Raw genomic sequence first — 55766 nt, 5'->3', positions numbered from 1 at the left:
GACGGCCGGGGCTCCGTGTACTTCTCCGTCGCGTCGCTCCCCGAGTACGGGGCGCTCACCCGCCAGAGCCCCGAGGACATGCAGGACTCCGGCGAGGAGACCGAGCCCGGCAAGCGGGACCGCCGCGACTTCGCCCTCTGGAAGGCCGCGAAGGAGTCCGAGCCCGCGACCGCCTCGTGGGACACGCCCTGGGGACGCGGCCGTCCCGGCTGGCACCTCGAGTGCTCCGCGATGAGCCTGAAGTACCTGGGCGAGACCTTCGACATCCATGGCGGCGGCCTGGACCTGCGCTTCCCCCACCACGAGAACGAGCAGGCCCAGTCCCACGCTGCGGGCTACGGCTTCGCGCAGCGCTGGATGCACTCGGGCATGCTCACCGTGGACGGGCTGAAGATGGGCAAGAGCCTGGACAACTTCGTCACCGCCGCGCAGGCCCTCGCCGAGAGCCCCGTGCCGGTGGTGCGGCTCGCCCTCGTCTCCGGCCACTACCGCGCCAACGTCGAGTACAACGCGAGCTCGCTGCGCGAGGCGACGACGGTCTGGGAGCGCTTCGGCGCCGCCGCCCGCCGTGCCGCCGAGCAGCTCGCGGGCACCGAGCACGCCCCCGCCGCCGCACCCGACGTCGATCACGGCGCCGTGGAGCTGCCGGCGGAGTTCACCGCCGCGATGGACGACGACCTCGCCGTCCCCGAGGCGCTCGCCGTCGTGCACCGCGAGCTCTCCGCGCTCAACGCCCTGCTCGCCGCCGGCGGCGAGGCGTCGGCCGTCGCGGCCGGGCTCGCGCGGCTGCGCGCGATGCTCGACGTCCTCGGCCTCGACCCCCTCGGCGCGCAGTGGCAGGACGCCGGCGCCGGGGACGAGACCGAGCACCACGCCCTGGACGCGCTCGTCCAGGCACAGCTGAGCGCACGGGCGGCCGCCCGTGCGGACAAGGACTGGGCGCGCGCGGACGAGATCCGCGATGCCCTGACCGCTGCCGGCATCCGCGTCGAGGACGGGGCCGACGGCGCCCGCTGGACGCTCGCACCGCGCAGCTGAGGAAGAAGGAACCCCATGGCAGGCAACAGCTCACGGCGAGGCGCCATGCGCCATTCGAAGAAGGGCGCGACCGTCGGCTCCGGCGGCGTGCGCCGTCGCGCCCTCGAGGGCAAGGGCCCCACGCCCAAGGCCCAGGACCGTCCCGGCCACAAGGCGTACGCGGGCGGCGCGAAGAAGAGCTCCGGCGCGAAGGCGAGCCCCGGCAGCGACCAGGTCGCCGGGCGCAACTCCGTGCTCGAGGCGCTGCGCGAGGAGGTCCCCGCGACCCAGCTCACGCTCATGACCCGCATCGAGGTCGACGAGCGGGTGCGCGAGATCATGCGCCTCGCCGCCGCGCGCAACCTGCCCGTCACCGAGGTGCCCCGCTCCGACCTGGACCGCCGCACCGACCACGCGGTGCACCAGGGCGTCTCGCTGACGATCCCTCCGTACCGGTACGCGGAGGTCGACGAGCTCCTGCAGATCGCCTCCGACGCCTTCGAGGCGCCGCTGCTGATCGCCCTGGACGGGATCACCGATCCCCGCAACCTCGGCGCGATCCTCCGCAGCGCCGACGCCTTCGGCGCGCACGGCGTGATCCTTCCCGAGCGTCGCAGCGTGTCGATGACCGCGAGCGTCTGGAAGGTCGCGGCGGGCGCCGCCGGCCGGGTGCGAGTCGCCCAGGTCACGAACCTCAACCGCACGCTCTCCTCGCTCAAGTCCCAGGGCGTGTTCGTGCTGGGCCTGGACGCGGACGGTGACGTCACCAGCCGCGAGCTCGAGCTCGGCACGCAGCCGGTCGTGCTGGTCGTCGGCGCCGAGGGCAAGGGCCTGTCCCGGCTCGCCCGCGAGACCGCGGACCAGGTCGTCTCGATCCCGATGGCCGGCCGCACGGAGTCCCTCAACGCCTCCGTCGCCGCCGCGATCTCCCTCTACGAGATCGCCGGGGTGCGCGCCGCGCAGGGTCGCGCCTGACCTCGCTCCATCATCACGAGAGGGGCGGCACCGGAGGGTACCGCCCCTCGCGTGTGCCCGGGACCGAGAGCGGCCCCGGCGGGCTCAGGACTCGATGATCGGCAGCGCCGAGGTCTCCGTCGTGACGAGGGACTTCTCGTCGGGACGGTGGACGAGCACGGTGAGGATGTAGTCCCGCACCGTGTCGTCCAGGCTGACGTCCGCGCCGCGCTCCTCGGAGAGGAACCACTTGTGCTCGAGCACCTCGTGGAAGAACTCCGGCGGCTCGAGCTTGGAGCGCATGCCGCGCGGGATCGCCCGCACCACCGGCTCGTACTGCCGCTGCAGCCACTCGTGGGCGACGAACTCCTCCTCCTCGGCCTGCTGCTCGGTCGCCGCTCGGTAGTGGTCGAGGTCGTTGAGCAGTCGGCGGGCCTGGTTCTCCTGCGCGTCGATGCCCGTCAGCCGCATGAGCCGGCGAGCATGGTGGCCCGCGTCGACGACCTTGGGGCGGATCGAGAGCGAGGTCCCGTCGAGGTCCGTGGTGATCTCGAGCTCGCCCACGTCGAAGCCGAGCTTGTTGAGCTTCTCGATGCGGGCGGAGACCCGCCAGCGGTCGTCCGTGGAGAACTGCTCCCGTGCGGTGAGCGCGTCCCAGAGGTCGTTGTAGCGGCGCACGAGGTCGTCGCCCACCTCGACCGGGTCCGACTCCGGGTCGATCATGTCCCCGGCCTGGAGGTCCATGAGCTCGCCGATGATGTTCGTGCGGGCCAGGTCGAGGTCGTAGCTGCGCTGGCCGTCGGAGAGCTGCTCGTGCAGGCTGCCCGTCTCGACGTCCACGATGTACGCGGCGAAGGCGCCCGCGTCACGGCGGAAGAGCGTGTTGGACAGCGACACGTCGCCCCAGTAGAAGCCCTCGAGGTGCAGGCGCACGAGGAGCACCGCGAGCGCGTCGAGGAGCCGGTGCGCGGTGTCCTGCCGGGAGACCTGGCTGAACACGGCGCGGTAGGGGAGCGAGAACTGGAGGTGCCGTGTGATGAGCACGGCGTCCAGCGGGTCGCCCTGCGGCGTGGTGCGGCCGGAGATCACCGCGAAGGGCACCACCGCGGGGATGCCGATGCGCCCGAGGACCTTGAGCATGTCGTACTCGCGACGGGCGAGCGCGTGGTCGATCTCCTTGAGGGCGAGCACACGGCCCGAGACCCGGGCGAAGCGGACCACGTGACGGGAGATGCCGCGGGGGAGGGCGGCCAGGATCTCGTCCGGCCAGTCCTCCAGCGGCTGCTCCCAGGGCAGGTCCAGCAGGGCCGGATCCGCACGGGACGCGGTGATCTCCAGGGGTGCCATGGCCCCATTGTCCCCCAGGTCGGGGTCACCTCGCACGGGAGATGCGAGGAAGGAAGGCCCCGGGGACGGACGACGGGCGCCCGGCCGGTGGCCGGACGCCCGTCGTGGACGAGTCCTGGGAGGTCAGTCGCCGAGGCGCTGGCCGGACTTCACGTCGAACAGGTGCAGGTGGCCCTCCTTGGGGCGGAAGTGCACCGTCTCGCCCTTCATCGGGGGGCGGCGGCCGTCGACGCGGGCGATGACCGGCTTGGCGGTCTCGTCGGCGCCGGCGAGGCGGCCGTAGACGTAGGCGTCCGCGCCGAGCTCCTCGACCACGTCGACCTCGACCGCGAGGCCCTGGCCGTCACCGACGAGCTCGAGGTCCTCGGGGCGCACACCCACGGTCACGGAGGACTCGTTGGTGTCCGAGAGGGTGGTGCGGTCCACGGGGAGGGTCGCGCCGCCGAACTGCACGCCCTGGTCCGTCAGCTTCTCCTCGATGAGGTTCATCGCGGGGGAGCCGATGAAGCCGGCCACGAACACGTTGTCCGGGTGGTCGTACATGCGGCGGGGGGTGTCGATCTGCTGGAGCACGCCCGCGTTGAGGACGGCCACGCGGTCGCCCATCGTCATGGCCTCGGTCTGGTCGTGGGTGACGTACACGGTGGTGACGCCGAGACGACGCTGCAGCGAGGCGATCTGGGTGCGGGTGGACACGCGCAGCTTCGCGTCGAGGTTCGAGAGCGGCTCGTCCATGAGGAACACCTGGGGCGAGCGGACGATCGCACGGCCCATGGCGACACGCTGGCGCTGACCGCCGGAGAGCGCCTTCGGCTTGCGGTCGAGGTACTCGGTGAGGTCGAGGATCGCGGCCGCGTCCTCGACGCGCTTGCGGATCTCCGCCTTCGGGGTGCCCGCGATCTTCAGCGCGAAGCCCATGTTGTCCGCGACGGTCATGTGCGGGTACAGGGCGTAGTTCTGGAAGACCATCGCGATGTCGCGATCCTTCGGGGGGACGTCGGTGACGTCGCGGTCGCCGATGAGGATGCGACCCGCGTCGATCTCCTCGAGACCGGCGAGCATGCGCAGCGAGGTGGACTTGCCGCAACCCGAGGGGCCGACGAGGACGAGGAACTCGCCGTCGCCGATCTCGATGTTGAGGTTGTCCACGGCCGGGCGCTCCTGGCCCGGGTAGACGCGCGAGGCGTTGTCGAACGTGACGGTAGCCATGGTGATTCCCTTCACCGGCAGGTACGTGCCGGACGATCCGTTGTGAAGTAGTACTGCTCAGTGCTCACCGGTACTCCGCAGGATCGCGTGGTGCTTCCCTGCACCGGCAGGGCGAGTGTAGCCCATCTCTCCTGTGACAGGGACCACCGTTCGTCGAGGTGGGGAGCGGGGCGGGACCGCATACTTGTCACGTGGACATCTCCGATCTCGCCCGCCGCCTCCTCGACCGCCGCGACAGCGCGGACGCGCCCCTGCGCATCGTCCAGACGGGGCACCCCGCGCTGCGCCGCCGCGCCGCGGGCGCCGTCGCGCGTCTCGACGCCGGTCTCGCCGAGCTCCTCCCCGAGCTCGCCGACGCGATGACCCTGACCATGCGCGAGGCGCCCGGGGTCGGGCTCGCCGCGCCGCAGATCGGCCTGCCGCTGCAGATGGTCGTCGTCGAGGACCGCTACGCCGGTGACAAGGGGGAGAACGAGGAGGGCGACCTCCTCGAGCGCAGTCCGCTCGCCCTGCGCGCCCTGCTCGACCCGGCGATCGAGCTGCTCGGCACCGAGCAGGTCTACGCCTGGGAGGGCTGCCTCTCCGTGGACGGCTTCAGCTCGATCGTCCCCCGCTCCCGCCGCGTGCGCCTGCGCGCGACGGAGCTGCTGCCCACCGGCGAGCTCCGCGAGGTCGACGAGGAGCACCGCGGCTGGACCGCCCGCATCCTCCAGCACGAGACCGACCACCTGCACGGCGTCCTCTGCCACGACCGATCGGTCCCGCGCTCCTTCGCGGACAACGCCTACGTCCCCCACCTCGCCGAGCTGCCCGAGGCCGTGCGGCGCCTGGGCCTGACCGGGGACATCGAGCGCCTCGGCGACGGCGAGGTCGTCGTCGACACCGCCCGCGGCTGAGGACCTGGGCGCGCCCCGGACCGCGCCGCGCAGGGCGGTCCCGGGCTCTCCGGGTAGGTTGTCCCCGTCCCACCACCGACGGAACGGAGCACCCGGTGACCTCGACCGACAACACCCCCGCCCAGATCCCCGCGGAGGAGGGCGACAGCGCGCTCGACGAGCGCTGGATCGCCGTGCTCGACTCCGCGGTCGCCGCGCAGGCGCCGCTCGCGCGCCGCTACGTCGCGCACCTGCGCACCGCGCACCCCGAGGCGGACCGCGCCGAGCTGCTGCGCATGATCTCCCGCCGCTTCACGCTGCTCGCGACCGCGAGCGGCGCCGGGATCGGCGGCGCCGCAGCCCTCCCCGGCATCGGCACGATCGCGGCGATGGGCCTGACCGTCGGCGAGGGCCTCAGCTTCGGCGAGGCCGCGGCCTTCGCGATGCTCGCGACGGCGGAGATCCACGAGATCGACATGCGGGACCGCGACACGCGCCGGCTCGTGCTCATGGCCGTCCTCAGCGGGGAGCGCGGCGAGCAGATCATCGCCCGTGCGATGGGCCGCTCCGGTCACCAGTGGGGGAGCGTGCTCGCCGGCGGCGGCGTCGTCCCCTCGCTCGTGACGAAGCAGGTCTCGAAGTACGTGCGCCGCCGCGTGCTCTCCCGCAGCGGCAGCCTCTGGCTGGGCCGGCTGCTCCCCTTCGGGATCGGCGCCGTGATCGGCGGGGTGGGCGCCCGCGCCGTCTCCCGCAGCGTCGTCTCCGCCCTCGAGGACATCTTCGCCCAGGCCGTCACCGTCCAGGGCGAGACCGTCGAGGGGACCGCGCCGGACGAGGTCGACGCCCGCCGGCTCTGAGGCTCCTCGGGCGGAGCTCGCACCCGACGGCGAAGGGCCCCGGATCACAGGATCCGGGGCCCTTCCGCTCGGTCGGGGCCGTGCCCCGGACGCGCCGCGCTCAGTCGACGCGCGTGAACTCGTTCTCGTGCTCGGTGCCGACGGCGCGCTCGTAGGAGCGACGGATCTCGGCCTCGGCGTCCGAGCGACCCTCCCAGTGGGCGCCCTCGACGCTCTTGCCCGGCTCGAGGTCCTTGTAGACCTCGAAGAAGTGCTGGATCTCCAGGCGGTGGAACTCGGAGACGTCCGTGAGCTCCTGACGACGCACCTGACGGCGGTCGCCGACGGGCACGGCCACGATCTTGTCGTCGCCGCCGGCCTCGTCGCGCATGCGGAACATGCCCAGCGCACGGCAGCGGATCAGGCAGCCCGGGAAGGTCGGCTCCTCGAGCAGGACCAGGCAGTCCAGCGGGTCGCCGTCCTCGCCGAGGGTGCCCTCGATGAAGCCGTAGTCATCCGGATAGCGGGTGGCGGTGAACAGCATCCGATCCAGGCGGATGCGCCCGTTGTGGTGATCCACCTCGTACTTGTTGCGGTTCCCCCGGGGGATCTCGATGGTCACGTCGAATTCCACGACTGCCGCTCCATTGCTCCTGGCCCAGCGGGCTCTCGTACTGACCTCGACACCCTATCGTGGGGTCATGGTCTCCGAGCGCATATGGCGGAACACGGCGATCGCGCTGTGCGCGGCCGTCCCGCTGAGCTTCTACGTGGTGGGCGACCTCGCCGACGCCTTCCCGGGGGTCCTCACGGCCGTCTCCTCCGAGAGTGGGCAGGAGGCCGGCCCGCGCGCCGCCGCCGAGGACGACGAGCGCGTCACCGTGCCCGCCCCGAGCGGTGAGGTCGCGCCGAGCGTCGACCCGGAAACCGCCGCCGACCTGGCCTCCCGCATGGAGGAGCACGCCTCCGACCCCGTGGTGGACGGGAACCTCGCGTACAGCGTCGTGGATGCCGGGACCGGCGAGGTGATCGCCGAGCGCGACGCCGGGACGGCCCGGGTCCCCGCCTCGACCCTCAAGCTGCTCACCGCGGCCGCGCTGCTGAGCGAGGTGGACCCCGGGGAGACCCTGACCACACGGGCCCTCGTGAGCGACGGCACGGTCGTGCTGCAGGGCGAGGGGGACATGACGCTCGACGAGGGCGACCTCCGTACCCTCGCCGAGGGCGCCGCGGAGCTCGCCCGCGAACAGGGGAGCGGCACGGTCCACCTCGCCGTGGACACCTCCGCGATCCAGGGCGGGGAGAACCCCGCGTGGGGCAGCAACGGCACCGCGGGCGGCTGGGTCACCCCGACCGCCGCGATGGCACTGGACGAGGGCTGGCTCGACGGGGAGGAGTACGGCCCGAAGTCCAGCGATCCCGTGGGGGACGTCGCGGAGCGCTTCGCCGAGCTGCTCGGCGAGCAGGGCGTGGAGGTGGAGGGATCCGTCTCCGAGGGGACCGCCCCGGAAGGCGCCGCCGCGGTCGAGGTCGAGTCCGCCCCGCTCTCCGAGATCGTCCGCCACACCCTGCAGATCTCCGACAACACCACCGCCGAGCTGCTCGGGCACCTGCTCGCCGCCGCCCGCGGCGAGCCGACCACCCCCGAGGGGGCCGCGGCCGCCCTCACCGACGGGGTGCGCGAGCTGGCCGCCGAGGTCGGCGTGCCCTCGAGCGACCTCGACGACCTCGTGATCCGCGACGCCTCGGGTCTCTCGACCCAGAACCGGGTCCCGCCGGCCCTGCTCGCGGCCGTGCTCGGCGAGGTCGCCTCGGGCGGCGTCCCGGCCCTCACCCCGATCCTCTACGACGTGCCGATCGCGGGGCTCTCCGGCACCCTCGCCGAGCGGTTCTCCGACGGGGACGCGAGCACCGCCCGCGGCCTCGTGCGCGGCAAGACGGGCTACCTCGGCGGCTCCTCGACGCTCGCGGGGACCGCCGTCCTGCCCGACGGACGGACCGTCGGCTACTCGATCGTCGTCCACGGCTTCGACGGCTCGCGCGCCGCGGAGGCCCGCGCCGCGGCGGACGCCGTCGCCGCCGAGCTGGTCCGGGCGGAGTGATGGCCGGGCCTCCCCCCGTCGTCGCCCGCGCCCGCACGGCCGTGCGGCTCGCCCTCACCGAGCGGATCGAGCAGCTCGCCGACGACACCGACGCCGCCCGCTACACCCCGACCCTCGTCGTGGGGCTCAGCGGGGGAGCGGACTCCCTCGCCCTGCTCGCCACCACGGTGTGGGTGGGACGCCGCATGGGCCTCTCCACCCTCGCCGCGATCGTCGACCACGGTCTCCAGGACGGCTCCGCGGGCGTCGCCGAGCGCGCCCGGGTCCAGGCCGAGGACCTCGGCGCGGAGGCGATCGTGCTCCACGTCGCCGTGGACCTCACGACCGGCGGCGGCGTCGAGGCCGCCGCGCGCACCGCCCGCCACGAGGCCCTGGACCACCTCGTCGAGGAGCGGGGCGCGCTCGCGCTGCTGCTCGGTCACACCCTCGACGACCAGGCCGAGCAGGTGCTCATGGGCCTCGCCCGCGGGGCCGGGCCCCGCGCCCTCGCCGGGATCCCGCGCCGCCGCGGCGCGATCCTGCGACCGTTCCTCGGCAGCGGCCGTGACGAGAGCACCTGGCTGCGCCGCGAGGACACCGAGGAGATCTGCCGCGTGCACGAGCTCGAGTGGTGGGAGGACCCGATGAACGCGGACGAGTCCCTGCTCCGCGCCCGCGTGCGCCACCGGGCGCTCCCGCTGCTGCGCGAGCTGCTCGGCGAGCAGATCGACGAGAACCTCGCCCGCACCGCCGAGCTCGTGCGGCCCGACGCCGATCATCTCGACGCCGAGGCCGAGGAGCTGCTCGCGGCCCTCACCCGCGACGGCGGAGAGCTCCGGGAGGAGCGGGACCTGCTGCTGCTGGACGTGCACGCCCTCGCCGCCGCCCCGGCCCCGCTGCGCACCCGGGTGCTGCGCGACGCCTCGCGCCGGGCGGCGGCCGCCGCGGGCACCTCCTCGGGGAAGTCCCTGCTGCGCCGGCAGGTGCTCGCCGCGGACTCCCTGACCGTCACATGGCACGGTCAGGCAGCGGTGCCCCTTCCGGGTAGGATCGAGGTCGCTCGTCGCGACGGAATGCTGGTATGGCGAAGGGGTGACCCCTGAGGACCTCGAGCCGCGGCGACCGCACCCACGCACCCACGGAGGAGACCCGCGTGCCCCAGACGCACATCCACCCCGACGTCGATCGCGTGCTGCTGACCGAGCAGCAGATCGCCGATCGGCTCGCCGAGCTCGGCCGGCAGATCGCCGAGGACTACGCGGACGAGCCCCCGATCATGGTGGGCGTGCTCAAGGGCGCCGTCATGGTCATGGCCGACCTCGCCCGCGCGACGGACCTCAGCGTCGAGATGGACTGGATGGCCGTCTCCTCGTACGGATCGGGCACCAAGTCCTCCGGCGTCGTCCGCATCCTCAAGGACCTCGGCGCGGACATCTCGAACCGCCACGTGCTCATCGTCGAGGACATCATCGACTCGGGGCTCACGCTGAAGTGGCTCCTCGCGAACCTGCGCTCGCGCGGCCCGAAGTCCGTCGAGATCGCGACCCTGCTGCGCAAGCCGGACGCCGCGAAGGTCGAGATCGACGTGCGCTACCTCGGCTTCGACATCCCCAACGAGTTCGTCATCGGCTACGGGCTCGACTACGCGGAGACCTACCGGAACCTCCCCTACGTGGGCGTCCTCAAGCGCTCGGTCTACGAGGGCTGACATGGCGAACGACCCCACCACCTCCCGGTCCGGGCGGCGCAAGCGCCCGTTCACCTCCATCGCGATCTGGGTGGTGGTGGCGCTGCTGGCCGGCATGGTCCTGTTCACCTTCCTCGGTCGGGACGGCTACCAGCAGATCGACACCGAGCAGGGGCTCGAGCTGCTCAAGGGCGGCACCGTCGAGCAGGCCAAGATCATCGACGGCAACCAGCAGCGCGTCGACCTCGTGCTCACCGAGAACTACAAGGACGGCGACGAGGACAAGGGCAAGAAGGTCCAGTTCTCCTACGTCACCGCCCGCGCGGACGACGTCGTCTCCGCCGTCACCGCCGCGGATCCCGAGAAGGGCTACACCGACGAGATCGCCACCAGCTCCTGGTGGTCGACGCTCCTAGTGTCCTTCCTGCCGCTGCTGATCTTCATCGGCCTGTTCTGGTTCCTCATCATGAACGCCCAGGGCGGCGGCGGCCGGGCGATGCAGTTCGGCAAGTCCAAGGCGAAGCTGTTCAACAAGGAGTCGCCGAAGGTCACCTTCGCGGACGTCGCGGGCGCCGAGGAGGCCGTCGAGGAGCTCGACGAGATCAAGCAGTTCCTCGTGGACCCGGGCAAGTACCAGGCCGTGGGCGCCAAGATCCCCAAGGGCGTGCTGCTGTACGGCCCTCCCGGCACCGGCAAGACGCTCCTCGCGCGGGCCGTGGCCGGCGAGGCGAACGTGCCCTTCTACTCGATCTCCGGCTCCGACTTCGTGGAGATGTTCGTGGGCGTCGGCGCGAGCCGTGTGCGCGATCTCTTCTCGACGGCGAAGGAGAACGCCCCGGCGATCATCTTCATCGACGAGATCGACGCCGTGGGCCGCCATCGCGGCGCCGGCATGGGCGGCGGCCACGACGAGCGCGAGCAGACGCTGAACCAGATGCTCGTCGAGATGGACGGCTTCGACGAGAACCAGAACGTCATCCTCATCGCCGCCACCAACCGCGTGGACATCCTCGACCCGGCGCTGCTGCGCCCGGGCCGCTTCGACCGCCAGATCGCCGTCGAGGCGCCCGATCTCAAGGGCCGCCTGCACATCCTCACCGTGCACGCGAAGGGCAAGCCCCTCGCGCACGACGTCGACCTCGAGGCCGTCGCCCGCCGCACGATCGGCATGTCCGGTGCGGATCTCGCGAACGTGCTCAACGAGGCCGCGCTGCTCACCGCCCGCTCCGGCAACCAGATCATCGACAACCGGGCGCTGGACGAGGCGATCGACCGCGTCTCCATGGGTCCGCAGCGGTACTCCAAGGTCATGTCCGAGCGCGAGCGTCAGATGACCGCGTACCACGAGGGCGGCCACGCGCTCGTGGCGGCGGCCATGAACAACTCCGCCCCGGTCACCAAGGTGACGATCCTGCCGCGCGGCCGCGCGGGCGGCTACACGATGGTGGTCCCCACCCAGGACCGCAACTACCAGTCCCGCAACGAGCTGCTGGACCGCCTGGCCTACGCCATGGGCGGCTACGCCGTCGAGGAGAGCATCTTCCACGACGTCACCACCGGTCCCAGCTCGGACCTGCAGAACGCGACGAAGATCGCGCGCACGATGGTCACGCAGCTCGGCATGAGCGGGAGGATCGGCCAGGTCGCCCTCTCCGGCGACCAGGACGAGGTCTTCGTGGGCATGCAGCAGGGCCAGGGCCCCGCCTACAGCGCGGAGACGGCGAGCATCGTGGACCAGGAGGTCCGCGCGCTGCTCGACAACGCCCTCGACGAGGCCTGGGCCGTCATCTCCGAGAACCGCGACGTGCTGGACCGGCTCGTCGAGGAGCTCCTGGAGAAGGAGACCCTGAACGAGCACGACCTCGCCGCGATCTTCGCGGACGTCCGCAAGCACCCGCGGCGCGAGGTGTGGCAGTCGGACACCGACCGCCCCGCCCTCGCCCCGCCGAGCGTCGGCGTGAGCACGACCGGCACGGGCACCGAGTCCCACGACGCCGGCGAGCCGCTGCAGCCGGGCGCCCCCGAGCTGCCCCATCCGGGCGGCGACGGCCCCGGGATCCCGGGCGCCCCCGGTCAGAGCGATGGGACGGGGTACTGAGATGCCGGTCGACCTGGACCGTGTCGCCGCCGGTGTCCGCGAGATCCTCGCGGGCATCGGGGAGGACCCCGACCGCGACGGGCTGCGCGACACCCCGGCGCGGGTGGCGCGCATGTACGCCGAGGTCTTCGAGGGCCTCGACAAGGACGCGCACGAGCCGCTGTCCACGACCTTCGAGATCGACCACCAGGAGCTCGTGCTGGTGCGGGACATCCGCTTCCACTCCCTGTGCGAGCACCACCTGCTGCCCTTCCACGGCGTCGCCCACGTGGGCTACATCCCGGGGAACGGCCGCGTGACGGGGCTGAGCAAGCTCGCCCGCCTCGTCCACGTGTACGCGCGGCGCCCGCAGGTCCAGGAGCGGATCACGACCCAGATCGCTGAGGCCCTCATGGAGGAGCTCGGCGCGGCCGGCGCGATCGTCGTCCTCGAGGCCGAGCACCAGTGCATGTCCATGCGCGGCGTGCGCGCCGAGGGCGCCCGCACCGTGACCAGCGCCGTGCGCGGTCAGCTGCGCGACGGCGCCACGCGCGCCGAGGCCATGAGCCTCATCCAGCGGGGCTGAGCCGTGGGCACGCCGGTGCGCCGACCCCGGGGGCTGCCCGCGTCCCTGGGGGAGGACCGCACGCTCGTCATGGGCGTCCTCAACGTCACCCCCGACTCCTTCTCCGACGGCGGTCACCACGACCGCTACGAGGAGGCCGTCGCCCACGCCCGGCTCCTGCTCGAGCAGGGCGCGGACATCATCGACGTGGGCGGCGAGTCCACCCGCCCGGGCGCTCCCCGCGTCGACGAGCAGGAGGAGCTGCGGCGCGTGGTCCCCGTGGTCGCCGCCCTCGCCGCCGAGGGCGTCGCCCTCAGCGTGGACACCATGCGCTCCTCCGTCGCCGCGGCCTCCGTCGAGGCCGGGGCGCTCATCGTCAACGACGTCTCCGCGGGCTCCGCGGACCGCGACATGGGCACCATCGCCGCGGGCCTCCGCACGCGCCTCGGCACCCCGCCGGTGTTCATCGCGATGCACTGGCGAGGCCACAGCGACGTCATGAACGACCTCGCCGTCTACGAGGACGTCGCCGCGCAGAGCGCCGCCGAGCTCGACGCCCGCCTCGAGGCGCTCCGCGCCGCGGGGCTCGAGGACGACTTCCTCGTCGCGGACCCCGGGCTCGGCTTCTCCAAGACCGGCGCCCAGAACTGGGAGCTGCTCGCGCACTGGGGGTCGATCGCCTCCCACGGCCTGCCCGTGCTCATCGGCGCCTCCCGCAAGCGCTTCGTGGGGGCGCTCGACGTGGACCGGGACGCGGCGACGGCCGCGATCAGCGCCTACAGCGCGGAGCGCGGCGCCTGGGCCGTGCGCGTGCACGAGGTGCCCGCGAACCTCGCCGCGGTGCGGGTCGGCGACCGCCTGCGCCACGCCTGGGGGACCCGACAGGAGGAGCGCGCATGAGCCTCGCCGCGACCGAGCCCGCCCGCGACCGCATCGAGGTCGCCGGGATCCGCGCCTGGGGCCGCCACGGCGTGCTCGCCGAGGAGACGACCCTCGGCCAGCAGTTCGTCGTGGACGTCGCCCTGCACGTGGACACCGCCGCCGCCGGCCGCAGCGACCGTCTCGAGCGGACCGTGAACTACGCCGAGGTCGCGCGGATCGCCCGCGAGGAGATCGAGGGCGAGCCCGTCGCGCTCGTCGAGACCCTCGCCGAGCGCCTCGCCGCCCGGGTGCTGCGGACGATCGGCGACCCCCTCGTGCGTCGCATCGAGGTGGCCGTGCACAAGCCCGCGGCGCCCGTCGGCCTGCCCGTGGACGACGTGCGGCTGCGGATCGTCCGCGACGCCGAGCCCGTCGACGCGGTGCTCGCCGTGGGCACCAACCTCGGGGACCGCGAGAGCCACCTCGCGCGGGCGCTGGAGCTCCTGGAGCGCACGCCCGGCATCGAGGTGGACTGGACCTCCCCGGTGGTCGAGACCGACCCGGTGGGCGGGGTCGAGCAGGACGCCTTCCTCAACGCCGTGATCGGCGTGCGCACCGCGCTCTCGCCCTTCGCGCTGCTCGCGCAGTGCCAGCGCCTCGAGCAGGACGCCCGCCGCGAGCGCCTCGTGCGCTGGGGCCCGCGCACCCTCGACGTCGACGTCATCGCCTACGGAGCGCACACGAGCGAGGACGAGGAGCTCACCCTCCCGCATCCCCGTGCCCACGAGCGCGCCTTCGTGCTGGAGCCGTGGCGGCTCGCCCGCCCCGGGGCCCTGCTGCCCGGGCACGGCGAGGTCGCCGCGCTCGCCGCGGCCGCCCCCGACCGGGACGGCCTGCGCCCCGGTCCCGCGATCCCGGGATACGCGCGCTCGTGAAGCCGCTGAGCATCCCGCTGCTGGTGCTGATCTGGCTGATCGGCACCGGCCTCGGCGCGCAGGTCCTCGACGTCATGGCTGCCCGCGGTCGCAGCGTCCCCGTCACGGGCTGGCTCACCACGGTCGTCGAGCTCGCGCTCATCGGCGTGCTCCTCGTGCACGGCCTCCCGCTGCGGCGCTACATGGCGGAGAGCCGGGACCGCGACGAGCACCCCACGATCGCCCCGCGCCGTCATCAGATCGACCTGCCCACCGCCTACCGCACCGTGCTGATCGCCCGGGCCTGCGCCTACACGGGCGCGATCGTCGGCGGGCTGTTCTCCGGGCAGGCGCTGTTCCTCCTGATCACCGGCACCGGCGATCTGTGGGGCGCGGTGGTGCCGAGCACCGCCGCGGCCCTCGCCGGCACCGCCCTGGGCGTGCTGGGCGTGATCGTGGAGCGCTGGGGCACGCTGCCCCCGCAGGACGGCGAGGGCGGGGAGCGGGCACAGGTCGGGTCCTGAGCCGCGCGCCCGGGCGAGGGGCGACGTCCGTCGGCCCGTCCCTCGACCTCCGGGGAGCCCTGCGCCGCGGCGGGGGTGACACGATGTCCCCATGACCTCCTCGCCCGACGAGCCCACCGCGCCGCACGAGCCCACCACACCGGGCGAGCCCACCGCACCGGGCGAGCCCAGCACGCCGCACGGGACGGCCGCCGGGCACGAGCCCGCCCCGACGATCCACGACGGGCGGCTGCTCGGCGTCGACGGGCTGCGCCCGGTCTCGCCGTCGCTCGTCCCCGCCCGCTACCTCGCCGCGATCCCGGGGTACGTGATCGCGCTCGCCCTGGCCGTCGGCGCCGTCGTGCTCGCCGCGATCACCTCCTGGTGGTGGATCGCCGCGGTCGCCGTCGTGCCGCTCGCCGTGATCGTCCAGTCCCTGCTGCTCACCCCGCGCCGGGTGCGGGCGATCGGCTACCTCGACGGCGAGCAGGAGCTCGTGATCGCCCGCGGCATCATGTTCCGCACGATCTCGACCGTGCCCTACGGCCGGGTGCAGTCCGTGACGATCGACGAGGGCCCGATCGAGCGGCGCTACGGCCTCGCGACCCTCAAGCTCACGACCGGCGCCTCCGGCGAGGCGCCCTCGCTGCCCGGCCTCCCGCGGGACGAGGCGGAGCGCCTGCGCGGCCTCCTCGCCGAGCGCGGCGTGGACCGGATGGCGGCGCTGTGAGCTCCGCGCTCCCTCCCGGGCACCGTCGCACCCACCCGCTGACCCCGCTCGTCACCGGATGGCGGATCGTGGTCGGCGCGGTCGCCGTGCTCACCGCGCAGAACCTCGCCGCCCTCGTGGGGGACTTCACCGTGCGGCGGCTGCTGATCGGCCTGGGGATCCTCGCGGTCGCGGTGGTCATCGGCGTCGTGGTCTCGGCCCTGTCGTGGTGGGCCACGAGCTACGGCGTGGACGCGGACGGCGTGGTGCGCCGCAGCGGTCTGCTCAGCCGCACCCGGCAGTTCGCCCCGCGCGCCCGCATCGAGTCGGTCTCCCTCGAGCGTCCCCTCCTCGCACGCCTGCTGGGCCTCGCGAAGGTGCGGATCGAGGTCGCCGGCGGCGGCGAGTCCTACCTCGACATCGCCTACGTGCGCTCCGCGGAGGCGGAGGACCTGCGCCGGAGGATCCTCGAGGTCGCCGCCGGGACCGTGCCTCCGGCGGCGGACGCGCCGGGGACCGTGCCTCCGGCGGCGGACGCGCCGGGGACCGGGGGCGAGCCGGCGACCGGGGGCGAGGCGTCCACCGGGACCGCGCCGGCGGCCGGGACCGCGCCCGCCGCCGGGGTCGGGCCGTCGGCCGACGGCGAGCCCGCGACCACGGCCGGACCCGCGGCCGCGGCGACGTCGGCGTCCTCGACGGCCGCGACCGGACCCGAGGACCGCCCTGCGGGGGAGCGGGACCTCGCCGCGCGGGCCCGGGCGATCCTGCACGACGGCGTCACCGACGGCGAGCTGATCGCCGAGATCCCCACCGAGCGCCTGGTCCGCTCCCTGCTGCGCGACAGCTCCTTCCTGCTGGGCCTCGCCGCGAGCGTCATCGGCCTGGGCGTGACGATCGCGCTCGCGATCTGGCAGGAGGGGCTCTCGATCGCCATCCTCGTGCCGCTGCTCCCCGCCGTGATCGCGGTCCCGCGCTACGTGTTCGGCCGCATCGAGAGCGGCTGGGGCTTCGTCTCCCGCGTCTCCGACTCCGGGCTGCGGATGCGCCGCGGCCTCGCGAACACCCGTGCGGACACGATCGCCCCGGGCCGCATCCAGCGCCTCGAGCTGCGCCGGCCGCTGCTGTGGCGCGCTCCGCGCTGGACCGCCGTGACCGTCACCGTCGCGGGCATCGACGAGGACGAGGACGGCGGCGCACGCAGCGTGCTCCCCGTGGGCACCCCGGACGAGCTCGCGTCGACCATCGGCCACCTCGCCCCGCCGCTGGGGACCGGCGACGACCTCGCCGCGCTCGAGCGGCTGCTCACCGCGCCCGCCCGGGAGCTGCCCGGCCTGCGCGCGCCGCACCCCCTGCAGTGGTACGCCCGGCGCACCGTCGTCACCGTCCTGCTCCCCGGCGCCGTGGTGCGCCGCAGCGGTCTCCTCGCCCGCCGCGTGCAGATCGTCCCCCGTGATCGCGTCCAGGAGATCACCGTGGGGGACGGCCCGCTCGCCCGCCGGCTCGGGAGCCTCGACCTCTCCGTCGCCGTCGCCGGTCACACGGTCGAGCTCGACGCCCTGCCGCGGGCCGACGCCCTCGCGCTGCACGCCGTCCTCGCCCTCGACGCCGCGACCGCGCGCCGCTACACCGAGCGCGAGGGCTGGCCCGTCCCGCCGCTCGCCGCGGCCGCACCGGCATCCCGCGGGACGTCCGAGCCCGCCGCCGCGACCGGAGCGGGGGAGGGGCGATGAGCGCCGACGCGCCCCGACTCGGCATCGGCATCATCGGCGCGGGCCGCGTGGGCGCCGTGCTCGGGGCGGCGCTGCGCGCGGAGGGCCATGCGATCACCGGCGCCTACGCCGTCTCCGACGCCTCCCGCGAGCGGGCGGCGGAGCTCCTGCCCGGGGTGCCGCTCCTCGACGTGCCCGCGATCGTCGAGCGCAGCGAGCTGCTGCTCCTCGCCGTGCCCGACGACCAGCTGGGCCCGCTCGCCGCGGGCATCGCCGCGACGGGGCTCGTGCCCGGCGGTCAGCTGGTCGTGCACACCTCCGGCCGCTACGGGACCGAGGTGCTCGCCCCGCTCGCCGAGGCCGGCTGCGCGACGCTCGCGATCCACCCCGCCATGACCTTCACCGGCACCCGCGACGACCTCCCGCGACTGCTCGGCTGCCCCATGGCGATCACGGCGAGCGAGCTCTTCGCCCCGATCGCCGCGGCGCTCGTGGTCGAGCTCGGAGGGGAGGGGTTCGTGCTGCCCGAGGGGGACCGCGCGCTCTACCACGCGGCCCTCGCCCACGGCGCGAACCACCTCGTGGTGCTCGTGGACCAGGCCCGCGAGGCGCTCGCGAGGATCGGGATCGAGGAGCCCGGCCACCTGCTCCGGCCCCTGCTCGAGGCCGCCCTGGACAACGCCCTGCGGCACGGCTCCGCCGCGCTCACGGGACCGGTGGTGCGCGGGGACGCCGGCACCGTCGCCTCCCACCTCGGCGCGCTCGACGACCTCGACGCGACCGCACTGCCCGGTGACGCCGCGGACACCTCCGCCACCTACCGCGCCCTCGCGCGCGCGGCCCTCGACCGCTCGGGACTACCCTCCCTCACGGAGCAGCGGATCCGCGCCCTGCTCGAGGACCCCGACACGGAGGACGCATGACCCGCCCCGGCACCGATCGCACCACCGCCCTCGTCACCACGAAGGCCGCCCTCCGCGAGGCCCGCGCGGCCCTGCCGGGGACCGTCGCGCTGGTCCCCACGATGGGCGCCCTCCACGACGGCCACCTCGCGCTCGTCGCCCGCGCCCGCGAGGTCGCGGACCACGTGATCCTCAGCGACTTCGTCAACCCCCTCCAGTTCGGCCCGGGGGAGGACTATGAGGCGTACCCGCGGGACCTCGACGCGGACCTCGCCGCCGTCGACGGGCTCGTGGACCTCGTCTTCGCGCCCTCGGCGGAGGAGATGTACCCCGTGCTCCCGCCGACCGTCTCGGTGAGCGCCGGCCGCGCCGGGACGCTCCTCGAGGGCGCCGCCCGTCCCGGGCACTTCGACGGGGTCGTCACGGTCGTCACGAAGCTGCTGACCCTCGCCGCACCCGACGTCGCCGTGTTCGGGCGGAAGGACGCCCAGCAGCTCGCGATCCTCACCCGCGTCGTCGCCGACCTCGACCTCCCCGTGCGGATCGAGCCCGTGGAGATCCAGCGGGAGCCCACGGGCCTCGCACGCTCGAGCCGCAACACCTATCTCTCTGACGCCGGCCGCGAGCGCGCCCTCGTGCTTTCCCGCACGATCACCGCGGCCCAGGAGGCCGCGCCCTCCGTCGGCGCCGTCCTCGGGGCGCTCGCCGAGGCGCTCCGGTCGGACGAGGCGGAGTGGGCCTATGCGCTCGTCGTGGACCCCGCGACCCTCGACCCGATCACCCCGGAGCACCGCGGGGAGGCCCTCGTCGTCCTCGCCGCCCGGGTCGAGGGCACGCGCCTGCTCGACGCGGCCGTGGTGTCGCTGACAGCACCCTGAGCTCACGGGCCCCGTCCGGGGTGGTCGTGGGACAATCGCGTCCATGAGCAACGAGACCCCCGCCGCCGAGCAGCCGGACACCTCCGACCAGATGGCGGTCCGCCGCTCCAAGCGGGAGCGACTGCTCGACCGCGGCGAGGAGGCCTACCCGGTCTCCGTGCCGGTCACCACCACGATCGCGGCGGTCCGCGCCGAGCACGGCGAGCTCGAGGCCGGGCAGGAGACGCAGGTCGAGGTGGGTATCGCCGGCCGCATCGTCTTCCAGCGCAACACCGGCAAGCTGTGCTTCGCGACCGTCCAGGACGGCACGGGCGAGCGCATCCAGATCATGCTGAGCCTCGCCGAGGTGGGCGAGGAGCGCCTGACCCAGTACAAGGCGGACGTCGACCTCGGAGACCACGTGTTCTTCCACGGCCGCGTGGGTGCCTCCCGCCGCGGCGAGCTGAGCATCTTCGCCGATGCCTGGCAGATGGCCGCGAAGGCCGTGCGCCCGCTCCCGGTGCTCCACGCGGACCTCTCCGAGGAGTCCCGCGTGCGCCACCGGTACGTGGACCTCATCGTGCGCCAGCAGGCGCGGGACACGGTGCGCCAGCGCGCGGGCCTCATGCGCTCGCTGCGCAGCTCCTTCGACCGCCGCGAGTTCGTCGAGGTCGAGACGCCGATGCTGCAGGTGATCCCCTCGGGCGCCGCGGCACGCCCGTTCGTGACCCACATGAACGCCTTCGACCTCGACCTCTACCTGCGGATCGCGCCGGAGCTCTTCCTCAAGCGCGCGGCCGTGGGCGGCCTCGACCGCGTCTTCGAGATCAACCGGAACTTCCGCAACGAGGGCGCGGATTCCACGCATTCCCCGGAGTTCTCGATGCTCGAGGCATATCAGGCGTACGGGGACTACAACACGATCGGCGAGCTGACGCAGCAGCTCGTGCAGGAGGCCGCGGAGGCGGTCACCGGATCCCAGGTCGTCACGCTCGCCGATGGCACCGAATACGACCTCTCCGGCGAATGGGAGAAGATCACCGTCTACGGCTCCCTCTCGGAATCCCTCGGTCAGGAGATCACCCCCGAGACCACCGTCGAGGAGCTGCGCGCGATCGCCCGCTCCCTCGATCTCGATCTCGACCACCCGAAGTTCGGTCACGGGAAGCTCGTCGAGGAGCTCTTCGAGCACCGCGTGGGCGACCACCTCCACGCCCCGACCTTCGTCCGGGACTTCCCGGTCGAGACGAGCCCGCTCGTGCGCGCCCACCGCGACACCCCCGGGGTCGTCGAGAAGTGGGACCTCTACGTGCGCGGCTTCGAGCTCGGCACCGGCTACTCCGAGCTCGTGGACCCCGTCATCCAGCGTGAGCGCTTCGAGCAGCAGGCGCGGCTCGCCGCGCAGGGCGACGACGAGGCGATGCTCCTGGACGAGGACTTCCTCGAGGCGATGGAGTACGCCCTGCCGCCCACGGGCGGTATGGGCATGGGCATCGACCGCCTGCTCATGGCGATCACCGGGCTCGGCATCCGCGAGACGATCCTCTTCCCGCTCGTGAAGCCGGGGGCCTGAGATGGACAGCGGATTCTGGTACGAGGCGGGCTCCCTGCTCCCGCCGGTCGCCGTGGGGCTCGTGTTCTGGTTCGTGATGCGCGCGCTGCTGCGCTCGGACAGGAATGAGCGCGACGCCGAGAAGGCGGCGGAGAAGGAATACCGTCTCCGCCACGGAATCGACGATCCGGATGCGGCCGACGGAACCGGAACGGCACGGAATTCCTCCTGAATTCGGCGCGGCGGTTGTGAATATCCGGCCACCGCGCACATAATGGTGCACGCCCATCGACCTCCACTTCTCACGAAGTCGGAGAACACTGTGTACCTAGGAGGTACCGACATGGCCCGGAAGACCTATGTGGAGCTCGTCGACGACATCGACGGCTCGACGGCGGAGCAGACGGTGAGCTTCTCGCTCGACGGCGTCTCCTACGAGATCGACCTCTCCGAGGAGAACGCCGCGAAGCTGCGCGAGGACATCGGCGAGTGGACCGCGAAGGCCCGCCGCGTGGGCGGTCGCCGCTCGACCACCCGCGCCGGCCGCGCCGCCTCCTCCGGCGACTCCGCCCGCATCCGCGAGTGGGCCCGCGAGAACGGCTACGAGGTCCCCGACCGCGGCCGCGTCGCCGCCTCGCTGCGCTCCGCCTACGAGGAGGCCCACCGCGACTGACCCGCGGTGCTCCGAGAGCTCGGGCCCGTCACCCTCCAGAGGGTGACGGGCCCGAGCTCGTCCTGCGGTGCGCCGCTCAGCGGCGGGCGGTCACCAGCCGCGGATCGTCCAGGCCGCGGAGTGCTCGGCCGCCGGACGCAGCCGCACCACGTCGGTGCCGGAGCGGAAGGCGTCCGGCGGGCAGGTCATCGGCTCGGTCGCGAGACCCAGGCGGTGGTTCTCCGGCTCGGGGCGGTCCCCGGTGTGCAGCTGGAGCCACGGGCACTCCTCGCCCGCGCTCAGCTCGACGCCCGTGCCGCCCGGGGCGGTGACCGTCACGGTCAGCCGGCCGTCCTCGTCCCGTGCGAGATCCGTGAACGCGTGGTCGATGAAGAGGTCGCCGATCACGCGCGGCGACGAGAAGTCGAAGTCGGAGCCGGGGGCGACCGGGGCGGTGCCGGTGGGCAGCAGGCGGTCCTCGGTCACCGTGAGCACGGTCGCCGCGGCGACCTGCAGGGTCCACGTGTCCAGCGGCTCCGGCCCCGCGACGAGGTAGGGATGGGGGCACACGCCGTAGGGGGCGTCGGCCGCGCCGAGGTTCCGGGCGGTGACGGTGGTCGTCAGGCCCGTGCCCTCGTGCAGCGCGTAGCGCACCGTGAGCAGCAGGTGGAAGGGGTAGCCGGTGGTGGGGAACAGCTCGGTGCGCAGCACGAGCTCGTCCTCCCCGGCCTCGGCGACCGCGAACTCCTGGAAGGAGACCAGGCCGTGGAGGGCGTTGCCCCGCTCGACCTCGGTGATCGGGGTCTGCAGCTCCTGGCCGTCCCAGGTGTAGGCGCCGTCCCCGATGCGGTTCGGCCACGGGGCGACGATCGCGCCGCGGTAGTGGGCCATGGGGCCCTGCTCGGGGCTGCGGACCAGCAGGTCGCGGCCGCCGACGGTGAGCGACTCGAGGGTCGCGCCCACGGTCGAGACCTCGGCGCGGTACGGCCCGGCGGCGAGGGCGAGCAGCGCGCCGCGGTCGCGGGAGGCGGGGGAGGGGACGGTCATCGGGAGGTCTCCTGGGAGGTCGGGGCGGAGGGGGCGGCGCCGTCCGGTGCGGCGGAGCCGGGTTCCGGCTCCGGTTCCGGCTCGGGGTCGACGAGGACGACGTGCAGCTGCCGGGGACCATGGACACCCTCGACGCGCTCGAGCTCGATGTCGCTCGTGGCGCTCGGCCCGGAGATCAGGGTCCAGGGGGAGGCGGGGTCCTCGCCCATGCGCTCGATGCCCTTGGGCACGCCGAGCACCACCTGGTCGGCCTGCACCACGACCACGTGGCGGTCCGGGACGAGGGTCAGCGCCCGGCGCCCGGAGAGGTCGTCGGAGCGCAGCACGAGGGTGCCGGTCACCGCGATCGCTGTGTGGCAGCCGGTGAGGACCGCGTCGATCACGTCGAGCTCACGGGGACCGGGGGTGCCGTCGTCGACCTGCACGGTCGCGGCGACCTGCGCGGTCCACCCCTCGGGGACGCCGGGCGGGACGATCACCGATCCGGCGCCGTCGAGCGCCTCGGCGATCGCGGCCGGGAGCTGGGAGGGCGTCGTGCGGTGCACGGTCGCGCGGTAGTCCGCGATGCGCTGGGCGAGCACGTCGCGCACCTTGGCGGGGTCCGTGGAGACCTCCTGGCGGTCGTCGGCCCGCTGGTAGTCGCGGGGGACGTCGTCCGCCTCGGTGACCGCGTCGCGACGGGGCACGTCGAGGGCGGCGCGGAGCCGCGCCATGATCTCCTCCTTGGCGCTCAGCCCCGGGGTGCGGACGGGCCTGGGAGCGGGCCTCGTGCTCATGCCTGGTCCTCCTGCTGCTCGTCGCCGCCGGTCGCGGGTGCGTCGCCCGCCCCCGACGTCGACCCCGCGGCGCGCTGCTTCTCGTGCTGGTCCCACCAGGAGCGGAAGGACGGCCCGGGCTTGGGCAGGTCGCGGTGGTCGGTCCAGCCCGGGACGATCGGCAGCGCATGGGGCAGCGTGCCGATGTTCTTCCCCGGCATCACCTTCGCGAGCGTGCCCGCCGAGCGGACGGCGATGTCGTAGGCGCGGGGGGAGGACATGAGGCGGCTCGCGCCCTTCATCGACACGTCCCAGGCGCCGTGGAACTCGCCGCGGGTGCCGCGACGACGGTCGACGTCCTTCGCGCGCAGGTGCACGAGGATCGCGGGGATGTCGATCTTCACCGGGCACACGTCGTAGCACGCGCCGCACAGGCTCGAGGCGTACGGCAGGGTCGCCGAGGGGTCCTCCGCGTCCTGCACACCGGTCATCTGCGGGGAGAGGATCGCCCCGATCGGGCCGGGGTAGGTCGAGCCGTACGCGTGGCCGCCGGCGCGCGCGTACACGGGGCACACGTTCAGGCAGGCGGAGCAGCGGATGCAGTGCAGCGCCGAGCGGCCGTCCGGGTCCTCGAGCACCGCGGAGCGGCCGTTGTCCAGCAGCACCAGGTGGAACTCCTGCGGGCCGTCGCCCTCGCGCACGCCCGTGAAGAGGGTCGTGTACGGGTTCATGCGCTCCCCGGTGGAGGAGCGCGGCAGGAGCTGGAGGAAGACCTCGAGGTCCTGGAAGCTCGGCACGACCTTCTCGATCCCCACGACGGAGATGAGGGTGCGCGGGAGGGTCAGGCACATGCGGCCGTTGCCCTCGGACTCGACGACCACGAGGGTGCCGGTGTCCGCTACGGCGAAGTTCGCGCCCGAGACCGCGACGGAGCCGGGGGAGTCCAGGAACTTCTCGCGCAGGTAGCGGCGGGCGGCGCCCGCGAGCTCGGCGGGGTCGTCGGTGATCGAGGGGTCGAGGTCCGGCATCGACTCGAGGAAGATCTCGCGGATCTGCGCGCGGTTGCGATGGATCGCGGGGACCAGGATGTGGCTCGGCGTGTCCCCGGCGAGCTGGACGATGAGCTCGGCGAGGTCCGTCTCGATCGCGCGGATGCCCGCGTGCTCGAGGGTCTCGTTCAGCGCGATCTCCTGCGTGGCCATCGACTTGACCTTGAGGATCTCGCGGGCACCGCGCTCGATCGCGAGGGAGGTGACGATCTCGCCGGCCTCCTCGGCGTCCCGTGCCCAGTGCACGGTGCCGCCGGCCGCGGTCACGGACGCCTCGAGCTGCTCGAGCAGCTCCGGGAGGTGATCGGTGACCTGCCACTTCAGGGCGCTGCCGGCGTTGCGGAGCTTCTGCCAGTCGCGCACCTCGCGCACCACGCCGGCGCGCTTGGCCTGGATCGTGGTCGTCGCGTGGCGGAGGTTGCCGCGCAGGACCTCGTCGGTCAGCTCCTCGCGGGCGGCGGCGGGGAACCCGCGGGTCCCGCGCAGCGTCGAGGAGGGGGAGGCGTGCTGCGGGCGCACCGCCGGCATGCCCAGGTTCACGGTCGCGCTCATGAGGCCCTCCCGAGGATCGTCTCCGAGGGCACGAACGGCTCCTCGCGGGTCGAGGCGAGGATCTGCGCGAGGTGCACGGGCCTGGGCGCCGCGCCCGTGCGGTGCAGCTTCCCGCCGATGTTCATCAGGCACGAGGCGTCGCCGGCGACGACGAAGTCCGCGCCCGTGCGCACCACGTTCGCGGCCTTGTCGGTGACCATCGCGTCGGAGGTCGCGTCGTTCTTCACCGAGAACGTCCCGCCGAACCCGCAGCAGGTGTCCGACTCCGGGAGGTTCACGACCTCGATGCCCTCGACGGCCCGCAGGAGCTTCAGCGGGCGCGGTCCCACCTTGAGCACGCGCATCGAGTGGCACGTGGGGTGGTAGGTGACGGTGTGCGGGAAGTAGGCGCCGACGTCGGTCACCTTGAGCACGTCCACGAGCAGCTCGGAGAGCTCGTAGGTCTTCGCGGCCACGCGGCCGGCGCGCTCCTCGAGCTCGCTGTCCCCCTCGTGCCGTGCGACGAGCGCGTGCTGGTCGCGGACGCAGCCGGCGCACGAGCCCGAGGGCATGACGATCGCGTCGACCTCGTCGAGCGCGGGCTCGAAGGTGTCCACGAACTGCCGCACCACGGGAGCGGCCTCGGTGTAGTAGCCGGTGTTCGTGTGCATCTGCCCGCAGCAGGTCTGTCGGCGGTCGAAGACCACCTCGTGGCCGAGCCGCTCGAGCAGACGCACCGTCGACGCGGCGACGTCGGGCGCCATCACGTCCACCAGACAGGTGGTCATCAGCGAGATGCGCATGGGGATCCCTCCCGGGTCCGCGGCCCCGGGAGGGCCGCCTGGTGGTCAGTCGTGGGTGAGGCCGAGGGCCGCGGCGGTGCGCTCGAGGGAGGCGTGCGCGGCGTCGGCGTCCGAGGAGAGCGGGGTGCCCCAGCTGGGCACCATGCGCGCGATGATCGGGCGCCAGGCGTCCTGGCGCTCGGGGAACATGCGCGTCAGCAGGCGGATCATGATGTCCGTCGCGGTCGAGGCGCCGGGGGAGGCCCCCAGCATGCCGCCGATCGAGCCGTCCGCCGCGGTGATCACCTGCGTGCCGAACTGCAGCACGCCGTGCTTGTCCTTGTCCGGGGCGATGACCTGGACCCGCTGGCCGGCGGTGATCTGCTCCCAGTCCTCCGGCCGCGCCGAGGGCATGTACTCCTCGAGCGCCGCGAAGCGCTGCTTCGACGTCGCGGCGAGCTGGGAGGCGAGGTACGTCATGAGGTCGAGGTTCGGCGGCGCCACGGCCATCATGCGGGTGACGTTCTTCGGCGTGATCGAGGTGAAGAGGTCGGTGTAGCTGCCGGTCTTGAGGAACTTCGGGGACCAGCCGGCGTACGGGCCGAACATGAGCGAGCGCTCGCCGTCGATGTACCGGGTGTCGAGGTGGGGGACGCTCATCGGCGGCGCGCCGACGGCGGCCTTGCCGTAGACCTTCGCGTCGTGACGGGCGATCACCTCGGGGTTCGTGCAGCGCAGCCACTGCCCGGAGATCGGGAAGCCGCCGAAGCCGTCGATCTCGGGGATCCCGGCCTTCTGCAGCAGCGGCAGGGCGGCGCCGCCCGCGCCGACGAACACGAACGGGGTGCGCACGACCCGGGTCTCGCCGGTGCTCGTGGAGCGGGACATGACGCCCCAGTCCGTGCCCATGCGGCGCAGGTCCACGACCTCCCAGCCGGTGCTGACGGTCGTGCCGACGCGGCGCGCGTGCTCGAGCAGCAGGCCGGTCAGCGCGCCGAAGTCGACGTCGGTGCCGTCCGGGGACCAGGTCGCGGCGATCGTCTCGGTGACGGGGCGCTCCTGCGCGACGAGCGGCGCCCACTCGGAGAGCTGCGCGTGCTCGGTCGTGAAGCGCATCCGGTCGAACAGGGGGTTCGCCGTGAGCGCCTCGTGGCGGCGGCGCAGGTAGTCCACGCTCTCGATCCCGTGGACGAAGCTCATGTGGGGCACGGAGTGGATGAACGCGCCGGGGTCCCCGATGCGGTCGTTCTCCACGAGGTGCGCCCAGAACTGGCGGCTCACCTGGAACTGCTCGTTGATCGTGATGGCCTTGGCGGGGCTCACCGAGCCGTCGACGTCCTGCGGCGTGTAGTTGAGCTCGCACAGCGCGCTGTGGCCGGTGCCGGCGTTGTTCCAGCCGTCGCTCGACTCGAGGCCGATGTCGTCGAGCTTCTCGATCACCTGCACGTCCCAGTCGGGCTCGAGCTCGCTGATCATCGCCGCGAGGGTCGCGCTCGCGATGCCCCCGCCGATCAGCACCGCGTCCGCGCGGGTCACGTCCACCCTGAGGTCAGCCATGTCTCTCCGTTCCAGCTGGTTCGTGTGCTCCCGGCGACGCACGGCCCCCGCATCGCCGCGGGGGTGCGGGCGCGCCTGCCGGGCGGCCGCGTCCCAGCGTATCCCCCCTGGCCTGTGCATGCTCCGCGCGCTCACCCCGGCCCGGGGTCCACGAGCCCGCTGCGGTAGGCGGTGACGACGGCCTGGGTGCGGTCGCGGGCGCCGAGCTTGGCGAGCACGGCGGCCACGTGAGTGCGGACCGTCTCGAGGCCGAGCACGAGGTGCCCGGCGATCTCGGGATTGCTCATGCCGAGCGCGAGCAGCTCGAGCACCTCCTGCTCCCGCGGGGTCAGGGCGGGGCCCTCGCGGCGCGCGCCCCGGGCCCGCGGCCGCAGCAGATCCCGCACCGTCCCCGGGAACAGGAGGCTCGTGCCCCGGCCGACGGTGCGCACCGCCTGCACCATCTCCTCGGCCGTGGCCCGCTTGAGCAGGAAGCCGGAGGCGCCCGCGAGGAGCGCGTCGGCCACGTGGTCGTCGTGAGCGAAGGTCGTCACCACGAGCACCGTGGGAGGGTCCGGCTCGCGCAGCACGAGCTCCGTCGCGCGGATCCCGTCGATCCCCGGCATGCGGACGTCCATGCAGACGAGGTCGGGTCGCAGGGAGCGCACGAGCGCGGGGACCTCGGCGCCGTCCGCCGCCTCGCCGACGACGTCGATGTCCTCCTCCGCGTCGAGGATCAGCCGCAGCCCCTGCCGGACGAGCGGCTCGTCGTCCACGACGAGGACCCGCAGGGGAGGGGGCCCGTCCGTGCGCGCGCCCGTGGTGCTCGGGTCGGGTGTCATGAGGAGCTCCGATGCTCGGGTCGGGTCAGCAGGGGGAGGTGGGCGACGGCGCGCCAGACGGGCGCGCCGGGGTCGTCGGCCGGGCCGGCCTCGAGGCTCCCGCCCAGCAGGCCCGCCCGCTCGCGGAGGCCGTCCAGCCCGTGGCCGCGTCGCCGGCCGGGGGTCGAGGGACGCGTCTCCGGCAGAGGATTGACGACCTCGAGGCGCAGCTCGTCCTCCGTGTGCCCGACGTGCACCTCCACGGGGCCCGGGCCGCCGTGACGGGCGGCGTTGGCGAGGAGCTCGGCGAGGATCCGCTCGAGATGGCGGGAGACGAGCGGGGCGACGTCGGCGGGGAGATCCATGTGCGCGCGCAGCGCCATGCCGGTGCGGCGGTGCCGGTCCAGGAGGGCGTCGAGGGAGCGCGCGGGCGGCGGGCTCGTGGGCGGGGCCGCCTCGCGCTCCTCGCGCAGCACGGCCAGCACGGCGTCGAGCTCCGCGGTCGCCTCCCGGGCCGTGCTCTCGACGGCCTCGAGGGCGCTCGCCGCGAGCGCCGGGTCCCGCTCGCCCACGCGCCGTGCGGCGGCGGCCTGGATGCCGATCGCGGTGAGCGCGTGGCCGATCCCGTCGTGGAGGTCGCGCGCGATCCGCCGGTGCTCCTCCTCGCGGTCCGCCCGGGCCTGGGCGGCGGCGAGGCGGTCGGCCGGGGTGGGACCCAGCAGCCGCGGAGCGAGGAGGGCGCCGAGGAGCCCCAGCGGCCATGCGCCGCCCAGGCCCAGGGCGACCTCGACGAGGCCGAGCGGGACCCGCAGGGCGCGCCCGGCCCCGTCGAGGGGGAGCGCCGGGCCGACCCCGGTCGCGCTGCCCGTGGCCGCCTCGACGAGGGCCGCGACGCCGCCGGGGAGGACCATGCCGAGCAGGGACACGACCGCGAGCCCCAGCAGCTGGTGCAGGACCACGAAGGCGACGGTGCGCACCCGGTGCCCGGCGCGGGGCGCCTCCGGGACGATCAGCTCGCCGCGCGCGCCGAGCATGGCGCGGGCGCCGGTCACCTCGAGCTCGCGGACCCCGGGCACGAGCCCGAGCAGGGAGCCGATCAGCACGGCCGCGATCGCGCACAGCGCGAAGGCGGCCGGGGGCGGCGTGCCCAGCACGGCGCGGGGCCCGGCGACGATCCCCACGAGGACCACGGCGAGCGCGGCGACGAGCAGGACGACGGCGAGGCCGATGGCCGCACCGGCCATCAGCCACGCCGTCCGTCGCCCGAGGCGTCGCAGGGAGCTCACGCCCCCATCCTGTCCTGTCCCGGGGTCGAGGGGAGGGCGATCCGGGCGCGGGCCTCGCGGGAGGTGCTCCCGGCGCCGAGCCGCTCACCGGCGAAGCCCCACACCGCGAGCGCGAGGGACGGGCCCCAGAGCCACAGCGGGAAGATCAGCGCGAACTCGAGCACGAGCGCCGGGTCCATCATCGCCGCGCCGTGCAGCGTCGGGACCGCCGCGAAGCACAGCAGGGAGGCGACGAGGCCACCGGGGACGACGGCCGCGGCGAGCGGCACGGGGCGCCCGGCGACCCCGGGCATCCAGCGCGGGAAGACCTGCGCCCAGGGGGTGATCAGCAGCAGGGTGAGCAGCGAGCCGAGCAGGCCGCCCGCACCGAGCAGGATCCCCCACAGGCGCATGTCGGCGGCGAGCTCCACCCCGTCGGGGGCGAACATCGGCCACGGGGTGAGCCAGGTGGCGCGCGCGGCGGCGTAGGGCAGCGGGCCGGCGGCGGCGAGCACGGTCAGCGGCACGCGGTGGTCGGTGACCCAGGTGGTCGCCCGGCGCGCGGCGCGGGTGCCCCGCGCGACGAGGACGAGCGTGACCGCCCAGCTCGCCCCGATCAGGACGGGGAGCAGCGCGAGCACCATGTCCGGGATCCCGGCGAGCATCTTCGGTCCGAGGTCCCCGGCGAGGGTGAGGATCACCCCGCCGCGGAGGACGAGACCGGCGACCAGGGCGAGGCCGGCGATCGCGGCGACGATCCGGCCCGGTCCCCTCCGACGCAGCCCCTGCACGATGAGGATCACCACGGCGACGGGCACCGCGAGCGCGGTGAGATAGCCGGCGACCATGAGCGTGGACATCGAGGCGGTGCCCACGCCGATCACGAGGACGTGCAGGGCGGCGACCGCCGCGAGCAGCGCGCGGGGAACGCGCCCGGCGAGGGCGAGGCCACCGCTCAGCACGCCGAGCGCCGCCGTGAGGAGCACGGCGCCCGCGGTGAGGGCCGGGGAGGTGAGGGCGATCAGGAAGGAGGTCTGCGGGGTGGGCCGGGGCAGGGGGCCGTCCGGGAACAGGACGAGGGTGAGCACCGCGAGGATCGCCGCCGCGCTGAGCGCGACGCCGGTGACGAGGTGGGGGCGGATGAGGTCCGGTCTGGTGTCCATGCGTCGAGCCTTCCCGGCGCCCCCGCGGCACGTGTCCCCCGTGCGGGGGAGATCGCTCCCCGCACGGGGGACTCAGGCCGCGGCGGTCGACGCGTCGATCTGCGCGAGCAGCTCCGTGATGCGGCGGGACAGGAGCGCGACCGCGAGCTCGACCGCGACCGCCGGTCCCAGCAGCAGGGCCAGCGGCCACAGCAGCGAGCAGGCGAGGGACCACAGCAGCACGAGGAGCACGAGCGCGACGGCGCGCAGCGGGAGGGCGCCCGGGAGCAGCAGCACGAGGCGCCAGCACACGAGGGGGTCCTGACGCCGCACCCGCGGGGAGACGGCGATCGCTGCGAGCGCGATGGTGGTCCAGGCGCCCGCGATCGCGGCGACCACGCCGAGCGCGAGCGTGGCGCCCGGGCCGCCGGCGAGCCCCGCGGTCGCGATCCACAGCAGCATGAGCGCACCGCCCTGCACGAGCAGCAGCGGCAGCATCCGCAGGTTCGCGCGCACGAGCTCCTCCCGGAAGCTGCGCCACATGCGGGGCAGCACCCGGGCCCGCTCGCCCTCGCGCAGGGCCAGGACGACCTCGGCGGCGGCGATGGTGGCGGGACCGATGCCGAGCAGGACCAGGCCGGCGACGGTGAGCACGAGCCAGGTGAGGCTCATGAGGACGAGGACGGCCACCCGCTCGATCGCCTCGTTCATGCGCATCGCCCAGGAGGGGATCTCGGAGGGTCCGGAGGGGCGGCGGGAGTCGTCCATGCGGCTCAGGGTAGTGGGGTGCGGGGGCCGGACGCGTCCGCGCCCGCCGCGGGGCCGGCCCCTCCCACATCCCCACGAGAGACCCGATGTCTGATGCGGGATTCTGTGGGGCGAGCACATCCGTCCGGGGAGTCCTGCAGGAGCTCTGGTGCAGAGGACCGATCTCTGCTGGGATGGTGGCATGCCTGCTCCCACGTCGCCGTCGCCCGATCCGGCCCCGGCCCCCTTGGTCCCCCTGGTCCCCACTCCCGCGCAGCTCGCCTGGCAGGAGGACGGCCTCGGCGTCTTCTTCCACGTCGGCGTGAACACCTTCGCCGGCCTCGAATGGAGCGACGGCACCCTCGACCCGGCGATCTTCGACCCCACCGACCTCGACGCCGACGACTGGGTGGGCACCGCGGCCTCCCTCGGCGCCCGGTACGTGGTGCTCACCGCGAAGCACCACGACGGCTTCTGCCTCTGGCCCACCGCGACCACCGACTACTCCGTCGCCTCCTCGCCCTGGAAGGACGGGGGCGGGGACGTGGTCCGGGAGGTGGCCGATGCGTGCGCGCGGCACGGTCTGAAGCTCGGGCTCTACCTCTCCCCGTGGGACCGCCACGCCCCCGAGTACGCGGACCCCGCCGCCTACGACGCCCTCTACCTCGCCCAGCTGCGCGAGCTGTGCACCGGCTACGGCGAGCTCCACGAGCTGTGGTTCGACGGCGCCGGATCCGCCGGCAGGGAGTACGACTGGGAGGCGATCGGGGCGCTCGCCGCGGAGCTCCAGCCCGGCGCGATGATCTTCAACATGGGACCGGCGACGATCCGCTGGGTCGGCAACGAGGACGGCCTCGCCTCCGACCCCGTCGAGTACGTGACCACGAGCGCGGACCTCAACAACTACGACGCGGACACGATCGAGACCGCCGCGCCCCGCTACCTGCCGCCCGAGTGCGACGTGTCCCTGCGCAGGGGATGGTTCTGGCAGGAGGGGGAGGAGCCCAAGTCGCTGCCGCACCTGCTCGCGATCCACGACCGCTCGATCGGTCTCGGCGCGAACCTGCTGCTGAACATCCCCCCGGACCGTCGCGGCCGGATCGACCCGGCGGACGCCGCGCGCGTCGCCGAGCTCGCCGCGGCGCTCGAGGCCCGGTTCGGTCGCCCCGTCGCCGCGGAGACCCTCGAGCAGCAGGCCGGCACCGTGCGGGCGCACCTTCCCGCGGGCACGAGGTTCGATCACGTCGAGATCCGCGAGCGCCTCGTCGAGGGCCAGCGGGTGCGGGCGCACCGGGTGCGCGGCGCGGACGGCGCCCTCCTCGCCGAGGGCGGCACGGTGGGCGTGCGTCGGATCCACCGGCTCGATCGCGCGGTCGACGCGGACGAGCTGACCATCGTGCTCGAGGGGGAGGGCGCCGTGCTCGAGGCGGTCCTCGTGCACGACGCCACCGGCGCTCCCGTCCCGGACCTCACGGGCGCGGGGAGGGCGAGCACCGAGGAGCCGCGGTGAGCGCACCGGCGCCGCCGGACCCCACCGCGGAGCCGCCGAACCTCCTGGTCGTCCTCACCGACGACCAGGGCGCGTGGGCCCGCGGCGCCGTCACCCCGGAGTTCCGCACGCCCGTCCTGGACCGCCTCGCGGCGGAGGGGACGGTCCTGGACCGCTTCTTCTGCGCATCCCCCGTGTGCTCCCCGGCGCGCGCCTCGCTGCTCACCGGGCGACTGCCCTCCGCGCACGGGATCCACGACTGGCTGCGGCCCGGGGCCGTCGCGCCCGGCCCGCAGGGCGACCTCCTCGCCGGGGTCCCCACCTACCCGGAGCTGCTCGCCGGGGCCGGCTACCGCTGCGCCCACGTCGGGAAGTGGCACGTGGGGAGCTCCGCGGCGCCCGCGCCGGGGTTCGAGCACTGGTACGCGCACCGCCTCGGCGGGGGCCCGTACCGGGATGCGCCGATCTGGGCGATGGACGCGGCGACGGGGCGCCCCGAGGCCCCTGCACGCGAGACCGTCGAGCCGCGCTACTTCACCGACGCCCTCGGGGACGAGGCCGTCTCCTTCCTGCGCGGCCACGTCGCCGCGGGGGACGCCCGGCCGTTCCTCCTGCAGATCGCGACGACCGCCCCGCACGACCCGTGGACCGGCGGGAACCACCCCGAGGAGCTCCTCGCGCTCTACGGGGACACCGACTTCCCCTCCGTCCCCGACCCGGAGCCGCATCCGTGGCTGCGCCGCGACGCCTGGGCCGGTCCGCTCGCGGACCGCCGCGCGCACCTCGCGGGCTACGCGGCGGCGGTCTCCGGTGTGGACCGCATGCTGGGCGGGGTGCTCGAGGAGCTGGGCGAACTGGGCCTCCTGGACTCCACGATCGTCCTGTTCCTCTCCGACAACGGCTTCTCCTGCGGGCACCACGGCATCTGGGGGAAGGGCAACGGCACCTGGCCGCTGAACTTCTGGGAGGACTCGATCCGTGTGCCCTTCCTCGCCTGGGGCCCGGGGCGCATCGCCGCCGGCCGGGTCCGGGAGGACCTCGTGAGCGCCACGAGCCTGCTCGAGACCCTGCTCGAGCTCGCCGGCATCCCCGCACCCCCGGACCCGCTGCGCGGCGGGAGGAGCGTCGCCGCGCTGCTGCGGGAGGACGGGACGGCCGACGGGCCCGCGCCGGTGCCCGGCACCGAGGTGCTGATCCTGGACGAGTACGGCGACAACCGCATGCTCCGCACCGAGCGCTGGAAGCTCGTGCTGCGCCGGCGCGGCCCCACCGAGCTGTACGACCTGAGCTCCGATCCCGGCGAGCAGCACGACCTCTCCGCCGACCCCGGCCACGCGGACGTCCGCGCGGCGCTCGCCGAGCGCCTGCACGCGGCCTTCGCGTCCCGCACGACCACGGCGGCCGACGGCTGGGAGCTGTCGGTCTCCGGCGACGGTCAGACCGGGCCGCTCGACGGGAGCGTGCCCGGCCCGTTCGTCCCGGGCCCCTGATCCGTCGAGGAGCGTCGGCTCAGGCGCGAGCGGCGTCGGCCTCCGCGAGGACCTCCAGATAGCGCTCGGCCCCGGCCGCGTTCAGCGTCGAGACGTACGCGTCCCAGTCCGCGTCCGATCCGGCGTCCGTGGTGCCCAGGCACATGGCCACGGCCCCCTGGACGTAGGCCGCGTCGAGGTTGGTGCGCAGCTCGCCGACCTCCGCCGCCTGGGACTGGTCGAAGTACGGCATGACGAACAGGGACTCCGCCGGGGAGCGGAACTCCTCGTAGGTGACGCCGGCCCGGTAGATGCCCGGCTCGATCGAGTTCGCCTCGTTCACGGCCTCGCCGTGGCGGACGTCCATCCCGAGGTTGAACACGCCGTGCTCCTCCCAGGTCTCGTTGTCCGGGGCCTCCCCCTCCCGCTCCACCTTCTTGTAGAGGGCGGGACGCTCGTCGATGCCCGTGTCACCCTTCCCCGCCCAGGTCCAGGCCTCGTCCTGCGGGCCCAGGCGCATGCTCAGCGTCGACAGCAGCGAGAGCTGGAAGTCCGCCCAGCGCACCAGCGTCTCGGGATCCTCCGTGCTCGCCGGGATGACGAGGCCCACCGAGCCGGCCCCGGGGGCGTCGTTCCACGGGATGACCGCGGTGCCTCCCGGTCCCGTGAACGGCCGCAGCGGGGTGAACTCGCGGAAGCGCGCGTCGGGCTTCTCGTACTCGACGGTCGAGAAGCTGCCCGGCGAGACGCCCTGGACGACGCCGACCCGGCTCCCGGCGGTGTCCATCGCCATCCGGATCAGCTGGTCGTTCGTCTGCGTGAAGGCGTTGGGGTCCACGAGGCCGTCCTTCGCCCAGCGCGCCATCGTCGAGTAGACCTCGCGCATCCCCTCGTCCAGCGGGGTGTAGACGATCGTGTCCCCGTCCCGGCGCAGCTTCTCCACGCCCGCGTCGAGGTGGGCGGCGGTGACGAGCGCGAGCGGGAGGTCGTCCTTGTGCCCGGAGAGCGGCGCGATGCCGGGCACGGCCTGCTTCATGCCGCGCAGCATCTGCTCGAACTCCTCGATCGTCGCCGGCTGCTCGGAGAGGCCGGCCGCCTCGAGGGAGGGCTGATGCACCCACGTGCGGGAGGCGGAGGAGCGGCAGTGGTAGCACTGGTTGACCGAGGGGAAGGCGTACATGGCGCCGTCCGGGGCGGTCCAGGCGGCGCGGAAGTCCGGGTTCTGCTCGAAGACCTCCGCGAGCTGCGGGGCGAGCCGGTCGATGAGCTCGTCGAGCGGGCGGAACAGCCCCTGCTGGCCGTAGACGAACAGCTCCGAGCGCGTGAACCCTCCCATCCATTCCGGACCCAGCATGAGGGCGTCGGGCAGGTCGCCTCCGGCGAGGATCGCGTTGACCTTCGGGGCGCCCTCGTCCCCGCGGGGGACGGTGCTGTAGGCGACCTTCACCCCGGTGCGCTCCTCGAGGTACGCGGAGAAGGTGTTCGTGGCGGGATCGAAGTTCTCGAGCGCGCGGGTCGTGATCGTGAAGGTCGTGCTGCCGTCCCCGAAGGGCTCGGACTCGCGGGCCCGGGGGCCCACGTACCCCTCGGGATAGGGCACGCCGTCGATCTCCGGCCCCAGCTCGACCTCGAGGGCGGCGGAGCCCTGCTCGTAGTCGACCGTCGCGACCTCGCCGGCGCCGCCGTCGGAGGATCCGCCCCCGCAGCCGGCGAGGAGCGCGGTCGCGGGAGCGGCGCCGAGGGCGGCGAGGAGGCTGCGGCGCGCGAGGCGCGGTGCGGGATCGGCGGCGCCGTTCCCGGCGCAGTCCGGGCAGTCGGGGCGGTGCGGGGCGGGGGATGCGGTCATGGGGCTGCTCCTGACGGATCGTGGAGGGGGAGGGGAACAGGTCCGGGGCACGGCCTCAGAAGAGGCCTGCCTTGGTGATGCGCCGGGACAGGGCGTTCACGGCGACCAGGAGCACGAGCCCCACGACGCTGCGGAACAGGCCGATCGCGGTCGCGTAGCTGTACTGCGGGATCGGGCTCTTCAGACCCACCTCGTACACGTAGGTGTCGATGACCTGGGAGGTCGTGAGATTCAGCGGGTTCTGCATGAGCAGGACCTTCTCGAAGCCGACGCTCATGATCGAGCCGACGTTGAGGATCATGAGCACGATCGCGATCGGCAGGATCGCGGGCACGTCGATGTGCCACATGCGGCGCAGGTGCGAGGCACCGTCGACCTTCGCCGCCTCGTGCAGCTCCGGCGGGACCGAGGACAGCGCGGCGAGGTAGATGATCGCGCTGAACCCTGCGGTCTGCCAGATGCCCGACCACACGTAGGTGTGCCGGAACCAGCCGGGATCGGTGAGGAACGCCGGGGGAGCGATCCCCAGCAGCTCGAAGGTGTGGGGGACGATCCCGGTCTGCGGGTCCAGCAGCATCACGAGGATGCCGACGACCACGACGACCGAGATGAAGTTCGGCGCATAGGTGATCAGCTGGACGATGCGGGAGAAGTACTTCTGGCGCACCGCGTTCAGGGCGAGCGCGAGGATGATCGGGATCGGGAACCCGGCGACCAGCTCGTAGAGCGCGAGCACGAGGGTGTTGCGCAGCAGCGGCCAGAAGTTGTAGCTGTGGAGGAACTTCTCGATGTGCTTCCAGCCCACGAAATCGGAGCCGGTGATGCCGCCGACGGGGGTGAAGTCGCGGAAGGCGATCTGGATGCCGTACATCGGCCAGTAGGCGAACAGCGCCACCCAGACGAGGGCGGGGAGCAGCAGCAGGTACAGCTGCCACGAGTGCCGGATCCGGCGCGAGAGGGGCACGGTGCGGCGGTTCTCGAGCTCGGGGCCCTGGGCCCGGCGTCGGCGCCGCTCCTTGCGAGGGGTGTCGTCGACGCGCAGCTGGTCGACGAAGGTCTCCTGGTCGGTGCTCATGGCGGGTCAACCCTTCAGGGAGCCGATCATCATGCCCTTGACGAAGTGCTTCTGCACGAACGGGTAGGCGATGAGCGGGGGGATCGAGGCGATGATGATCAGGGCGTACTTGAGCTTGTCCGCGAGCTGCTGCATCTCGGCGATGCGCTCGGGGTCCGCGTTGGCCATCTTGGAGGGGTCGAAGGTGTTCTCGAGCAGGATGTTCCGCATCACCAGCTGGAGCGGGTAGAGGCTCTCGTCGGTGAGGTAGATGAGGCCGTTGAAGTAGGCGTTCCAGGTCGCGACGCCGTAGAGCAGGAGGTTCACGGCGAGGATCGGCTTGGACAGCGGCAGCACGATCCGGAGGAAGAAGCGCATGTCGCTCGCGCCGTCGATGCGGGAGCACTCGAGGAGCTCGTGGGGGATCGTCGTCTGGAAGAAGGTGCGGGTGACGATGAGCTGCCAGACGCTCACGGCGCCGGGCAGGATCATCGCCCAGATCGTGTTGAGCATCCCGAGCTGCTGGACCACCAGATAGGTGGGGATCATGCCGCCGGAGAAGAGCATCGTGAGCACGAAGACGAGGGTGAAGAGGTTGCGCCCCACGAGGTCGGAGCGGGAGAGGGCGTACCCGCCGGTCACGGTCACCGCGGTGCCGATGAGCATCGCCGAGCCCGAGTACAGCAGCGAGTTGAGGAAGCCGCGGGTGATCGCGGGGTAGTCGAGGACGGCCTGGTAGGCGTCGAAGCCGAAGCCGACGGGCCACAGCCACATCTCGCCGGAGGAGACCGCGGCGGGGTCGGAGAGGGAGGCGCTGACGATGTACACGAAGGGGTAGAGGATCGTGAGCGTGAACAGGGCCAGCAGGACGATCAGGACCACGTTCAGCGCGCGGTCGGACCGCGGCTCCCTGATGTGACGGGTCGTCGCCGGGCGGGACGTCGCGGGCGGCGACGTGATCGCGGGGGCTGCCATGGAGCGGTCCTTCCTGCGGGGGACGGTGGGCGGGGCGATCACGGGTTCAGGGCGTCGTAGGCGGCCTGCTTGATCTGCACGTAGGTCTCCACGCCGATCGAGGTCGCGGTCGTGATGTACGCGTCCCAGTCGGCGTCGTCGGCCGCGTCCTTCCTCCCCGTCCCGAAGTCCGCCATGGACTGCGTGAAGTGGTTCTCGAGGTTCGTCTCGATCTCGCCGATCTGCGCCGACTGGTCGAGGTCGTAGACGAGCGGGGGGACGCCGCTCTCCTTCGCCGTCGCGAAGGGCTCGACGAGCTGCGTGCCCGCGTAGAGGATCGGCTCCCCGGAGGGGGTCTCGTCGAGGATCGCCTCGCCGTGCCGCTGGTCCGTGGACTTGTAGAGCGGTCCCCACTCGCGCCAGCCCTGATTGGTGGCGTCCTCCGGGGTGGGGAGCATCTGGTAGACGGCCTGCCGGCCGTCGATGCCCTTCTGGCCCTCGGTCGCCCAGTCCCAGCCGACGCCCCGGCGCCCCCGCAGGGAGTTGGTGAGCGTGAGCTCGAACTGGTGGTCCGCCCAGCGGATCAGCTGCACGGGGTCCGGGCAGTCCGGGGTGATCACGAAGTTCGGGTAGCCGTAGGAGAAGTGGTCCCACTGGAGGGTCCGCACGCCGGAGGGGCCGGACATCGGTGCCATGGGCGTCATGATCCGGCCGACGTTGTCCGGGTCGGCGTAGTCGACGCTCGCCGCGAAGTGGAAGGTCGAGTAGCCGTAGGCGATGCCGAACCGCGGGCCGTCCTTCGCGTCGCCCAGCTTCTGGTACTGCTCGGGCGTGTTCGCGAACATCCCGGCGTCGAGGTTGCCGGCGGCGAACTGCCCCTGGAGCCAGATGATCCCCTCGCGGAAGGCGGGGTCCTGGTGGATCCACTCGAGCTTCTCCCCGCGGCGTCGCACCCACAGCTCGGGCATCTCCAGGAACGAGCCGAGGAAGAACTGCAGCAGGTTCGGCATCGTCTCCGCGGAGGTGGTGACGAGCGCGGACCCCTCGGGCTTCCCCGAGTAGCCGCGGAACTCGTCCATGAGGGTCTCGAACTCCTCGAGGGACTCCGGGGCGGTCGCGCCGACCCCGTCCAGCCATCGGCTGTTGATCCACGTGCGCACGTTCGCGGCCTTGCAGTGGTAGCAGTCGTTCATCGAGGGCACGGCGTACATCCGGCCGTCCGGGGAGGTGTACTGCTTCCGCACGTCCGGGAAGGAGGCGAACATGTCGAGCACGTGCGGGGCGTTCTCGTCGATCAGCCGGTCCAGCGGCAGGAACATGCCCTGCTGCCCGTAGATGCTGATCTCCGACGGGGTGAAGATGTCCTGGCCGACCATCAGCGCATGGGGCAGGTCGCCGCCGGCGACGATCGCGTTGACCTTGGTCCGGCCGTCCTCGCCCGCGGGGACCGTCACGTAGGAGACCTTCACGCCGGTCGTCTCCTCGAGCAGCTCCGAGTAGGCGTTGGTGGCCATGTCCATGTCCGGGTCGACCTGCGAGAGGATCGTGAACTCGGTGGTCCCGTCCCCGAACGGCTCGAGGTCCCGCGCCTTCGGCCCCACGTAGCCCTCGGGGTAGAGGACGCCCGGGGTCTCGGGCGCGATCTCGACCGCGAGCTCCGCGCTGCCCGGGACGTAGTCGTCCTCGGCGGTCCCGGTCCCGCCGCCGCTCCCGCCGCCGCATCCGGCGAGGACCGCCGGCGCGCCGGCCACGGCGGCGCCGAGCAGCGCGGAGCGGCTCAGGAACGCGCGGCGGCGCAGGGGGGACGCGGGCGGCGCGGCATCGCACGCGGGGCAGTCGGGGGCCTCCGGGGCTCCGGGCGGGGTGGGGCGAGGGTCGGTTCTGCTCATGGCGGGACTCCTTCGTCAGCGGGGAGCAGGGTGTGATCGACGACTCACGGAATATGACATACACCCGACCACTGGGGCAAGCATTCATCGGAGGAGTGATGGCGGTGTGCCTTCCGAGGTGAGCCGGGATCCGCCGATGGCCTCGCACGACAAGGGTGACGACAGGAATGTCCGGAGGGGGTGCCGAGACCCTTGCCCGGTCCACGCCTGTCCAGTAGTGTCCTGAGACATCCGAGGTCTGCGGATCGGTGTCGACCGCGACCCGGCGAGACCGCCACTCCTGCCAGGAAGCCTGTCGATGCCCACCTTCACGTCCCTCGACGTCACCGACGTCCGCTTCCCGACCTCGCAGTCCCTCGACGGATCCGACGCGATGAACCAGGACCCGGACTACTCCGCCGCCTACCTCGAGCTGAGGACCTCCTCCGGCGAGAGCGGCGCGAGCCTCGTGTTCACGATCGGGCGCGGCAACGACGTGCAGGGCGAGGCGATCCGGGCGCTCTCCCACCACCTGGTCGGGCGGGACGTCGACGAGGTGCTCGACGGCATCGGCCGGGCCGGCGCCGCGATGATCGAGGACTCGCAGCTGCGATGGCTCGGCCCCGAGAAGGGCGTCATGCAGATGGCGATCGGGGCCGTCGTCAACGCGCTCTGGGACCTCCGCTGCATGCGTGAGGGCAAGCCGCTCTGGCTCCTGCTCGCCGAGCTGTCCCCGGAGGAGCTCGTGGACCTCGTCGACCTCCGCTACCTCGAGGACGCGATGACCCGCGAGGAGGCGCTCGAGATCCTCGAGCGCTCCGCGCCCGGCCGCGCGGAGCGGATCGCGCGGCTCCGCGCGGAGGGGTATCCGGCCTACACGACCACCCCCGGTTGGCTCGGCTACACCGACGAGAAGATGGAGCGCTTGCTGCGCGAGGCCCGCGACGAGGGCTTCGACATGGTCAAGCTCAAGGTCGGCGGGGACCCCGCGGACGACCTCCGCCGCTTCGGCATCGCCCGGCGGGTCCTCGGCGAGGACTTCCCGATCGCGGCCGACGCGAACCAGCGCTGGGGCGTCGCCGAGGCCGTCGCGGCGATGGAGGCGCTCGCCCCCGCCTCGCCCTACTGGATCGAGGAGCCCACGAGCCCGGACGACGTGCTCGCCCACGCCGAGATCCGGCGACGCATCGCCCCGATCCGGGTCGCGACCGGGGAGCACGTCCACAACCGCGTGATGTTCAAGCAGCTCCTGCAGGCCGGGGCGGTGGACGTCGTCCAGATCGACGCGACCCGCGTGGGCGGCGTGCACGAGAACCTCGCGATCCTGCTGCTCGCCGCGAGGTTCGACGTGCCGGTCTGCCCCCACGCCGGCGGCGTCGGCCTCTGCGAGATGGTCCAGCACCTCGCGATGCTCGACTACGTCGCCATCAGCGGCACGATGCAGGACCGGCGCATCGAGTACGTGGACCACCTCCACGAGCACTTCGTCGAACCCGCGATCATCGAGGCGGGCCGCTACCGCGCCCCGCTCCTCCCGGGCGCCGGCGCCCGCATGCTCCCCGACTCCCTCAGCACCCACCGATTCCCCGACGGCCCCGTCTGGAGAGGACTCCTCCGATGAGCACCACCGCCCCCGCCCCGACCCCGCAGGACGAGCACGCCGATCCGCGGGCCTGGTTCGACCTCGGCCGCTTCGGCCTGTTCATCCACTTCGGCCTCTACGCGATCCCCGCCCGCCACGAGTGGGTGATGTCCCGCGAGCAGCGCACCCCCGAGGACTACGAGCGCTACGCCGAGCTGTTCGACCCCGACCGCTTCGACGCCCGGGCGATCGCCCGGGCGGCCCGCGCGGCGGGGATGCGGTACGCCGTCCTCACCACGAAGCACCACGAGGGCTTCTGCCTGTGGGACAGCGCGCTCACCGACTACACCTCCGTCCGGGCCTGCGGCCGCGACCTCGTCGCGGAGTTCGTCGCCGCGCTGCGGGAGGAGGGGCTGAAGGTCGGCTTCTACCACTCGCTCATCGACTGGCACCACGAGGACTTCACGATCGACCGCGTCCACCCGCTGCGCGAGCACCCCGACCGTGCGGCGCTCGACGCGGGCCGCGACATGGCCCGCTACCGCGAGTACCTCCACGGGCAGGTGCGCGAGCTGCTGACCGGCTACGGCACGGTCGACTACCTGTTCTTCGACTTCACCTACCCCGGTGAGGGCGGCAAGGGCCCCGAGGACTGGGACAGCGAGCGGCTGCTCGCCCTCGTGCGCGAGCTCCAGCCGGGCATCATCGTCAACGACCGCCTCGGGCTGCCCGGCGACCTCGTCACCCCCGAGCAGTACCAGCCCGTCGGCCCGATGGTGGGGCCGGACGGCCAGGAGGTGCGCTGGGAGTCCTGCCAGACCACGAACGGCTCGTGGGGCTACGACCGCGACAACCACGACTTCAAGAGCGCGGACCTCGTGCTGCGCATGCTCGTGGACTCCGTCGGCAAGAACGGGTCGATGCTGCTGAACGTCGGCCCCGACGGCCGCGGCGGGCTGCGTCGCGAGGACCTGGCGCTGCTCGGGGAGATCGGCGACTGGATGCACCTGCACGGGGACGCGGTGCACGGGGCGGGGCCGGCCCGCGGGATCGAGGCCCCGCAGGGCACGATCCTCACCCGGCGCGGTGACCGGCTCTACGTGCACCTCACCGCGTGGCCGATGCAGAACCTGCATCTGACCGGCCTGCCGGGCGGCGTGCGGGCGGCGCGGCTGCTGCACGACGGCTCCGAGGTCGCCTTCCGCGTGACGGAGCAGCCCGAGCACTCGGTGCACGACAACATGGCCATCGACGGTCTCGCCCCCGGCACGGTGACCTTCACGCTGCCGATCCGCCGGCCGGAGGTGCTCCTGCCCGTGCTCGAGATCCGCCTCGAGCCCGAGGCCCGCGCATGACGCGCACCATCGCCCTGCACACCCGGATCGCCGAGGGAGCGGAGGCCGACTACGTGCGGGAGCACGCGGTCGTGCCCCCGGAGCTCGACGCCGCGCTGCGCCGCGCGGGCGTGCACGGCTGGCGGATCTGGCGCGACGGCCGCGACCTCTTCCACCTCGTCGAGGTCGAGGACTACACGGCCATGCGCCGCACGCTCGCCGCGGATCCCGCGAACCAGCGCTGGCAGGAGCACATCAACCGCTTCCTCGAGGTCGCGGACTCCTACGACGCCGAGGACGACGGCATCGAGCACGTCTGGTCCCTGCCCGCCACACCCCCGACGGAGCAGGCATGAGCGGGACGCTGCGGCCGACGGGGCCGACGGGGCCGACAGGGCCGACAGGGCCGACAGGGCCAGCGATGCCTGCGATGCCCACGATGGGCTTCGGCGCGGCCCAGCTCGGCAACCTCTACCGCCGCACCACCGACGCGGAGGCCCGCGGCGCCGTCGAGGCCGCCTGGGAGGGCGGCATCCGCCTGTTCGACACCGCACCCCACTACGGTCTCGGCACGAGCGAGCGCCGGCTCGGGGCGCTGCTGGCCGGCCTCCCGCGCGACGAGCTGCTCCTCTCCACCAAGGTGGGGCGGCTGCTGCGCCCCGGCCGCGGGGGAGGGGACGACCTCGAGAACGGCTTCGCCGTGCCCGACGACCTCGAGCGCGTCTGGGACATGAGCGAGCAGGGCGTGCGGCGCAGCCACGAGGAGTCCCTCGAGCGGCTCGGCACCGACCGCGTCGACACGCTCTACCTCCACGACCCCGAGGAGGGCCCCACCGAGCAGGCGCTCGCCGAGGCGCTCCCCGCCCTCGCGGCGATGCGCGAGGAGGGGCTCGTCAGCCGGGTGGGCGTCGGCTCCAAGGACGTCGACGTGCTGCTGCGCGCCGTCGGCACCGGGCTCGTCGACCAGGTCATGCTCTCGGGGAGATACACGCTGCTCGAGCAGCCGGCCGCCGCGGCGCTGCTCCCCGCCTGCCTCGCGCGCGGGGTCGAGGTCGTCGCGGTCTCGGTCTTCAACTCCGGGATCCTGGCCCGGCCCACCGTGCCCGACGACGCCACCTACGAGTACGGCGCCGCCCCCCGGGAGATGCTCGAGCGGGCCCGCACCCTCGCCGCGGCCGCCGAGCTCCACGGGATCGAGCTGCCGGACCTCGCGATCCAGCACCCGCTGCGGCACCCGGCGATCACCACCGTGGTGCTCGGCATGCGCACCGCGCGCCAGGTGCGTGAGAACCTCGCCCGCGCCGCGGCGCGGGTCCCCGAGGAGCTCTGGGAGCAGATCGGTGCCTGACCCCGACGCCGCCCCTCCCGTCGGCCCGCCCCCGGACGACGACCCGTCCTCGGCCGAGGGGCCGATCGCCGACGGCCACCTGCACCTCTGGGAGCGCGCGCCCGGTCGCTTCGGCTGGCTCGAGCACGCCCCGCCGGCGCTGCGCCGCGACGCCCGCTGGTCGCAGGCCGCGGCCGGGCTCGTCGGTCTCGGCGTCACGCGCGTGGTGCTCGTCCAGGCGGAGGACTCCCTCGCCCAGACCCGCGAGCTCGAGACGGCCGCCGCCGCGATCGAGGCGGATCCCTCGGCCGTCCGACGGGCGGACGTCGTCGCCTGGCTCCCGCTCGAGGACCCCGCCGCCGTCGCCCGGATCCTCGAGGACCCCCGCGCCCTGCCGCGCACCGTCGGCGTGCGGGCGCTCGTCCACGACGACCCCGACCCGGGAATGCTGGATCGGCCCGCGGTGCGCCGCAGCCTCGCGCTCGTCGCCGAGGCGGGCCTCGCGCTCGACGTGCCCGACGCCTTCCCCCGCCATCTCGGGCAGGCGACGACCCTCGCCCACGAGGTCCCGGGCCTCACCGTCGTGCTCGACCACCTCGGCAAGCCCCCGCTCGGGGATGCGGGGGAGGGCGGCCCCCTGGAGGAGTGGGAGCGGCGGCTGCGCGCCTTCGCTGCGGCGCCCGGCACCGTCGCCAAGGTCTCCGGGCTCCGCACCAGCGGTTCAGGTCCGCGCGCGGGCCAGCTCGAGCGGGTGCTGGACCTCGCCCTCGAGCTGTTCGGCCCGGAGCGCCTGATGATCGGCAGCGACTGGCCGATCGCCCCGGAGCCCTTCACGACCGGGAGCGCGTTCGCGCCCCTGATCGACCTCGTGCGCTCGCGCGGCGCCGACGTGGCGGAGCAGGTGCTGCACGGGACGGCGACGCGCGTGTACCGGCGCCGCGGGGAGGGCTGAGCAGGGGAGGGAGCAGCCGCCGTGCCCCGGGGGCGAGGGCGGTCGTGCTCAGTCGGCGCTGTCGGACCCCGTGGCATCGGAGCCGGTGGCGTCGGACGCGGCGGTGTCGGACGCGTCAGTGTCGGACACGGCAGTGTCGGACACGGCGGTGCCGGGCCCCGGGACCGCGCCGGTCGCCGTGCGGTGCACCCAGCTCTCGACCCCGGCGATGTGCGCGGCCGCGTGCACGCGGGCGAGGTCACCGCGTCCGCTGTGCAGCGCGTCGAGGATCCGACGGTGCTCGGCGACCGTCCGCTCGACGGCGTCGTCCTCCGTGATGCCGCGCCAGACCCGGGCCCGGGAGGTGGCGCTCGCGAGACCGTCGAGCATCGAGCGGAGATACGCGTTCGGGCAGCGGGAGACGATCAGCCGGTGGAAGGCGATGTCCGAGGCGACGAGCTCCTCGACGTCGGACGCCCCGCCGAGTCCCACCGTGAGCCGCTCGAGCTCCGCGAGGTCCTCCGCCGTCAGGGCCGGGCAGGCCTGCTCCACGGCCGTCGGCTCGAGGAGGCGGCGCACCTCGAGGATCTGCCCCTCGGCCGAGCCCTGATGGAGGTCCAGCATGAAGGCGAGGGACTCCACGAGGAGGTCCGGGGCGAGGGACGTGACATAGGTGCCGTCGCCCTGGCGCACGTCGAGCACGCGGATCACGGACAGCGCCTTGACCGCCTCGCGCAGCGAATTGCGGCTCACGCCGATCCCCTCGGCGAGCTCCTTCTCCGGGGGGAGGCGGTCACCGGGGGCGAGCTCCCCGGACTGGATCATCCGGCGGATCGCCTCGATCGCACGATCGGTCACCGCGAGCGCTGCCGTCATCAGGGTCTCTCCTGGGGTCGGGGGCGGGGGAGGGCCGACCCCTCGGATCCTAGTGCCGGGAGCTCGACGCACACAGGCGGGGCACAGGCGCGACGGCGTCGTCACGCCCGCGGCGAACAGCACTGACCCCTCCGGGATTCGCGCGTAGTCTCGATCCATCACCACCACGAATGGGGGAGGACCATGTTCGAACGGTTCACCGACCGGGCCCGCCGCGTCGTCGTCCTGGCACAGGACGAGGCTCGCCTGCTCAACCACAACTACATCGGCACCGAGCACATCCTGCTCGGCCTGATCCACGAGAACGAGGGCGTGGGCGCGAAGGCCCTCGAGGCCCTCGGTGTCACGCTCGACGCCGTCCGCGAGCAGGTGCGCGACATCATCGGCGAGGGCAACCAGACGCCGAGCGGGCACATCCCCTTCACGCCCCGGGCGAAGAAGGTGCTCGAGCTGTCCCTGCGCGAGGCGCTGCAGCTGGGCCACAACTACATCGGCACCGAGCACATCCTGCTGGGTCTGCTGCGCGAGGGCGAGGGGACGGCCGTCAAGGTCCTGTCCCGCCTGAAGGCCGAGCCCGCCGCCGTGCGCCAGGAGGTCATCGAGCGCCTCTCCGGCTACCAGGGCAAGGAGCCGGCCGCCGCCGGCGGCCCCGCCGAGGGCCAGCCCGCCGGATCGCTCGTGCTGGATCAGTTCGGCCGCAACCTCACCCAGGCCGCGCGCGAGGGCAACCTCGACCCCGTGATCGGGCGCGAGCACGAGGCCGAGCGCGTCATGCAGGTGCTCAGCCGCCGCACCAAGAACAACCCGGTGCTGATCGGTGAGCCGGGCGTCGGCAAGAGCGCCGTCGTCGAGGGCCTCGCCCAGTCCATCGTCGCCGGGGACGTCCCCGAGACGCTCAAGGACAAGCAGCTCTACACGCTCGACCTCGGCTCCCTCGTGGCGGGCTCCCGCTACCGCGGCGACTTCGAGGAGCGCCTGAAGAAGGTGCTCAAGGAGATCCGCACCCGCGGCGACATCATCCTGTTCATCGACGAGATCCACACCCTCGTCGGGGCCGGTGCCGCCGAGGGCGCGATCGACGCGGCCAGCATCCTCAAGCCGATGCTCGCCCGCGGCGAGCTGCAGACCATCGGTGCGACCACGCTCGAGGAGTACCGCAAGCACATCGAGAAGGACGCGGCCCTCGAGCGCCGCTTCCAGCCGATCACGGTGGACGAGCCCTCGATCGTCCACACCATCGAGATCCTCAAGGGCCTGCGGGACCGCTACGAGGCGCACCACAAGGTGACCATCACCGACAGCGCACTCGTCGCCGCCGCGAACCTCGCGGACCGCTACGTCAACGACCGCTTCCTCCCGGACAAGGCGATCGACCTGATCGACGAGGCCGGCGCGCGCCTGCGCATCCGCCGCCTCACCGCCCCGCCGGAGCTCAAGGCCTTCGACACCCGCATCGAGGAGACGCGGAAGAAGAAGGAGGAGGCGATCGACGGGCAGGACTTCGAGCTCGCCGCGAGCCTCCGCGACGAGGAGCAGAAGCTCAAGACCGAGCGCGACGAGAAGGAGAAGGCCTGGCGCCACGGCGAGTCCGACGCCGTCACGACCGTCTCCGAGGAGGTCATCGCCGAGGTCCTCGCGGCCTCGACGGGCATCCCGATCGTCAAGCTCACCGAGGAGGAGTCCTCGCGGCTGCTCCACATGGAGGACGAGCTGCACAAGCGCGTCATCGGCCAGGACGAGGCCATCAAGGCGCTGTCCCAGGCGATCCGCCGCACGCGTGCGGGTCTGAAGGATCCCAAGCGCCCCGGCGGCTCGTTCATCTTCGCCGGCCCCACGGGCGTCGGCAAGACCGAGCTGGCCAAGGCCCTCGCCGAGTTCCTCTTCGGCGACGAGGACTCCCTCATCCAGCTGGACATGTCCGAGTTCGGCGAGAAGCACACGGCCTCGCGCCTGTTCGGCTCGCCCCCCGGGTACGTCGGCTACGACGAGGGCGGCCAGCTCACCGAGAAGGTGCGCCGCAAGCCGTTCAGCGTCGTGCTGTTCGACGAGGTGGAGAAGGCCCACGTGGACATCTTCAACTCGCTCCTGCAGATCCTCGAGGACGGTCGCCTCACCGACTCGCAGGGCCGGGTGGTCGACTTCAAGAACACCGTCATCATCATGACCACCAACCTGGGCACCCGCGACATCGCCAAGGGCGTGTCGATGGGCTTCCAGGCCGGCGGCGACCTGTCCACGGACTACGAGCGGATGAAGTCGAAGGTCCACGAGGAGCTCAAGCAGCACTTCAAGCCCGAGTTCCTCAACCGCGTCGACGACGTGGTCGTGTTCCCGCAGCTCTCGCAGTCGGAGATCGTCGAGATCGTGGACCTCATGGTCGCGAAGCTCGAGACCCGCCTCGAGGAGAAGGAGATGAGCCTCGCGCTCACCGCCCCGGCGAAGGCCCTCCTCGCGGAGAAGGGCTACGACCCGGTGCTGGGCGCCCGGCCGCTGCGCCGCACCATCCAGCGGGACATCGAGGACGTGCTGTCCGAGAAGATCCTCTTCGGCCAGGTGCGGGTGGGCGACGAGATCGTCGTCGACGCGCAGGGCGAGGGACTGCTCGGGGAGCTCACCTTCTCCCGTCGCGGTGAGGACGGCTCCCTCGAGCCGATCAGCGACACCATCGACGTGGAGCGGATGACCGAGGCGCGGTCGGACGAGGTCGCGCATCCGGACGCCGACGGGCGCACGGACGCGGACTCCTCCGACAGCGCGGAGGCCAACGCCTCCTGATCGCCGCGGGCCGGTCCCCACCCTCCGGGGCGGGGGCCGGCCCGTCCTCAATCCGGGCACGCGCCCGGGGAAGCGAGCGGCAGCCCGTGCAGCACTTCCTGGACCAGGTGCTCCACCTCTCGGGAATCCTCGAGGAGTGGATCCTCGGCGTCGCCGACGCCTGGTGGGTGCACCTGATGGTGTACCTCTTCGCCGCGTTCGACGGCTTCTTCCCGTCCGTGCCCAGCGAGTCGACGATCGTCACGCTCTCCTCGCTGTGGGCCTCCTCGGGCCGCCCGTCGATCATCCTCGTGGGCCTGGCCGCCTGGCTCGGTGCCTGGACCGGTGACAACCTCGGCTACCTGCTGGGGCGGACCATCGGCTGGCAGCGCTTCCGCTTCCTGCGCGAGGGCAAGGGCCGCCGGGCGGTCGAGGCCGCCGATCGCGGCCTGCAGCGGCGCGCGCTGATCTTCCTCATGACGGCGCGCTACATCCCCTTCGGCCGCACCGCCGTGAACCTCGTGGCCGGGGCAGTGCGCTACCCGCACCGCGAGTTCTGGCCGCGCTCGCTGCTCTCGACCTTCGTGTGGGCCGTGTACTCGTGCGCGATCGGCTCCCTCGCGGGCGCCTGGTTCGAGGACAACCACCTGCTCGCGATCACCGTCGCGCTCATCGCCGCGGTGGTCCTCGCGCTCGTCGTCGAGCGCGTCATCAATGCCGTCCACCGGGTGCTCGACCGGCGCGCCGACCGTCGTGCCGCCGAGGAGGGCGCCCCCGGGGCCGACGACGCCGCCGGCACCCCGTCCGAGGACGCCGCCGGTGCCGGCACCGATGCCGGGATCGATGCCGACCGCACCGGGCACCTCGTCGCCCCCGGCGCCGACCCCAGCTCGTCCCCCGAGGAGACCCGTCCGTGACCATCTCGATCCGTCTCGCCCTGCCGGCCGACGTCCGCGGCATCAACGCGCTCGTGGAGCCGCTCGCTCACGGCGGGATCCTGCTGGGCAAGGACCTCGTCTCCTTCTACGAGGCGGTCCAGGAGTTCCTGGTCGCCGTCGACGAGGACGGGACGGTCGTCGGCTGCGGGGCGCTGCACGTCATGTGGGAGGACCTCGCCGAGGTGCGCACCCTCGCCGTGAGCGACGCCCTGCGCGGCACCGGCACCGGCCACCGGATGCTCGAGGCGCTGCTGCAGCGCGCCCGGGACCTGGGCCTGTCCCGCGTGTTCTGCCTGACCTTCGAGACGGAGTTCTTCTCCCGCCACGGCTTCGAGGAGATGGAGGAGGTCGTGGACCCGGAGCTGTACAGCCAGCTGCTGCGCTCCCCGGACGAGGGCATCGCCGAGTTCCTCGACCTCGCCCGCGTCAAGCCCAACACCCTCGGCAACACCCGGATGATCGTCCACCTCTGACCGCCGGCCACGGCGACGGCGGAGTCGTCGCCCGCGGCCTCACCGGGCCGCGCGGGCCCGCTCCACGTGCGAGCGGGCATGGTCGATCGCCGGGTCCAGCTCGGCGAACAGGTGCCGGCGGTGCCGCAGCGCGGAGAGCACCCCCACCTGCCGCAGCAGCGCCGTGTGCTCGGGGCGCACGCCCTTGACGAGCACGGTGATGCCGCGCCGCTCGAGACCGGTGACGAGATCGGAGAGGATCCGCGCGCCCGAGGCGTCGACGAGCTCGAGACCGGACATGCGCAGGATGACCACCGTCGTGTGCCCCATCCCCATGACCTTCGCGTGGACGCGATCCGCGGAGACGAAGAACAGCGGCCCGCGCAGCCGCACCTGGATGATCTCCTCGTCGCCGGGCAGCGCCCGCTCGGTGCTGATCGGCTCGATCGTCACCTCGGTGGTGCGCGAGAGCGAGCGCAGCGCGAGGACCGCCGCGAGCACCACCCCGATCAGCACCGCGGCGATGAGGTCGAAGGAGATGGTGATCAGCGTCGTGATCACGAAGGTGAGGCCGTCGGACCGGGTGGAGCGCAGGAGGGTGCGCACGGTGGCCAGGTGCACCATCCGCACCGCCGTCAGCATGAGCACCCCGGCGAGGGCCGCGAGCGGGATCCGCCCCACGGGTCCGGCGGCGACGAGCACCACGGCGAGCAGCACGAGCGCATGCACGATCGCGGCGAGCCGGCTGCGGGCTCCCGAGCGGATGTTCACCGAGGTGCGGGCGATCGCGCCGGTCGCCGGCATGCCGCCCACGAGGCTCGCGCCGAGGGAGGCGACCCCCTGGCCCACGAGCTCGCGGTCCGGGTCGTCGTCGCCGGTGTCGGCGAGGCCGGCGGCGACGCGCGCGCTCAGCAGCGACTCGATCGCGGCGAGCGCGGCGACGGTCGCCGCGGCGGGCAGCAGGGCGCGCGCGGTCGTGAGGTCGAGAGTCGGCAGCGACGGCGAGGGGAGCGTCGAGGGGATGGTCCCGATGAGGGCGAGCGGCGAGGGCAGCAGCGCCGCCAGGACGGCGACGACGGCGATGCCGAGGAGGGAGCCCGGGATCGAGGGGTGCAGCCGCGGTGCGAGGACCATGCAGGTGACGACCACGGCGACCGCGCCGAGGGCCCACAGCAGGTACCGGGGATCGGCGGCGGCGAGGGTCTGACCGGTGGCGATGATCGCCTGGGAGGAGAGCTCCCCCGGCCCGGCGCGCTGAGCGGAGGTCAGCAGCGGCAGCTGCTGGAGGAAGATCGTCACCGCGATGCCGAGGGTGAAGCCCTCGATGACCGGCCAGGGGATGATGCCGATGACACGGCCCAGACGCAGCACCCCGGCGAGCAGCACGATCAGCCCGGCGAGGAGGGTGACGGCGGCGACCGCTCCGGGTCCCCGCTCCGCGACGATCGGGACGAGCACGACGACCATCGCGCCGGTGGGACCGGAGACCTGCACGTTCGATCCGCCGAGCACCGCGGCGAGCACGCCGGCGACGATCGCGGTGACGAGGCCCTGCTCGGCGGTGAGCCCGGAGCTGACGCCGAAGCCGAGGGCGAGGGGGAGCGCGACGATGCCGACGGTCACGCCGGCGAGGAGGTCGCCCCTCCAGGTGCGGCGCAGGTCGCGGTACTCGCCGGGGCCGGGGAGCAGGGTGAGGGCGTGCCGCAGCGCGGCGGGGGCGGAGCCTCAGGGGAGGCGTGCCTGATCGCCCTCGCGCACGGCGAGGCCGTCCGCGAGCAGCGAGGCCAGGCAGCGTGCGACGCGGGCCGGGTCGGCGGTATCGAGCGCGTCGAGCGCGGTGACGGCGACGGCGCCGTGCTCCCGCAGCTGCGCCATGATCAGTCCGCGCATCTCGCGGTCGGTGCCGGCGAAGGCCTGGGTGCGGCGGGCCCCGGGCTCGGGCTCGGGCCTCCCCGCCGCGACCCAGGCGCAGGAGTGCGCGGCGAGCGGGCACTGCTCGCAGCGCGGGGAGCGGGCGGTGCACACGAGCGCCCCGAGCTCCATGACGGCCTGGTTCCAGCGCACGGAGCGGGGGACGTCCTCGGGCACCGAGGCGGTGATCCGGGCACGCTCGGCGGCGGTGTAGGAGCGCGCGGGGAGCGGGTCGCCCTGGACGGCGCGGGCGATCACCCGGCGCACGTTGGTGTCCGCGACGACGGCGCGGTCGCGATGGGCGAAGGCGGTGACGGCCGCCGCGGTGTACTCGCCGATCCCGGGCAGGGCGCGCAGGGCGTCCTCCCCGCGGGGCACCACGCCGCCGTGCTCGCGGACGATCGCACGGGCGCAGTCCTGGAGGCGCAGCGCGCGGCGGGGATAGCCGAGCCTGTCCCACGCCCGCAGCACGTCGGCGGTCGGCGCGGCGGCGAGGTCCGCCGGGGTGGGCCAGCGGGCCATCCAGTCGATCCAGCGGGGGAGGACCCGCACGACCGGGGTCTGCTGGAGCATGATCTCGGAGACGAGGATTCCCCAGGCGCCGGCCTCCGGGAGGCGCCACGGGAGCTCCCGTGCGGACTGCTCGTACCAGGCGAGGACGGCGTCGACCGCACCGGTCGTGAGCGGGGCGGGGGTCACGGGCACCTCGGGACCGTACACCGCTGCGGCCCCTGCACGCACGACGGCGGGGCGGGACCCGGAGGTCCCGCCCCGCCGTGGGGGTCGGTCCGCGGAGCGGACCGGGCCGATCGCGTCGATCAGGCCTGGGGGGTCGAGTTCGTGCGCAGGGCGTCACGGATCTCGGTGAGGAGGACGATGTCCTCGGGAGCCGACTCGACCTCGGCCGGCTTGTTGCGGTTCGCGAACTCGCGGGCCCGGTTGATGGGCAGCACGAAGACGAAGTACACGACCGCGGCCGTGATGAGGAAGGTGATGATCGCGGAGATCAGCGCGCCGACGTTGATGAACGTGTTCTCGTTGCCGTCGATGATCTGGTAGCCCAGGCCGATGCTGCCGGAGCCGCCGGCCGCGGCGACGACCGGGTTGATGATGTAGTCGACGAAGCCGGTCACGAGCGCGGTGAAGGCGCCGCCGATGACCACGCCGACGGCGAGATCGATGACGTTGCCCTGCATCACGAAGTCCTTGAAGCCCTTCATGGGTCTCATCCTTTGCTGGGGGAGGGGACGGGGGTATCGGTGGGGACTCTAGCCGACGACCGAGACCGTCAACCATCCGCCACGCTGCGCGGCGGCGAGGTCGTCGGACTCCTCCCGTCCCACCGCCACGAGCAGCTCGACCGTGCCGGCGCCCCCGGTGCCGGCGATCGGTGCACCCGTCGATGACCCGTCGGTCACTTCGACCACCCGCGCGGGGACACGCCGGGCGAGCCCGCTCTCGGGATCCGGTGCGAGGATCTCGAGCGTCGTGCCGGTCGCCAGGTGCGCGGCCAGCGCGGCCGGCGCGTCGACGACCATGAGCGCCTCGCCGCTCGCGGGGCCGCTAACCGCGCCCCCGCGCATCAGGGCGGGCTGGAGCGCGGTGCCCGCGGGGACCGCGAGGGCGGTGCGGCTCCCCAGCAGCGCGGCCGGGTCGGAGACGGCTCCCGGCGGCACGAGCTGATCCGCGACGCGCACGGTGGTGAGATCCGCCGAGGTCAGGGGCTGCGCCGGGTCGAGATCCCGGGCGGCGACCACGACCTCCGTGCCGCGCGCGCCCGGCGGGACCACGGCCGCGGCGATGCCGGGCAGCGCGGTCGCGGTGAGCGCCGCGGCGAGCAGCAGCAGGAGCAGGCGACGCCGGCGGCGCAGGGCGCGGCGCCAGAGCGGGAGACGGGCACGGATCCTCGGGAGCATGCCCGCACCGTAGGGCGGCGCGGGGCGCGCGACGGCCGCCCGTCGGCCCGCTGTGGACGGGGCGGTGATGGGGAGGAGAGACCCTCACGCCCCTCGGCGCCGATGGGCCGCGCCCGGGCTCCTGCGGATCAGGAGGAGGCGGCCTGCGAGGAGGACGAGGAGCTGCTCGAGCTCGCGGCGGCCGGCGCGGAGATGCTCGGGGCGGGTGTGGCCGGCGCCGGGGCGCTCGAGGTGGAGCCGCTCTCCGAGGAGCTCGCGGGACCGGTGCTCGCGCCAGCGGACTTCGCGTCGGTCGAGTAGAAGCCGGAGCCCTTGAAGACCACGCCCACGGAGTCGAAGACCTTGCGCAGCGCGTCCTGCGCGCACTCGGGGCACGTCACGAGGGAGTCCTCGGAGAAGGACTGGTACTTCTCGAAGCGGTGACCGCAGTTCTTGCAGGCGTAGACATAGGTGGGCACGCGGGATCCTCCGGGATGAGCTGGGGCCCCGGCCTCGGGGCCGGGTCGATTCTACGACCGCGACGTGCTCACTCCCCTGTGCCGTCCCCCACGCGCTCGAGACCCTCCGCCGTGAGCACCTCGGCGACCGGCCGGTCGAAGCTCTCCCGGGGCAGCGATCCCGCGGCGAGGAGCTCGGCCGGATGCACGACGGCGACCACGCGGACCCGCGCCGCCGGGGCGAGCGCCCGGTCGTAGTACCCGCCGCCGTGCCCGAGCCGCGTCCCCGAGCGGTCCACCGCGAGCGCAGGGGCGAGCACGAGGTGCGTCGTGGCGAGCGCGCCCGGGCCGAGACGGTCCCCGGTGGGCTCCGCCCCGAATCCCCCCGCAGGGGAGGGGGTGAAGGCCGTCTCGTCCCCGTCCCACCGGACCCAGTCGAGCTCCTCCCCTCCGGTCGCGACGGGGAAGAGGACCCCCGCGCCCGCCTCCGCGAGAGCGAGGGCGAGCGGCATGACGTCCGCCTCGGTGGGGAGCGGGCGGAAGCAGGCGACGAGGACGGGCTCCCGGTCCGCGCGCGCGACGGCCGCCGTGACCTCGGCGATGATGCCGGAGGCGCCCGCGAGGATCCGTGAGGCCTCCTCCTCGCGCCGCCGGGCTCCCTCCTCCCCGGCATAGCGTGCGCGGCGTGCGGCGCGCACGGCACGGCGCAGTCGCCGCTTGGCCTCCTGCGGTGCGTCCTCGCCGCCCTCCGCGCCGTGCCTGGGCTCGCCCGTGCCGCTGTCGTCCACCATCGCGCCAGGGTGACACAGATCGCGTCTACGATGGCGCGATGGTGCACGTGTGGCCGCTGACCCTGCGCGACGAGGAGCTCGTCCTGCGTCCGCTGCGCCGTCGGGACCGCTTCGTCCACGAGGGCCTGCGCGCCCGCAACCACGAGTGGCTCCGTCCCTGGGACGCGACCGACCCCACCCGGCCCGGCCGCCCGCCGGGCTTCACGGCGCTGCGCCGATGGAGCGAGTCGCAGGCCCGGCAGGGGCTCGCCGTGCCGCTCGTCATCACCGTCGACGGTCGCCTGCTCGGGCAGATCACCGCGGGTCCGCTCCAGTACGGGGCGCTGCGCACCGCCGTGCTGGGCTACTGGATCGACCAGGGCGCCGCGGGCCGCGGCTACGTGCCGCGCGCCGCCGCGCTGCTCATGGACCACCTGTTCGTCGAGATGGCCATGCACCGGGTCGAGATGACCGTGCGCCCGGAGAACACGGCCAGCCTGCGCGTGGTCGAGAAGCTCCACCTGCGCGAGGAGGGACTGCGGCGCGGCGCGATCCACGTCGACGGCGCCTGGCGCGACCACCTCGTCTTCGCGATGACCGCGGAGGAGGCCGGGGCGATCGGCGAGGAGCACGATCCCCGCGGTGGGAAGGGCATCCTCGCGCGCCTGCACCGCGAGCACCCGCCGCACGCGCGGCGCCTCGCCTGAGCGGGCCCGCAGCGCGCCGGCGGCGCGGGAGCGGGCGGCCGACGGCCCGTCCGGTCGATTCGATGCCCGACACGCCCAGCGCGTGACCAGCTGAATCACAAGAGTGTCATTACGCTGGTCCTCGTGGAGTCCATCAACCTCGGCGCCGTGCTGTTCGCCCTCCTGCTGC

Annotated in this window: 54 protein-coding genes (2 of these 54 cut by a window edge); 31 read left to right on the top strand and 23 right to left on the bottom strand. The window is 73.4% G+C overall.

The features are described from left to right. A protein-coding gene (cysS, locus tag NLU66_RS13825; protein ID WP_259360216.1) for a cysteine--tRNA ligase crosses the window boundary here: on the top strand, positions 1–1038 show its 3' portion. 411 nt of this gene lie to the left of the window's left edge; 1038 of the gene's 1449 nt are visible here — the last part of the coding sequence; its start codon lies off the left edge, out of view; it ends in the stop codon at positions 1036–1038. A gap of 15 nt (positions 1039–1053) precedes the next feature. After that, positions 1054–1992: a 23S rRNA (guanosine(2251)-2'-O)-methyltransferase RlmB gene (gene rlmB, locus NLU66_RS13820; protein WP_259360215.1), complete on the top strand. Its 939-nt coding sequence runs from the start codon at positions 1054–1056 to the stop codon at positions 1990–1992. Between the two features lie 84 nt (positions 1993–2076). Here rlmB and NLU66_RS13815 read toward each other — a convergent pair whose 3' ends face one another. After that, positions 2077–3318: a DUF4032 domain-containing protein gene (locus NLU66_RS13815; protein WP_259360214.1), complete on the bottom strand. Its 1242-nt coding sequence runs from the start codon at positions 3316–3318 to the stop codon at positions 2077–2079. Between the two features lie 123 nt (positions 3319–3441). Next, entirely contained in the window at positions 3442–4527 is a 1086-nt protein-coding gene (locus NLU66_RS13810; RefSeq protein ID WP_259360213.1) for an ABC transporter ATP-binding protein, read from the bottom strand. Between the two features lie 191 nt (positions 4528–4718). Here NLU66_RS13810 and NLU66_RS13805 point away from each other — a divergent pair, with 191 nt between their 5' ends. Next, the gene (locus NLU66_RS13805; RefSeq protein WP_259360212.1) at positions 4719–5423 is read left to right on the top strand and encodes a peptide deformylase; all 705 of its coding nucleotides are present in this window, start codon (positions 4719–4721) and stop codon (positions 5421–5423) included. Positions 5424–5518: 95 nt separating this feature from the next. Continuing rightward, positions 5519–6259 carry a hypothetical protein gene (locus NLU66_RS13800; RefSeq protein WP_259360211.1) on the top strand — a complete coding sequence of 247 codons (741 nt, stop codon included), beginning with the start codon at positions 5519–5521 and terminating at the stop codon, positions 6257–6259. Between the two features lie 100 nt (positions 6260–6359). Here NLU66_RS13800 and NLU66_RS13795 read toward each other — a convergent pair whose 3' ends face one another. Beyond that, entirely contained in the window at positions 6360–6872 is a 513-nt protein-coding gene (locus tag NLU66_RS13795; protein WP_137771073.1) for an inorganic diphosphatase, read from the bottom strand. A gap of 67 nt (positions 6873–6939) precedes the next feature. On the opposite strand from NLU66_RS13795, the gene NLU66_RS13790 reads away from it, so the two are divergent. The 15 genes from NLU66_RS13790 to NLU66_RS13720 all read left to right on the top strand — a co-directional run bounded on the left by NLU66_RS13790 (position 6940) and on the right by NLU66_RS13720 (position 21328). Next, positions 6940–8340 (top strand): D-alanyl-D-alanine carboxypeptidase/D-alanyl-D-alanine-endopeptidase, encoded by a 1401-nt coding sequence (locus tag NLU66_RS13790; RefSeq protein ID WP_259360210.1) that lies wholly within the window; start codon positions 6940–6942, stop codon positions 8338–8340. After that, complete coding sequence (gene tilS, locus NLU66_RS13785) at positions 8340–9422, top strand: tRNA lysidine(34) synthetase TilS (RefSeq protein ID WP_259360209.1); 1083 nt, start codon at positions 8340–8342, stop codon at positions 9420–9422. Before NLU66_RS13790 ends, tilS begins: the two co-directional genes overlap by 1 nt. Before the next feature lie 50 nt (positions 9423–9472). Then, positions 9473–10027: a hypoxanthine phosphoribosyltransferase gene (hpt, locus tag NLU66_RS13780; RefSeq protein ID WP_137771070.1), complete on the top strand. Its 555-nt coding sequence runs from the start codon at positions 9473–9475 to the stop codon at positions 10025–10027. Between the two features lies 1 nt (position 10028). Continuing rightward, positions 10029–12104, top strand: a complete 2076-nt coding sequence (gene ftsH, locus NLU66_RS13775; protein WP_259360208.1) for an ATP-dependent zinc metalloprotease FtsH — start codon at positions 10029–10031, stop codon at positions 12102–12104. 1 nt (position 12105) lies between these two features. Beyond that, the gene (gene folE, locus NLU66_RS13770) at positions 12106–12669 is read left to right on the top strand and encodes a GTP cyclohydrolase I FolE (protein ID WP_137771068.1); all 564 of its coding nucleotides are present in this window, start codon (positions 12106–12108) and stop codon (positions 12667–12669) included. Between the two features lie 3 nt (positions 12670–12672). Continuing rightward, the gene (folP, locus tag NLU66_RS13765; RefSeq protein ID WP_259360207.1) at positions 12673–13548 is read left to right on the top strand and encodes a dihydropteroate synthase; all 876 of its coding nucleotides are present in this window, start codon (positions 12673–12675) and stop codon (positions 13546–13548) included. Continuing rightward, entirely contained in the window at positions 13545–14444 is a 900-nt protein-coding gene (folK, locus tag NLU66_RS13760; RefSeq protein WP_259360206.1) for a 2-amino-4-hydroxy-6-hydroxymethyldihydropteridine diphosphokinase, read from the top strand. The genes folP and folK overlap by 4 nt, the downstream gene beginning before the upstream one ends. Beyond that, positions 14441–14947: a DUF3180 domain-containing protein gene (locus NLU66_RS13755; protein ID WP_259360205.1), complete on the top strand. Its 507-nt coding sequence runs from the start codon at positions 14441–14443 to the stop codon at positions 14945–14947. Before folK ends, NLU66_RS13755 begins: the two co-directional genes overlap by 4 nt. A gap of 91 nt (positions 14948–15038) precedes the next feature. Beyond that, positions 15039–15656: a PH domain-containing protein gene (locus NLU66_RS13750; RefSeq protein WP_259360204.1), complete on the top strand. Its 618-nt coding sequence runs from the start codon at positions 15039–15041 to the stop codon at positions 15654–15656. Further along, the gene (locus NLU66_RS13745) at positions 15653–17365 is read left to right on the top strand and encodes a PH domain-containing protein (protein ID WP_259360203.1); all 1713 of its coding nucleotides are present in this window, start codon (positions 15653–15655) and stop codon (positions 17363–17365) included. The genes NLU66_RS13750 and NLU66_RS13745 overlap by 4 nt, the downstream gene beginning before the upstream one ends. Beyond that, entirely contained in the window at positions 17362–18267 is a 906-nt protein-coding gene (locus NLU66_RS13740; protein ID WP_259360202.1) for a Rossmann-like and DUF2520 domain-containing protein, read from the top strand. Before NLU66_RS13745 ends, NLU66_RS13740 begins: the two co-directional genes overlap by 4 nt. Continuing rightward, on the top strand, positions 18264–19124 hold the full coding sequence (gene panC, locus NLU66_RS13735; RefSeq protein ID WP_259360201.1) for a pantoate--beta-alanine ligase: 861 nt from the start codon (positions 18264–18266) through the stop codon (positions 19122–19124). The genes NLU66_RS13740 and panC overlap by 4 nt, the downstream gene beginning before the upstream one ends. Positions 19125–19167: 43 nt before the next feature. Beyond that, the gene (gene lysS / locus NLU66_RS13730; protein WP_259360200.1) at positions 19168–20676 is read left to right on the top strand and encodes a lysine--tRNA ligase; all 1509 of its coding nucleotides are present in this window, start codon (positions 19168–19170) and stop codon (positions 20674–20676) included. A 1-nt stretch (position 20677) separates the two neighbouring features. Then, entirely contained in the window at positions 20678–20887 is a 210-nt protein-coding gene (locus tag NLU66_RS13725; RefSeq protein ID WP_259360199.1) for a hypothetical protein, read from the top strand. 111 nt (positions 20888–20998) lie between these two features. After that, positions 20999–21328 (top strand): histone-like nucleoid-structuring protein Lsr2, encoded by a 330-nt coding sequence (locus tag NLU66_RS13720; RefSeq protein ID WP_137771058.1) that lies wholly within the window; start codon positions 20999–21001, stop codon positions 21326–21328. 90 nt (positions 21329–21418) lie between these two features. Here the strand turns inward: NLU66_RS13720 and NLU66_RS13715 are convergent, their stop codons facing one another. From NLU66_RS13715 to NLU66_RS13675, 9 genes are all read right to left on the bottom strand, one after another. Beyond that, entirely contained in the window at positions 21419–22354 is a 936-nt protein-coding gene (locus NLU66_RS13715) for an aldose 1-epimerase family protein (RefSeq protein ID WP_259360198.1), read from the bottom strand. Continuing rightward, complete coding sequence (locus NLU66_RS13710; RefSeq protein ID WP_259360197.1) at positions 22351–23130, bottom strand: LutC/YkgG family protein; 780 nt, start codon at positions 23128–23130, stop codon at positions 22351–22353. Before NLU66_RS13710 ends, NLU66_RS13715 begins: the two co-directional genes overlap by 4 nt. Continuing rightward, positions 23127–24710 carry a LutB/LldF family L-lactate oxidation iron-sulfur protein gene (locus NLU66_RS13705; protein WP_259360196.1) on the bottom strand — a complete coding sequence of 528 codons (1584 nt, stop codon included), beginning with the start codon at positions 24708–24710 and terminating at the stop codon, positions 23127–23129. Before NLU66_RS13705 ends, NLU66_RS13710 begins: the two co-directional genes overlap by 4 nt. Beyond that, complete coding sequence (locus NLU66_RS13700) at positions 24707–25492, bottom strand: (Fe-S)-binding protein (protein ID WP_137771054.1); 786 nt, start codon at positions 25490–25492, stop codon at positions 24707–24709. The genes NLU66_RS13705 and NLU66_RS13700 overlap by 4 nt, the downstream gene beginning before the upstream one ends. 45 nt (positions 25493–25537) lie before the next feature. Further along, a complete protein-coding gene (locus tag NLU66_RS13695; protein WP_259360195.1) occupies positions 25538–27028 on the bottom strand; it encodes a malate:quinone oxidoreductase in 1491 nt (496 codons plus the stop codon). A 131-nt stretch (positions 27029–27159) separates the two neighbouring features. Further along, complete coding sequence (locus NLU66_RS13690; protein ID WP_259360194.1) at positions 27160–27849, bottom strand: response regulator transcription factor; 690 nt, start codon at positions 27847–27849, stop codon at positions 27160–27162. Continuing rightward, a complete protein-coding gene (locus tag NLU66_RS13685; RefSeq protein WP_259360193.1) occupies positions 27846–29114 on the bottom strand; it encodes a sensor histidine kinase in 1269 nt (422 codons plus the stop codon). The genes NLU66_RS13690 and NLU66_RS13685 overlap by 4 nt, the downstream gene beginning before the upstream one ends. After that, entirely contained in the window at positions 29111–30256 is a 1146-nt protein-coding gene (locus NLU66_RS13680) for a hypothetical protein (RefSeq protein WP_259360192.1), read from the bottom strand. The genes NLU66_RS13685 and NLU66_RS13680 overlap by 4 nt, the downstream gene beginning before the upstream one ends. Positions 30257–30328: 72 nt before the next feature. Beyond that, positions 30329–31003 carry a YesL family protein gene (locus NLU66_RS13675; RefSeq protein ID WP_259360191.1) on the bottom strand — a complete coding sequence of 225 codons (675 nt, stop codon included), beginning with the start codon at positions 31001–31003 and terminating at the stop codon, positions 30329–30331. Positions 31004–31184: 181 nt separating this feature from the next. Here NLU66_RS13675 and NLU66_RS13670 point away from each other — a divergent pair, with 181 nt between their 5' ends. Continuing rightward, on the top strand, positions 31185–32492 hold the full coding sequence (locus NLU66_RS13670; protein ID WP_259360190.1) for an alpha-L-fucosidase: 1308 nt from the start codon (positions 31185–31187) through the stop codon (positions 32490–32492). Then, complete coding sequence (locus tag NLU66_RS13665) at positions 32489–33961, top strand: sulfatase-like hydrolase/transferase (RefSeq protein ID WP_259360189.1); 1473 nt, start codon at positions 32489–32491, stop codon at positions 33959–33961. The genes NLU66_RS13670 and NLU66_RS13665 overlap by 4 nt, the downstream gene beginning before the upstream one ends. Positions 33962–33980: 19 nt before the next feature. Here the strand turns inward: NLU66_RS13665 and NLU66_RS13660 are convergent, their stop codons facing one another. Genes NLU66_RS13660 through NLU66_RS13645 form a run of 4 tightly spaced genes read right to left on the bottom strand, consistent with a single transcriptional unit; the run spans position 33981 to position 39683 of the window. Next, entirely contained in the window at positions 33981–35786 is a 1806-nt protein-coding gene (locus NLU66_RS13660) for an extracellular solute-binding protein (protein ID WP_259360188.1), read from the bottom strand. Between the two features lie 55 nt (positions 35787–35841). Next, positions 35842–36861, bottom strand: a complete 1020-nt coding sequence (locus NLU66_RS13655; RefSeq protein WP_259360187.1) for an ABC transporter permease — start codon at positions 36859–36861, stop codon at positions 35842–35844. Between the two features lie 6 nt (positions 36862–36867). Beyond that, a complete protein-coding gene (locus NLU66_RS13650) occupies positions 36868–37815 on the bottom strand; it encodes a carbohydrate ABC transporter permease (RefSeq protein WP_259360186.1) in 948 nt (315 codons plus the stop codon). 38 nt (positions 37816–37853) lie between these two features. Then, entirely contained in the window at positions 37854–39683 is a 1830-nt protein-coding gene (locus NLU66_RS13645; protein ID WP_259360185.1) for an extracellular solute-binding protein, read from the bottom strand. Between the two features lie 298 nt (positions 39684–39981). Between NLU66_RS13645 and NLU66_RS13640 the strand changes: the two genes are divergently transcribed. From NLU66_RS13640 to NLU66_RS13620, 5 genes are all read left to right on the top strand, one after another. Beyond that, positions 39982–41283 carry an enolase C-terminal domain-like protein gene (locus NLU66_RS13640; protein ID WP_259360184.1) on the top strand — a complete coding sequence of 434 codons (1302 nt, stop codon included), beginning with the start codon at positions 39982–39984 and terminating at the stop codon, positions 41281–41283. Continuing rightward, positions 41280–42599 (top strand): alpha-L-fucosidase, encoded by a 1320-nt coding sequence (locus tag NLU66_RS13635; protein WP_259360183.1) that lies wholly within the window; start codon positions 41280–41282, stop codon positions 42597–42599. Before NLU66_RS13640 ends, NLU66_RS13635 begins: the two co-directional genes overlap by 4 nt. Next, entirely contained in the window at positions 42596–42934 is a 339-nt protein-coding gene (locus tag NLU66_RS13630; protein ID WP_259360182.1) for an L-rhamnose mutarotase, read from the top strand. Before NLU66_RS13635 ends, NLU66_RS13630 begins: the two co-directional genes overlap by 4 nt. 65 nt (positions 42935–42999) lie before the next feature. Further along, a complete protein-coding gene (locus NLU66_RS13625) occupies positions 43000–43926 on the top strand; it encodes an aldo/keto reductase (RefSeq protein ID WP_259360181.1) in 927 nt (308 codons plus the stop codon). Continuing rightward, positions 43919–44857 (top strand): amidohydrolase family protein, encoded by a 939-nt coding sequence (locus NLU66_RS13620; protein ID WP_259360180.1) that lies wholly within the window; start codon positions 43919–43921, stop codon positions 44855–44857. Before NLU66_RS13625 ends, NLU66_RS13620 begins: the two co-directional genes overlap by 8 nt. Positions 44858–44905: 48 nt before the next feature. On the opposite strand, the gene NLU66_RS13615 is transcribed toward NLU66_RS13620, so the two are convergent. Next, complete coding sequence (locus NLU66_RS13615) at positions 44906–45712, bottom strand: FadR/GntR family transcriptional regulator (protein ID WP_259360179.1); 807 nt, start codon at positions 45710–45712, stop codon at positions 44906–44908. A 183-nt stretch (positions 45713–45895) separates the two neighbouring features. On the opposite strand from NLU66_RS13615, the gene NLU66_RS13610 reads away from it, so the two are divergent. The 3 genes from NLU66_RS13610 (at position 45896) to NLU66_RS13600 (ending at position 49877) form a co-directional block, all read left to right on the top strand. Then, positions 45896–48487: an ATP-dependent Clp protease ATP-binding subunit gene (locus NLU66_RS13610; protein WP_259360178.1), complete on the top strand. Its 2592-nt coding sequence runs from the start codon at positions 45896–45898 to the stop codon at positions 48485–48487. 86 nt (positions 48488–48573) lie between these two features. Beyond that, entirely contained in the window at positions 48574–49383 is an 810-nt protein-coding gene (locus NLU66_RS13605) for a DedA family protein (RefSeq protein WP_259360177.1), read from the top strand. Further along, the gene (locus tag NLU66_RS13600) at positions 49380–49877 is read left to right on the top strand and encodes an amino-acid N-acetyltransferase (protein ID WP_259360176.1); all 498 of its coding nucleotides are present in this window, start codon (positions 49380–49382) and stop codon (positions 49875–49877) included. Before NLU66_RS13605 ends, NLU66_RS13600 begins: the two co-directional genes overlap by 4 nt. 39 nt (positions 49878–49916) lie before the next feature. Here the strand turns inward: NLU66_RS13600 and NLU66_RS13595 are convergent, their stop codons facing one another. The 6 genes from NLU66_RS13595 to NLU66_RS13570 form a co-directional block, all read right to left on the bottom strand. Next, on the bottom strand, positions 49917–51563 hold the full coding sequence (locus NLU66_RS13595; protein ID WP_259362597.1) for a SulP family inorganic anion transporter: 1647 nt from the start codon (positions 51561–51563) through the stop codon (positions 49917–49919). 18 nt (positions 51564–51581) lie between these two features. Continuing rightward, positions 51582–52472: an A/G-specific adenine glycosylase gene (locus tag NLU66_RS13590; RefSeq protein ID WP_259360175.1), complete on the bottom strand. Its 891-nt coding sequence runs from the start codon at positions 52470–52472 to the stop codon at positions 51582–51584. Between the two features lie 113 nt (positions 52473–52585). Next, on the bottom strand, positions 52586–52987 hold the full coding sequence (gene mscL / locus NLU66_RS13585) for a large conductance mechanosensitive channel protein MscL (RefSeq protein ID WP_259360174.1): 402 nt from the start codon (positions 52985–52987) through the stop codon (positions 52586–52588). A gap of 48 nt (positions 52988–53035) precedes the next feature. Further along, entirely contained in the window at positions 53036–53683 is a 648-nt protein-coding gene (locus NLU66_RS13580; protein WP_259360173.1) for an SAF domain-containing protein, read from the bottom strand. 128 nt (positions 53684–53811) lie between these two features. Continuing rightward, the gene (locus tag NLU66_RS13575) at positions 53812–54141 is read right to left on the bottom strand and encodes an FmdB family zinc ribbon protein (RefSeq protein WP_259360172.1); all 330 of its coding nucleotides are present in this window, start codon (positions 54139–54141) and stop codon (positions 53812–53814) included. A 68-nt stretch (positions 54142–54209) separates the two neighbouring features. Next, positions 54210–54911 carry a 5-formyltetrahydrofolate cyclo-ligase gene (locus tag NLU66_RS13570; protein ID WP_259360171.1) on the bottom strand — a complete coding sequence of 234 codons (702 nt, stop codon included), beginning with the start codon at positions 54909–54911 and terminating at the stop codon, positions 54210–54212. A 38-nt stretch (positions 54912–54949) separates the two neighbouring features. Here NLU66_RS13570 and NLU66_RS13565 point away from each other — a divergent pair, with 38 nt between their 5' ends. Together NLU66_RS13565 and NLU66_RS13560 are read left to right on the top strand one after the other, a co-directional pair. Further along, positions 54950–55597 carry a GNAT family N-acetyltransferase gene (locus tag NLU66_RS13565; protein ID WP_259360170.1) on the top strand — a complete coding sequence of 216 codons (648 nt, stop codon included), beginning with the start codon at positions 54950–54952 and terminating at the stop codon, positions 55595–55597. A gap of 123 nt (positions 55598–55720) precedes the next feature. After that, positions 55721–55766, top strand: partial view of a hypothetical protein gene (locus tag NLU66_RS13560; RefSeq protein ID WP_259360169.1) — the 5' end (the start) only. It continues 821 nt past the right edge of the window; 46 of the gene's 867 nt are visible here — the first part of the coding sequence; its start codon is at positions 55721–55723; the stop codon falls past the right edge of the window.

Source organism: Brachybacterium sp. NBEC-018, assembly GCF_024860185.1.
In the GTDB taxonomy this organism is placed as follows: domain Bacteria; phylum Actinomycetota; class Actinomycetes; order Actinomycetales; family Dermabacteraceae; genus Brachybacterium; species Brachybacterium rhamnosum.
Note: the sequence above shows the minus strand (reverse complement) of the source record. Positions and strands in the feature narration are given on the sequence as shown.

What these genes read in the sequence shown, in the direction of transcription:
- rlmB (WP_259360215.1), top strand. Translation starts at nt 1,054, where the DNA reads ATGGCAGGCAACAGCTCACGGCGAGGCGCCATGCGCCATTCGAAGAAG.
- NLU66_RS13815 (WP_259360214.1), bottom strand. Translation starts at nt 3,318, where the DNA reads ATGGCACCCCTGGAGATCACCGCGTCCCGTGCGGATCCGGCCCTGCTG.
- NLU66_RS13810 (WP_259360213.1), bottom strand. Translation starts at nt 4,527, where the DNA reads ATGGCTACCGTCACGTTCGACAACGCCTCGCGCGTCTACCCGGGCCAG.
- NLU66_RS13790 (WP_259360210.1), top strand. Translation starts at nt 6,940, where the DNA reads ATGGTCTCCGAGCGCATATGGCGGAACACGGCGATCGCGCTGTGCGCG.
- tilS (WP_259360209.1), top strand. Translation starts at nt 8,340, where the DNA reads ATGGCCGGGCCTCCCCCCGTCGTCGCCCGCGCCCGCACGGCCGTGCGG.
- ftsH (WP_259360208.1), top strand. Translation starts at nt 10,029, where the DNA reads ATGGCGAACGACCCCACCACCTCCCGGTCCGGGCGGCGCAAGCGCCCG.
- folE (WP_137771068.1), top strand. Translation starts at nt 12,106, where the DNA reads ATGCCGGTCGACCTGGACCGTGTCGCCGCCGGTGTCCGCGAGATCCTC.
- folK (WP_259360206.1), top strand. Translation starts at nt 13,545, where the DNA reads ATGAGCCTCGCCGCGACCGAGCCCGCCCGCGACCGCATCGAGGTCGCC.
- NLU66_RS13750 (WP_259360204.1), top strand. Translation starts at nt 15,039, where the DNA reads ATGACCTCCTCGCCCGACGAGCCCACCGCGCCGCACGAGCCCACCACA.
- NLU66_RS13740 (WP_259360202.1), top strand. Translation starts at nt 17,362, where the DNA reads ATGAGCGCCGACGCGCCCCGACTCGGCATCGGCATCATCGGCGCGGGC.
- panC (WP_259360201.1), top strand. Translation starts at nt 18,264, where the DNA reads ATGACCCGCCCCGGCACCGATCGCACCACCGCCCTCGTCACCACGAAG.
- lysS (WP_259360200.1), top strand. Translation starts at nt 19,168, where the DNA reads ATGAGCAACGAGACCCCCGCCGCCGAGCAGCCGGACACCTCCGACCAG.
- NLU66_RS13725 (WP_259360199.1), top strand. Translation starts at nt 20,678, where the DNA reads ATGGACAGCGGATTCTGGTACGAGGCGGGCTCCCTGCTCCCGCCGGTC.
- NLU66_RS13720 (WP_137771058.1), top strand. Translation starts at nt 20,999, where the DNA reads ATGGCCCGGAAGACCTATGTGGAGCTCGTCGACGACATCGACGGCTCG.
- NLU66_RS13715 (WP_259360198.1), bottom strand. Translation starts at nt 22,354, where the DNA reads ATGACCGTCCCCTCCCCCGCCTCCCGCGACCGCGGCGCGCTGCTCGCC.
- NLU66_RS13710 (WP_259360197.1), bottom strand. Translation starts at nt 23,130, where the DNA reads ATGAGCACGAGGCCCGCTCCCAGGCCCGTCCGCACCCCGGGGCTGAGC.
- NLU66_RS13705 (WP_259360196.1), bottom strand. Translation starts at nt 24,710, where the DNA reads ATGAGCGCGACCGTGAACCTGGGCATGCCGGCGGTGCGCCCGCAGCAC.
- NLU66_RS13700 (WP_137771054.1), bottom strand. Translation starts at nt 25,492, where the DNA reads ATGCGCATCTCGCTGATGACCACCTGTCTGGTGGACGTGATGGCGCCC.
- NLU66_RS13695 (WP_259360195.1), bottom strand. Translation starts at nt 27,028, where the DNA reads ATGGCTGACCTCAGGGTGGACGTGACCCGCGCGGACGCGGTGCTGATC.
- NLU66_RS13690 (WP_259360194.1), bottom strand. Translation starts at nt 27,849, where the DNA reads ATGACACCCGACCCGAGCACCACGGGCGCGCGCACGGACGGGCCCCCT.
- NLU66_RS13680 (WP_259360192.1), bottom strand. Translation starts at nt 30,256, where the DNA reads ATGGACACCAGACCGGACCTCATCCGCCCCCACCTCGTCACCGGCGTC.
- NLU66_RS13675 (WP_259360191.1), bottom strand. Translation starts at nt 31,003, where the DNA reads ATGGACGACTCCCGCCGCCCCTCCGGACCCTCCGAGATCCCCTCCTGG.
- NLU66_RS13670 (WP_259360190.1), top strand. Translation starts at nt 31,185, where the DNA reads ATGCCTGCTCCCACGTCGCCGTCGCCCGATCCGGCCCCGGCCCCCTTG.
- NLU66_RS13660 (WP_259360188.1), bottom strand. Translation starts at nt 35,786, where the DNA reads ATGACCGCATCCCCCGCCCCGCACCGCCCCGACTGCCCGGACTGCGCC.
- NLU66_RS13655 (WP_259360187.1), bottom strand. Translation starts at nt 36,861, where the DNA reads ATGAGCACCGACCAGGAGACCTTCGTCGACCAGCTGCGCGTCGACGAC.
- NLU66_RS13650 (WP_259360186.1), bottom strand. Translation starts at nt 37,815, where the DNA reads ATGGCAGCCCCCGCGATCACGTCGCCGCCCGCGACGTCCCGCCCGGCG.
- NLU66_RS13645 (WP_259360185.1), bottom strand. Translation starts at nt 39,683, where the DNA reads ATGAGCAGAACCGACCCTCGCCCCACCCCGCCCGGAGCCCCGGAGGCC.
- NLU66_RS13640 (WP_259360184.1), top strand. Translation starts at nt 39,982, where the DNA reads ATGCCCACCTTCACGTCCCTCGACGTCACCGACGTCCGCTTCCCGACC.
- NLU66_RS13635 (WP_259360183.1), top strand. Translation starts at nt 41,280, where the DNA reads ATGAGCACCACCGCCCCCGCCCCGACCCCGCAGGACGAGCACGCCGAT.
- NLU66_RS13630 (WP_259360182.1), top strand. Translation starts at nt 42,596, where the DNA reads ATGACGCGCACCATCGCCCTGCACACCCGGATCGCCGAGGGAGCGGAG.
- NLU66_RS13625 (WP_259360181.1), top strand. Translation starts at nt 43,000, where the DNA reads ATGCCTGCGATGCCCACGATGGGCTTCGGCGCGGCCCAGCTCGGCAAC.
- NLU66_RS13615 (WP_259360179.1), bottom strand. Translation starts at nt 45,712, where the DNA reads ATGACGGCAGCGCTCGCGGTGACCGATCGTGCGATCGAGGCGATCCGC.
- NLU66_RS13610 (WP_259360178.1), top strand. Translation starts at nt 45,896, where the DNA reads ATGTTCGAACGGTTCACCGACCGGGCCCGCCGCGTCGTCGTCCTGGCA.
- mscL (WP_259360174.1), bottom strand. Translation starts at nt 52,987, where the DNA reads ATGAAGGGCTTCAAGGACTTCGTGATGCAGGGCAACGTCATCGATCTC.
- NLU66_RS13580 (WP_259360173.1), bottom strand. Translation starts at nt 53,683, where the DNA reads ATGCTCCCGAGGATCCGTGCCCGTCTCCCGCTCTGGCGCCGCGCCCTG.
- NLU66_RS13570 (WP_259360171.1), bottom strand. Translation starts at nt 54,911, where the DNA reads ATGGTGGACGACAGCGGCACGGGCGAGCCCAGGCACGGCGCGGAGGGC.
- NLU66_RS13565 (WP_259360170.1), top strand. Translation starts at nt 54,950, where the DNA reads ATGGTGCACGTGTGGCCGCTGACCCTGCGCGACGAGGAGCTCGTCCTG.